45 protein-coding genes, 2 tRNA genes and 1 pseudogene are annotated in these 53,107 nt (G+C 75.2%); 23 read left to right on the top strand and 25 right to left on the bottom strand.

Features of this window, described 5'->3' with window-relative positions:
* The first annotated feature begins 122 nt into the window (after window positions 1–122).
* Window positions 123–1,967, top strand: coding sequence for a protein kinase domain-containing protein (locus ACWPXV_RS15005; protein ID WP_454085968.1), 1,845 nt, complete (start codon window positions 123–125; stop codon window positions 1,965–1,967).
* Here the strand turns inward: ACWPXV_RS15005 and ACWPXV_RS15000 are convergent.
* From ACWPXV_RS15000 to ACWPXV_RS14990, 3 genes are all read right to left on the bottom strand, one after another.
* On the bottom strand, window positions 1,901–4,231 hold the full coding sequence (locus tag ACWPXV_RS15000; RefSeq protein WP_454085967.1) for a transglutaminase-like domain-containing protein: 2,331 nt from the start codon (window positions 4,229–4,231) through the stop codon (window positions 1,901–1,903). The two genes, ACWPXV_RS15005 and ACWPXV_RS15000, sit on opposite strands and share 67 nt — an antisense overlap.
* The gene (locus ACWPXV_RS14995; protein ID WP_454085970.1) at window positions 4,228–5,394 is read right to left on the bottom strand and encodes a DUF58 domain-containing protein; all 1,167 of its coding nucleotides are present in this window, start codon (window positions 5,392–5,394) and stop codon (window positions 4,228–4,230) included. The genes ACWPXV_RS15000 and ACWPXV_RS14995 overlap by 4 nt, the downstream gene beginning before the upstream one ends.
* Before the next feature lie 173 nt (window positions 5,395–5,567).
* Complete coding sequence (locus ACWPXV_RS14990) at window positions 5,568–6,548, bottom strand: AAA family ATPase (RefSeq protein ID WP_454085969.1); 981 nt, start codon at window positions 6,546–6,548, stop codon at window positions 5,568–5,570.
* Between the two features lie 383 nt (window positions 6,549–6,931).
* Here ACWPXV_RS14990 and ACWPXV_RS14985 point away from each other — a divergent pair, with 383 nt between their 5' ends.
* The 3 genes from ACWPXV_RS14985 to ACWPXV_RS14975 all read left to right on the top strand — a co-directional run bounded on the left by ACWPXV_RS14985 (window position 6,932) and on the right by ACWPXV_RS14975 (window position 7,993).
* A complete protein-coding gene (locus ACWPXV_RS14985; protein WP_454085973.1) occupies window positions 6,932–7,117 on the top strand; it encodes a hypothetical protein in 186 nt (61 codons plus the stop codon).
* A 66-nt stretch (window positions 7,118–7,183) separates the two neighbouring features.
* Window positions 7,184–7,432, top strand: coding sequence for a hypothetical protein (locus tag ACWPXV_RS14980; protein WP_454085972.1), 249 nt, complete (start codon window positions 7,184–7,186; stop codon window positions 7,430–7,432).
* 213 nt (window positions 7,433–7,645) lie between these two features.
* Window positions 7,646–7,993, top strand: coding sequence for a hypothetical protein (locus ACWPXV_RS14975; protein WP_454085971.1), 348 nt, complete (start codon window positions 7,646–7,648; stop codon window positions 7,991–7,993).
* 179 nt (window positions 7,994–8,172) lie between these two features.
* On the opposite strand, the pseudogene ACWPXV_RS14970 reads toward ACWPXV_RS14975, so the two are convergent.
* A pseudogene (locus tag ACWPXV_RS14970) lies at window positions 8,173–9,387 on the bottom strand (fibronectin type III domain-containing protein); the annotation flags it as partial.
* Window positions 9,388–10,208: 821 nt separating this feature from the next.
* Window positions 10,209–14,573 carry an FtsK/SpoIIIE domain-containing protein gene (locus ACWPXV_RS14965; RefSeq protein WP_454085966.1) on the bottom strand — a complete coding sequence of 1,455 codons (4,365 nt, stop codon included), beginning with the start codon at window positions 14,571–14,573 and terminating at the stop codon, window positions 10,209–10,211.
* A 170-nt stretch (window positions 14,574–14,743) separates the two neighbouring features.
* On the opposite strand from ACWPXV_RS14965, the gene ACWPXV_RS14960 reads away from it, so the two are divergent.
* Together ACWPXV_RS14960 and ACWPXV_RS14955 are read left to right on the top strand one after the other, a co-directional pair.
* A complete protein-coding gene (locus ACWPXV_RS14960; RefSeq protein ID WP_454085965.1) occupies window positions 14,744–15,136 on the top strand; it encodes a DUF3151 domain-containing protein in 393 nt (130 codons plus the stop codon).
* A gap of 220 nt (window positions 15,137–15,356) precedes the next feature.
* Entirely contained in the window at window positions 15,357–17,699 is a 2,343-nt protein-coding gene (locus tag ACWPXV_RS14955; RefSeq protein WP_454085964.1) for a multicopper oxidase family protein, read from the top strand.
* A 72-nt stretch (window positions 17,700–17,771) separates the two neighbouring features.
* Here the strand turns inward: ACWPXV_RS14955 and ACWPXV_RS14950 are convergent, their stop codons facing one another.
* The 11 genes from ACWPXV_RS14950 to ACWPXV_RS14900 all read right to left on the bottom strand — a co-directional run bounded on the left by ACWPXV_RS14950 (window position 17,772) and on the right by ACWPXV_RS14900 (window position 24,545).
* Entirely contained in the window at window positions 17,772–18,044 is a 273-nt protein-coding gene (locus ACWPXV_RS14950) for a hypothetical protein (RefSeq protein WP_454085963.1), read from the bottom strand.
* 80 nt (window positions 18,045–18,124) lie between these two features.
* Entirely contained in the window at window positions 18,125–19,486 is a 1,362-nt protein-coding gene (locus ACWPXV_RS14945; RefSeq protein ID WP_454085962.1) for a hypothetical protein, read from the bottom strand.
* Window positions 19,487–19,587: 101 nt separating this feature from the next.
* Window positions 19,588–19,800, bottom strand: coding sequence for a WXG100 family type VII secretion target (locus ACWPXV_RS14940; protein WP_454085961.1), 213 nt, complete (start codon window positions 19,798–19,800; stop codon window positions 19,588–19,590).
* 183 nt (window positions 19,801–19,983) lie between these two features.
* Window positions 19,984–20,838 (bottom strand): hypothetical protein, encoded by an 855-nt coding sequence (locus ACWPXV_RS14935; protein ID WP_454085960.1) that lies wholly within the window; start codon window positions 20,836–20,838, stop codon window positions 19,984–19,986.
* Between the two features lie 38 nt (window positions 20,839–20,876).
* A complete protein-coding gene (locus ACWPXV_RS14930) occupies window positions 20,877–21,719 on the bottom strand; it encodes a hypothetical protein (protein ID WP_454085959.1) in 843 nt (280 codons plus the stop codon).
* Window positions 21,720–21,899: 180 nt separating this feature from the next.
* Window positions 21,900–21,972 (bottom strand) — tRNA-Glu (locus tag ACWPXV_RS14925).
* A 55-nt stretch (window positions 21,973–22,027) separates the two neighbouring features.
* A tRNA-Gln gene (locus ACWPXV_RS14920) sits at window positions 22,028–22,099 on the bottom strand.
* A gap of 95 nt (window positions 22,100–22,194) precedes the next feature.
* The gene (locus ACWPXV_RS14915) at window positions 22,195–22,614 is read right to left on the bottom strand and encodes a VOC family protein (RefSeq protein WP_454085958.1); all 420 of its coding nucleotides are present in this window, start codon (window positions 22,612–22,614) and stop codon (window positions 22,195–22,197) included.
* Entirely contained in the window at window positions 22,611–23,447 is an 837-nt protein-coding gene (locus ACWPXV_RS14910; RefSeq protein WP_454085957.1) for a helix-turn-helix domain-containing protein, read from the bottom strand. The genes ACWPXV_RS14915 and ACWPXV_RS14910 overlap by 4 nt, the downstream gene beginning before the upstream one ends.
* Before the next feature lie 39 nt (window positions 23,448–23,486).
* On the bottom strand, window positions 23,487–23,636 hold the full coding sequence (locus tag ACWPXV_RS14905) for a hypothetical protein (protein WP_454085956.1): 150 nt from the start codon (window positions 23,634–23,636) through the stop codon (window positions 23,487–23,489).
* Window positions 23,637–23,663: 27 nt separating this feature from the next.
* Window positions 23,664–24,545, bottom strand: coding sequence for a DUF2268 domain-containing protein (locus ACWPXV_RS14900; RefSeq protein ID WP_454085955.1), 882 nt, complete (start codon window positions 24,543–24,545; stop codon window positions 23,664–23,666).
* Between the two features lie 91 nt (window positions 24,546–24,636).
* Here ACWPXV_RS14900 and ACWPXV_RS14895 point away from each other — a divergent pair, with 91 nt between their 5' ends.
* On the top strand, window positions 24,637–24,843 hold the full coding sequence (locus ACWPXV_RS14895) for a helix-hairpin-helix domain-containing protein (RefSeq protein ID WP_454085954.1): 207 nt from the start codon (window positions 24,637–24,639) through the stop codon (window positions 24,841–24,843).
* Window positions 24,844–24,991: 148 nt separating this feature from the next.
* Window positions 24,992–26,506: an AAA family ATPase gene (locus ACWPXV_RS14890; protein WP_454085953.1), complete on the top strand. Its 1,515-nt coding sequence runs from the start codon at window positions 24,992–24,994 to the stop codon at window positions 26,504–26,506.
* Window positions 26,507–26,541: 35 nt separating this feature from the next.
* Here the strand turns inward: ACWPXV_RS14890 and ACWPXV_RS14885 are convergent, their stop codons facing one another.
* Entirely contained in the window at window positions 26,542–28,134 is a 1,593-nt protein-coding gene (locus tag ACWPXV_RS14885; protein ID WP_454085952.1) for a DUF222 domain-containing protein, read from the bottom strand.
* 425 nt (window positions 28,135–28,559) lie between these two features.
* Here ACWPXV_RS14885 and ACWPXV_RS14880 point away from each other — a divergent pair, with 425 nt between their 5' ends.
* From ACWPXV_RS14880 to ACWPXV_RS14830, 11 genes are all read left to right on the top strand, one after another.
* Entirely contained in the window at window positions 28,560–29,618 is a 1,059-nt protein-coding gene (locus ACWPXV_RS14880; protein ID WP_454085951.1) for a LacI family DNA-binding transcriptional regulator, read from the top strand.
* Entirely contained in the window at window positions 29,615–30,589 is a 975-nt protein-coding gene (locus ACWPXV_RS14875; RefSeq protein WP_454085950.1) for a carbohydrate ABC transporter permease, read from the top strand. Before ACWPXV_RS14880 ends, ACWPXV_RS14875 begins: the two co-directional genes overlap by 4 nt.
* A 4-nt stretch (window positions 30,590–30,593) precedes the next feature.
* A complete protein-coding gene (locus ACWPXV_RS14870) occupies window positions 30,594–31,421 on the top strand; it encodes a carbohydrate ABC transporter permease (RefSeq protein ID WP_454085949.1) in 828 nt (275 codons plus the stop codon).
* Window positions 31,422–31,462: 41 nt separating this feature from the next.
* Window positions 31,463–32,746: an ABC transporter substrate-binding protein gene (locus ACWPXV_RS14865; protein WP_454085948.1), complete on the top strand. Its 1,284-nt coding sequence runs from the start codon at window positions 31,463–31,465 to the stop codon at window positions 32,744–32,746.
* A 116-nt stretch (window positions 32,747–32,862) separates the two neighbouring features.
* Complete coding sequence (locus ACWPXV_RS14860) at window positions 32,863–34,026, top strand: ADP-ribosylglycohydrolase family protein (protein ID WP_454085947.1); 1,164 nt, start codon at window positions 32,863–32,865, stop codon at window positions 34,024–34,026.
* Complete coding sequence (locus tag ACWPXV_RS14855) at window positions 34,023–35,405, top strand: ADP-ribosylglycohydrolase family protein (protein WP_454085946.1); 1,383 nt, start codon at window positions 34,023–34,025, stop codon at window positions 35,403–35,405. Before ACWPXV_RS14860 ends, ACWPXV_RS14855 begins: the two co-directional genes overlap by 4 nt.
* On the top strand, window positions 35,402–36,310 hold the full coding sequence (locus ACWPXV_RS14850) for a ribokinase (RefSeq protein WP_454085945.1): 909 nt from the start codon (window positions 35,402–35,404) through the stop codon (window positions 36,308–36,310). The genes ACWPXV_RS14855 and ACWPXV_RS14850 overlap by 4 nt, the downstream gene beginning before the upstream one ends.
* Before the next feature lie 14 nt (window positions 36,311–36,324).
* Window positions 36,325–38,490: an SUMF1/EgtB/PvdO family nonheme iron enzyme gene (locus ACWPXV_RS14845; RefSeq protein WP_454085944.1), complete on the top strand. Its 2,166-nt coding sequence runs from the start codon at window positions 36,325–36,327 to the stop codon at window positions 38,488–38,490.
* Window positions 38,487–39,695 (top strand): CaiB/BaiF CoA transferase family protein, encoded by a 1,209-nt coding sequence (locus ACWPXV_RS14840; protein WP_454085943.1) that lies wholly within the window; start codon window positions 38,487–38,489, stop codon window positions 39,693–39,695. The genes ACWPXV_RS14845 and ACWPXV_RS14840 overlap by 4 nt, the downstream gene beginning before the upstream one ends.
* Complete coding sequence (locus tag ACWPXV_RS14835) at window positions 39,692–40,540, top strand: HpcH/HpaI aldolase/citrate lyase family protein (RefSeq protein WP_454085942.1); 849 nt, start codon at window positions 39,692–39,694, stop codon at window positions 40,538–40,540. The genes ACWPXV_RS14840 and ACWPXV_RS14835 overlap by 4 nt, the downstream gene beginning before the upstream one ends.
* A gap of 174 nt (window positions 40,541–40,714) precedes the next feature.
* Window positions 40,715–43,165 carry an alpha/beta hydrolase gene (locus tag ACWPXV_RS14830; protein ID WP_454085941.1) on the top strand — a complete coding sequence of 817 codons (2,451 nt, stop codon included), beginning with the start codon at window positions 40,715–40,717 and terminating at the stop codon, window positions 43,163–43,165.
* Between the two features lie 121 nt (window positions 43,166–43,286).
* Here ACWPXV_RS14830 and ACWPXV_RS14825 read toward each other — a convergent pair whose 3' ends face one another.
* The 4 genes from ACWPXV_RS14825 to ACWPXV_RS14810 form a co-directional block, all read right to left on the bottom strand.
* Window positions 43,287–43,886 (bottom strand): hypothetical protein, encoded by a 600-nt coding sequence (locus ACWPXV_RS14825; RefSeq protein ID WP_454085940.1) that lies wholly within the window; start codon window positions 43,884–43,886, stop codon window positions 43,287–43,289.
* Window positions 43,883–44,947 carry a PEP/pyruvate-binding domain-containing protein gene (locus ACWPXV_RS14820; RefSeq protein ID WP_454085939.1) on the bottom strand — a complete coding sequence of 355 codons (1,065 nt, stop codon included), beginning with the start codon at window positions 44,945–44,947 and terminating at the stop codon, window positions 43,883–43,885. Before ACWPXV_RS14820 ends, ACWPXV_RS14825 begins: the two co-directional genes overlap by 4 nt.
* On the bottom strand, window positions 44,944–45,315 hold the full coding sequence (locus ACWPXV_RS14815; protein WP_251840427.1) for a hypothetical protein: 372 nt from the start codon (window positions 45,313–45,315) through the stop codon (window positions 44,944–44,946). The genes ACWPXV_RS14820 and ACWPXV_RS14815 overlap by 4 nt, the downstream gene beginning before the upstream one ends.
* A 566-nt stretch (window positions 45,316–45,881) precedes the next feature.
* The gene (locus tag ACWPXV_RS14810) at window positions 45,882–47,327 is read right to left on the bottom strand and encodes an MFS transporter (protein ID WP_454085938.1); all 1,446 of its coding nucleotides are present in this window, start codon (window positions 47,325–47,327) and stop codon (window positions 45,882–45,884) included.
* Between ACWPXV_RS14810 and ACWPXV_RS14805 the strand changes: the two genes are divergently transcribed.
* Both ACWPXV_RS14805 and ACWPXV_RS14800 read left to right on the top strand, forming a co-directional pair.
* Complete coding sequence (locus tag ACWPXV_RS14805) at window positions 47,326–47,475, top strand: hypothetical protein (protein ID WP_454085937.1); 150 nt, start codon at window positions 47,326–47,328, stop codon at window positions 47,473–47,475. The genes ACWPXV_RS14810 and ACWPXV_RS14805 overlap by 2 nt on opposite strands.
* Window positions 47,476–47,501: 26 nt before the next feature.
* Window positions 47,502–48,053 (top strand): TetR/AcrR family transcriptional regulator, encoded by a 552-nt coding sequence (locus ACWPXV_RS14800; RefSeq protein WP_454085936.1) that lies wholly within the window; start codon window positions 47,502–47,504, stop codon window positions 48,051–48,053.
* A gap of 71 nt (window positions 48,054–48,124) precedes the next feature.
* Here ACWPXV_RS14800 and ACWPXV_RS14795 read toward each other — a convergent pair whose 3' ends face one another.
* The 4 genes from ACWPXV_RS14795 to ACWPXV_RS14780 all read right to left on the bottom strand — a co-directional run bounded on the left by ACWPXV_RS14795 (window position 48,125) and on the right by ACWPXV_RS14780 (window position 50,848).
* Window positions 48,125–48,343 carry a hypothetical protein gene (locus ACWPXV_RS14795; RefSeq protein ID WP_454085935.1) on the bottom strand — a complete coding sequence of 73 codons (219 nt, stop codon included), beginning with the start codon at window positions 48,341–48,343 and terminating at the stop codon, window positions 48,125–48,127.
* 31 nt (window positions 48,344–48,374) lie between these two features.
* The gene (locus ACWPXV_RS14790) at window positions 48,375–49,037 is read right to left on the bottom strand and encodes a hypothetical protein (RefSeq protein ID WP_454085934.1); all 663 of its coding nucleotides are present in this window, start codon (window positions 49,035–49,037) and stop codon (window positions 48,375–48,377) included.
* A gap of 34 nt (window positions 49,038–49,071) precedes the next feature.
* Window positions 49,072–49,449 carry a YybH family protein gene (locus ACWPXV_RS14785; protein ID WP_454085933.1) on the bottom strand — a complete coding sequence of 126 codons (378 nt, stop codon included), beginning with the start codon at window positions 49,447–49,449 and terminating at the stop codon, window positions 49,072–49,074.
* Between the two features lie 118 nt (window positions 49,450–49,567).
* A complete protein-coding gene (locus ACWPXV_RS14780) occupies window positions 49,568–50,848 on the bottom strand; it encodes a glutamyl-tRNA reductase (protein ID WP_454085932.1) in 1,281 nt (426 codons plus the stop codon).
* A gap of 49 nt (window positions 50,849–50,897) precedes the next feature.
* Here ACWPXV_RS14780 and hemE point away from each other — a divergent pair, with 49 nt between their 5' ends.
* Window positions 50,898–51,950, top strand: a complete 1,053-nt coding sequence (gene hemE / locus ACWPXV_RS14775; protein ID WP_454085931.1) for a uroporphyrinogen decarboxylase — start codon at window positions 50,898–50,900, stop codon at window positions 51,948–51,950.
* Window positions 51,950–53,107: protoporphyrinogen/coproporphyrinogen oxidase (locus tag ACWPXV_RS14770; protein WP_454085930.1), on the top strand; the 1,158-nt coding region annotated here is incomplete at its 3' end. The genes hemE and ACWPXV_RS14770, both read left to right, overlap by 1 nt.

The raw sequence follows: 53,107 nt of genomic DNA, 5'->3' as shown, positions 1-53,107 counted from the left end.
CCACGCTCCCTGTCTACCGGGAGCACGGTGGACCGAGCGGGCGCATGGTGCGTGGGCGCGGACATCGGGCTGGCTATCCTCCTCACCAGTAGGCACATCGGCGACGACGGCGGGGCGGACGCGTGGGGATACACGACGAGTGGGCACCTGAGGCGCCCACGTCCGGTGGCGCCGTCGTCGTCCCTGGCTACTCCGACCTGACCGAGGTGGCGCGCGGCGGCGACAGCGTCGTCTACCGCGCCCGGCAGGACAGCCTCGGCCGGGACGTCGCCGTCAAGGTCATCGACGTCACCGACCCGACGGCGCAGGCGCGGTTCGCGCGCGAGCTCGCCATCACCGTGCGCCTCGGGCGCCAGCACCCCCACATCGTCACGGTCATCGACACGACGACGACGGCGGACGGGCGCCCGTGCCTCGTCATGGAGTTCCACGACCTCGGCTCGCTGCACGACCGGCTGCGCGAGCACGGGCCGCTGCCCGTCTCCGAGGTGGTCGCGGCGGGGACGGCGGTGGCCGACGCGCTCGCCTTCGCGCACGCGCACGGAGTGCTCCACCGGGACGTCAAGCCGCAGAACGTCCTCCTCCTGCCGACGTCCTACGTGCTGAGCGACTTCGGGATCGCGCGGATGGCCGACGCCGGCCACACTGCCTCGCTCGAGCGCTTCAGCTACCGCCACGCCTCCCCGCAGGTGCTCGACGGCGCAGAGCCGACCGCGGCCGACGACGTCTGGTCCCTCGGGTCGACGCTCTTCACGCTGCTCACCGGGCGCGCGCCCTTCGCCAGCGACGACCCCGACGACGACTCCGCTCTCTCCTACCTGCGCCGGGTGCGGACGAACGTGCGCCGCCCCCTGCCGGAGGACCTCCCCGCCGGGCTGCGCACCGTGCTCGAGGCCTGCCTCACCCCCGACCGCGAGGCCCGGACGTGGACCGCCGCCGACGTCCTCACCGCGCTGCGGCGGGTGCCGACGGAGCAGCGCTCGTGGGCGCCGGGCACGAGCGGCGGCGGCGCCGAGCCCGCGGTGGCGACCGCTCCTGGGAGTGCGCCGGCCGCGCCTGCGGACGCCCTGCCGACCGGAGCCGCGCCCGGAAACGCCCTGCCGACCGGAGCCGCGCCTGCGGAGGCGCGCGATCCCGGGTCGTCGGCCGCTCCGGCTCCGGACGACGAGCCGTCCGCCGCACCAGCCGCGTCCCCCTCGGCCACCGCACCCGACTGGGCACCGGCCCCCGGACCGTCTGCCGCACCAGCCGTACCTCCGTCGTCCACCGCGCCCGACCGGGCCCCGGCCCCCGACTCGTCCGCGGCCGCGGCCGACGCTCCGGCGCCGTCGCCGTCGTCATCGCTGCCCTCGGCCATCGCCCCCTCGGCTCTCGCGGAGATCGCCGCCCAGTCGCCGCCCGCGGACGACGAGCACACCTCGGCACGACCGGCGCCGGAGCCGGAGCCCGCGGCCGACCCGCAGCCGGCCACGCCCGCGCGCGGCAACCCCTGGACGAAGATCGCCGCCTTCATCGGCGGCGCGCTCGTCGTCGGGACCGGTGCGGGCGTGCTGTCCGCGCTGCTCGGCGACGACGAGGAGCCCGCCGCCGCGCCGACCCCCACCGGCGCCGTCGAGGTCCCTTCGCTGGACGAGCCGCTGCCGCCGGCGTCCGGCCCGATCCAGGCGAGCACCGGCGACCCCGCCCTCGCGCCGCGCAACCCGGCGATTCTCGACAACGGCACCTCCGTGCTCCTCACCTGGGCCGAGCCCGAGCAGGAGGTCGACTACCTCCTCGTCCTGGACCCCGGCACCGGCGACGGGCCTGCGCGCGTGGTCCACCAGCTCACCGGCGACGCCCAGGAGCACACGGTCGAGGGCATCGACCCCGACGCCGCGGAGGTCTGCTTCGTCGTCGCCGGCTACGTCGTCGAGGACGGCGCTCCGGTGGCGGGAGCGAGCCCCGCGGCCTGCGCCACCCGCAGCTGAGGCTCAGCGGCGCCACACCCGCGGCGTGAACCACCACCACAGGCGGCTGGGCCAGTGCTGGGTCCGGCGCAGCAAGCGCTCGACGGCGCGCGCGGTGCGCCAGTCCGCGGCGGAGTGGTCGCGGGGCGACGGTCGTTGCCCGGCCGGTAACACGTCAGCTGTCGGCGCGGGGGAGGCGGGGCGGAGTGGTCGCGGGGCGACGGTCGTTGCCCGGCCGGTAACACGTCAGCTGTCGGCGCGGGGGAGGCGGTGGGGACGTCGGTGGGGCGAAGGCGGCGGACTCGGCGCGGGCAGCGAGGAGCAGGGCCTCCTCGCGGACGGCCGGGTCGAGGGCGCGACGACGGCGGGCGCGGTCTCCCCGGCCCGGGGGCGCGCCCGGCGAGGGCGAGGGCGTCGAGGACCTGCGCCCACGCCCCGCGCGCGCCGGCCCGCTGCCAGCGGCGGCGGCGCACCACCCGCAGCGTGAGGAGGACGAGCAGGACGAGGACCAGCACGCCCCCGCCTGTTGCCCCCACCACCAGGGCGACGGAGGCGCCGGACGTCGCCGAGCGCTGCTCGGCCTGCGGCGGGGCGCTGGCCTCCTGAGGCGGCGTCGACTCCGCGCCGCTGGCCTCCTCGCTCTCGGTGTCGTCCTGCTCCTCCTCCACGGCCCGGGGCGGGGTGGTCGTCGACTCGTCCGGCGTCGGCGCGAAGGGCACCCACCCGGCGCCGGCGAAATAGACCTCCGCCCAGACGGTCGCGTCCCGGCCGCGGACGGTGAGCGCGCCGTCGGCCACCCCGCCCTCCTCGGCCGCGCGGGCGAGGTCGAGCCCGACGACGAGCCGCGTCGGCAGCCCGACGCTGCGGGCGAGGACGGCGAACGCGCCGGAGAACTGCTCGGCGGTGCCCACCTGCCCGGCCTCCTCGGCGGGCAGGAAGAGGAACTCCATGAGTCGCCCGTAGGAGGAGCCGGACTGGGCGGCGAGGTCGTGGGTGCGCCCGGCGCGCACCGCCTCCTCGATCGCGAGCGCCTGCTCGAGGCGGCTGCTCGCGCCGGCGGTGATCTCGGCGGCCTCGGCCCGCAGCTCCTCGGGCAGGCGCGGGAGCTCGAGGTAGCGGTCCGCCTCGGCGGCCGGCGGGACGCCCGCCCGGGCGACCTCCTCCTCCGTGGGCGCGTCCCGCTCACCGGTGAGGTGGACGGTGAGGCCCGGCGCGGCGCCGGTGGGCAGCACGAGGGAGCCGGTGTCGACGTCCATGAGCACCTCGGCGCCGTCCACCGCCAACGTCGTCCCCGCGGACGGCAGCCACACCCCGTGGAGCTGCTCGAGGACCACGGTGAGGTCGCTGCCCGCGCGGCGAGCGCCGTCGGGAAGGAGCGGGGTGTCGACGACGCCGATCGCGCGCAGGCGGGCGTCCAGGGTCCAGGCGGCGCCGTCGAAGTCGGCGAGCGTGGCGAGCGCGAGCCGCTCGGGCAGCGGCTGCGCGCCCGGGCGGACGGTGAGGAGCGCGCGGTCGGGGTCGAGGTTCCAGGCGGCGACCTCCGGGACGGGGTTGGTCGCGTCGGCGGGCAGCTGCGGCGGCGGCACGTGGGCGCGCGGCTCGAAGGCGTCGGTGGCGGGCAGGGCGCCCGCGACGAGCGCGAAGGCGGCGGCAACGGTGGTCGCGGCGAGCGGGAGGGCCACCGAGCGGCGCGGCCCGTCGGCCGGCTCGTCCCGGCCGGGCAGCACCGTCCACCCGACGGCGAGGACGAGCACGAGGGCGACGGCGACCAGCCCGTGGCGGTCCGCGCGCCCGGCGCTGAGGAGCGCCCCGGCGACGTAGAGCACCGCGGCCCCGACGAGCGGGGCGGCGCGTGCCGTCCGCGCGGGGACGACGACGAGGGCGACGACGAGGGCGACGAGCCACAGGAGGAGCAGCGCGGGCGCGAGGAGGTCCGGCGTCGCGGGGGCGGGACGCGGCGCGGTGAGCAGCCGAGGCACGGCGTCGAGCAGCGGGCCGAGCGCCTCGAGGGCGGGGCTGGTGCGCCAGGTCGCCACCGGTCCAACCTGCTCGGCGGAGTCGAGGACGACCATCGCGCCCGCGCCGCCGAGGGCCACCCCCGCGACGGCGACCGCCCAGCGCCGCACGCCCAGCGCGAGCCCGAGGGCGACGAGCCCGAAGGGCAGCAGCGCGGCGAGCGCGAGCAGCCCGACCGTCCACGGGGAGCGGTAGGAGTGGGCGACGGGCACGGCGGCGAGCGCGAGGACGAGGGCGCTCCACACGACGAGCGCGACGCGCTGCCTCACCGGGCCACCGCCGTCCGCCAGCCGTGGACGAGGTCCTCGGCACGGGGGCCGCGGAGCACGGTGACGCCCTCGCGGGCGGTGACGAGCGCCGTCGGGGCGTCGTCGACGACGAGGACGACGCCGGCCGGCGCCGCCGCGGCGTCGAGGAGGAGGTCACCGAGGTCGGCGGCCGGTCCGGTGACGACGGCGAGGACGTCCGGGGCGCCGACGAGCGCGCGGTGCGCGGCGGGGACGGGTCCGGAGACGGCGCGGACGTCGGCGAGGAGGCCGAGGACGGCGGGGTCGAGGCCGGCGCCGACGGGGCTGACGGGGCTCTCGGTGTCGATGCTCCCGGAGACGGTGCGCACCCGGCCGGGGCTCGCGGCGAGCGCGGCGGTCGCGAGGAGCGAGGCGGCGACGTCGACGGCCTCCTCGAAGCCCTCCTCGAAGCCCTCCCCGGTGTAGCTCGCGGCGCGGTCGTCGAGGAGGACGGTGAGGTGGGGGGCGGAAGGGTCGGCGTCCTCGCGGACCATGAGGGTCCCGCGGCGGGCGCTGGTGCTCCAGTGGACGCGGCGCAGGTCGTCGCCGGGGGTGTACTCGCGCATGCCGACGAGGTCGGTGCCGCCGTGCTCGATGCGCTCGTCCGCGCCGACGTGGCCGCGGCGGGCACCGGGCGGCAGGCCGACGGCGTCCAGGACGCGCGGCTCGACGACGACGGAGGTGTAGGTGCCGTGGCTGCGGCGGCTGCGCAGGAGGTCGGCGAGGGAGGAACGGGACAGGACGAGCGGGCCGAACTCCACGGTGCCGCGGCGGCGGGTGGGGATGGGGACCTCGGCCTGGACGCGCTGCCCGGGCGCGAGGCGCGGGAGGGGGAACTCGGTGGGCTCGCCGTCGACGAGGTCGACGCCCCGGGCGCTGACCGGCAGCCACCGCGAGTCGTTGACGACCTCGACGCTGGCCGTGCACTCGTCCAGCCGGGCGACGCGCGGCGGGCGGGCGGTGCGGCGCACGCTCACCGGGGCGGGCAGGAGGAGCCCGACGACGGCGCAGGCCAGCAGGACGGTAAGGCCCAGTCCCAGCCCGGTCACGCCCGGGTAGTGCGCCCACCAGCCGAGGGCGAGGAGGACGGCCGCCGTGATACCGGTGGCCCAGCCCCGCGAGGTCGGCCGCAGGTTCGTGCCCACGCGTGGTGGCCCCCCACCCTCCGTCGCCGACAGCTGGATCCCGCCCGGGGAGGAATCCTGCCCTCGACGCGAGGGAGCGGGCGAGTCCCCACCCCCCGTCGCCGACAGCCGGATTCCTCCCGCCGGCGCCTGACGCGGACGCCCGGTCCTGCGCGCGGGGGCGTGTGCCCCGCTCATGCCGGGACGGGGCGGGGTGCCTCCACCCGGTCGACGAGCTCGGTGACGACCTGCGCCGTCGTCGTCCCCGCGAGGACGGCGTCGCGGGTGAGGACGACGCGGTGCGCGAGGACCGGCACGGCAAGCCGCTGGACGTCGCTGGGGACGACGAAGTGGCGGCCCTGGGAGGCGGCGAAGACCTGCGCGCAGGCGACCATCCCGCGCAGCGCGCGGGTGGAGGAGCCGAGGCGGAGACGGTCGTCGTCGCGGGTGGCGGCGCCGAGGTCGCGGACGTAGCGCAGGATCGGCTCGGCGACGTGGACGCCGCGGAGCGTGCGGCTCGCGGCGGCGACCTCGTCCGGGGAGGTGACCTCCCGGACGTCGTCGATGACGCCCGCTCCCCCGCCGGGGCGCAGGACGTCGAGCTCGTGCTCGGCGTCGGGGTAGCCGAGGGTGATGCGGACGAGGAAGCGGTCGAGCTGGGCCTCGGGCAGGCGGTAGGTGCCGTCGAGGTCGATGGGGTTCTGGGTGGCGATGACGACGAACGGGTCCGGGACGCGGTGACCGACGCCGTCGACCGTCACGGTGCGCTCGGCCATGACCTCGAGGAGCGCGGACTGCGTCTTGGCGGCGGCGCGGTTGATCTCGTCGGCGAGGAGGACGTTGGCGAACACCGGGCCGGGACGGAAACGGATCTCGCCGGTGCCCGGCTGGAGGACCGAGGTGCCGGTGACGTCCGCGGGCAGCAGGTCCGGGGTGAACTGGATGCGCCGGGAGCTGCCGCCCACCGCCGCCGCGATGGCGCGGGCAAGGGTCGTCTTGCCGGTGCCCGGCACGTCCTCGAGGAGGACGTGCCCGCCGGCGAAGAGCGAGACGAGCGCGAGCTCGATCGCGGGCCGCTTGCCGCGCAGGGCTCCGGCGACGGCGTCGACGGCGGACTCGTGCAGGACGCGGAACCGGGCGATGTCGTCCTCGGTGACGGCGGGGGCGGCGCTCATGCGGTGTCGTTCCTGTTCTCGGGGTGGGTGGGAAGAAGTCGGCTGTCGGCGGGCGAGATCCGGCTGTCGGCGGGCGAGATCCGGCTGTCGGCGGGAGAAATCCGGCTGTCGGCGGGAGAGATCCGGCTGTCGGCGGGCGAGATCCGGCTGTCGGCGGGAGAAATCCGGCTGTCGGCGGCGAGGAGGGTGGGGGTGGTGAGGGCGTGGCGGACGGACCTCGGGTGCCTGCGGCCCCGACGAGGAGGAGGCCGGCGACGAGGACGGGCGGGTGAGGGACCTCGGGCGGGGTCCACGGCGCCGGGACGATCTCGACCGGCGGGTCGCCGGGCAGCGAGACGGGGTCGGTGCAGATGCCGGTGGTGAGGTCGCAGTAGCCCCACTGGTTGCGCGCCGGGGCCTCGCCACTGGCAGCGGCCGACGTCGCCCCGGCCTCGACGGCGGTCATGGTCACCGTGATGCTCCGGAACTGCTCGACCGCCCCCACGTACACCCGGCCCGTGGCCGCGCAGTCCACCCGGAACGAGGTGTTCAGCGCGCCGGTCACCGTGATCTGGCAGGTGCCGTCGTAGTTCACCCAGCTCGGGTGCGACTGGATCCACGCGTACATCGGGATGGCCGAGTCGTGGAGCCCGGGCGTGCCGGCCTCGACGCTGCCGATGACGCCGTCCCCGTTCGCGGGCGGCGGGGGCGGCGGGGCGGGGACGCTGACCGTCGTGCTCACGGCCGCGCCGTTGCCGACGCCGCTCGTCGCCTGGACGCTCACGGTCAGCGCCCCACCGCCCGTGCACAGCGGCTGGCCCGCGCAGGCGATGGCGAGGGTCGTCGAGGTGCCGGAGACCGTCGTCGAGCCGGAGACCCCGCCGCCCGACCAGCTGGCGACGTAACCCGTCACGGGCGAGCCGTTCTCCGGGGCAGCGGACCAGCCCACGGCCACCTGTACCTGCGACGCGTCCCGGCCGGTGACGCTCGCGCCGAGCCCACTGACGGTGCCGGGCACGTTCGCCACGACCACCTCGTTCGACGCCGCGGAGACCGCCGTCGTCGACCCGAGCTGGGTCTCCACCTCGAAGCGGTAGGCCCCGCCGGGCGTGAGACCGGTGAGCACGACGTCGCGCGCCGAGCCGTCCGCCGTCGTCCCGCCGCCACCGAGCGGCCGCACGACGTACCGGTCGGCCCCCGAGGTCGCCCCGGTCCAGGTGACGCGGACCGAGCCGTCCGGCTGCGCGGAGGCGCTGACGCCCCCGGCCGGGGTGGCCGGGTCCGGGGCGGCCGGCGGGCAGTCCGCCGTCGTCACGGAGGCGGACGCGGCCCCCTCGGCACCGCCCGCGTGGTGGGCGGTCACCGTGACGGTGAGCGTCCGCCCGCAGGCGACGTCGGCGAGGACGGCGGAGGTCGCGCCGCCGCCGGCGGTGACGGCGGTGCCGTCCGAGGCGGCGACGGTGTAGCTCGCGGGCCGGTCCTGGGGTGCCGTCCACGCGACGCCGACGTCCCCGCCGGCCTGCGGCTGGGCGCTCACGGCCGACGGCGCGGGGTTGCGCGGGCAGTCGGCGGTGCGCACGGTGGTGCTCGCCGAGCCCTCGCTGGCGTCGGCATGGGTCGCGGTGACGGTCACCGTGAGGGTGCGCTCGCAGGTGAGGCCGGTGAGGGTCGCGGAGGTCTCGCTGCCGCGGGCGGAGACACGCGAGCCGTCGGAGGCGGTGACCGCGTACCGCGCCGGGCGCTGCTCGGGCGGCGTCCAGCTGACGGTGACCGAGCCGTTGCCCTCGAGGCGCGCGGAGACCGCCGACGGCGCGGGGTCCGGCGGACGGGGCTGCTCGCAGTCCGCCGTCGTCACGGTGTCGGTGCCGACGCCGGGCTGCCCGCCCGCGTAGTGCGCCTCGACGCGCACGGTGAGGTCGCGGCCGCACTCGAGGCCGGTGAGCGTGGCGGAGGCCTCCGTGGCCGGGACTGTGACACTCGCGCCGCCGTCGGACGCGGCGACGACGAAGGACTGCGGCTGGTCGACCGGCTGCGCCCACGTGACGAGGACGCTCGCGTCCGCCTGGACCCGTGCGCGGACGTCGCCGGGCACGCGGTCGGAGGGGTCGCCGGGATCGTCGGTGGACGGGCCGTCGGTCGGCGTGCCGCCGTCCGTGGGGCTGCCGTCGGTCGGAGTGCCGTCGGTGGGGCCGCCGTCGGTGGGCGAGCCGTCGCCGGGGCCGGTCGTCCCGTCGCTCGGGTCGTCGGTCGAGCCGTTGCTCGGGTCGTCGGTCGAGCCGTTGCTCGGGTCGTCGCCGGGCTCGCTCGCGTCGTCGGTCGGCCCGCCCGGCGGGCGGGGCGCGGTGGCGCCGCTGTCCGGCGTCCGGTCCGCCGGCGAGGTGGGACGCTGCGAGGGGCGGCCGTCCGCCCCCGTCGTCCGCTCCTCGGAGTCGCGCTGCGTGGGCCGCTCCTCGGCCGCGCTCCCGGGCCCGGGCGCGGGCGGCACCGGTCCCTGCTGCCCACCGCCGACGCCCACCCCTCCGGGCCGCTGCGGCGCGGGCCGCGTGGCGTCCTGGACGGGGACGTCGGCGGCGGAGATGTCGACGGTCGACGTCGTCCCGTCGGCCTGGACGATGACGATCCGCCCGTCCGACGGGGTGCGGACGATGAGGCGTCCGTCGTCGACGACGAGCTCGGGGTCCCCGCCGCCGGGGACGATGATGTCCTCCGCGGCACGCGCGCCCGTCCGGTCGAGGACGACGACGCGCCCGTCCCCCGGGCACGGCACGTAGACGAGCTCGGTGAAGACCTCCGGCGCGCCCGGCCGGCGGCAGCCGATCTCCGACACCTCGACGGCGAGCGCCTCCCGGCCGGCCAGCATGACGACGAGCCCGGACTCGGGCACGGACGCCGGGGCGAGGTCGGCTGGCGAGCTCGGCGCCGGCAGGACGCTGCCCTCGAGAGCGGCGACGCTCACCGCGAGGTCCGCGCCGCTGCCCACCTGGACCACGACGCCGCCGTCGGGGGCGAAGACGGTCGCTCCGGCGTCGTGCGGGAGGAGGCGGGTCTGCGGGCCGGCACCGGTGACGGGGCGGTCGGTGCCCACGCCCCACGTGCCGCCGCGGGCGTCGAAGGTGAGCGAGCGCAGCTGCCCGTCGGTGGTGGTGAGCCAGACCTCCCCGGTGTCGTCGATGACGGCGTCGGCGAGGTCGTCGGTGCGGTAGGGGCGGCCGAGGTCCGCGAGGGTGAGGGGGTCGACGGCGCGCACGGTGCCCGGGGACAGGTCGACGACGACGACCATCCCGCCGCCGAGCAGCACCTTGGTGTCCTGCCCGTCCAGGCCGCGGGTGCCGGAGGCGATGAGGGAGGTGAGGTCGATGGACGTGACGGTGCCGGTGGCGAGGTCGGTGACGACGAGGTGCCCGTCGCGCTGGGCGACGTCGAGCTCGCTGCCCGGCCCACCGACGACCAGGCGGCGCTCGGCCTGCCCGGTCGCGGGATTGATCTGGACGATGCGGCCGTCCTCGTCGGGCAGCCAGGTCTGGCCGTCGGACATGTCGATGACCGTGCTCGCGACGCCGTTGCCGACGAGCGCCCCGACGACGAGGACCGCACCGGCCGCTGCGACACCGGCCTCGACGACGCCGCGCTCACCGCGGGCACCGCGCGTCAGGCGGCGCCACGCGTCGGCGATCCTCCCCATCACGACTCCCCCTCGGCAGCGCTCGCGGACAGCACGTGGACGACGTGGCTGGTCCCACCGCTGACGAGCAGCCCCCGTCCGGGCCCCGTGAGGGCCTCGTGGCTGTTCATCGGGACCTGTGCGGAGATGAGCGTACCGTCGCCCATCTCGGGCCCGAGCAGGATCCCACGTCGTGACCTGCGCACCGTCGCGACCAGGCCGAGGATGTGCTGGCGGGAACGGGCCTCGTCGGGGTCCGCGACGACGACGACGGCGGTGCGCGTGGCGGGCGCCTGGAGGGTCACCTCGGTGAGGGCCTCGACGGCGGCGCGCTCGGTCCCGTTGGCCTCCCAGGCGCGCTCCCACTCGTGGACGTCGTCGACGAGGAGGAGCCGCCACCCGGCATCGCCCGGCGCCGTGAGCCCCGCCGTCCGGGCCCACTCGGCCACGGCCTCCGGGCTGTCGAGGACGACGTCGGCGACCTCGGCCGGGAGCAGCGGCTCGCCCGCCGTCGCGACCGGCTGGGACGCGCGCGGCCCGACGAGGACGAGCTCCGCGGGCGGCTGCCCCGAGCGGCGCACGAGCTGCGCGAGGCCGGCGAGGAGGCCGGTGCGCCCGGAGCGGGCCCGGCCGGTGACGAGCAGCGGCCCGGCGAGGAGCGGCAGCCCGACGGCGGAGACGAGGTTCTCCTCCACGCCGAGGACGACGTCGTCGGCGGTCGGCGCCGGCAGCAGGTGCTGCGGGAGCAGGGTGGGCATGGCCGGAACGGGCACGCGGGGCGCCTCGGCGAAGCGGTCGGCGACGACGGCGGCCAGCGCGTCGAGGCGCGCGGCCTGGGCGGGGGTGCCGGGAGCGCCGACGGTGGCGACCTGGACCTCGTCCTTGCCGGCGAGGCCGCGGCCGGGGGCGGAATCGGCGTCGAGGACGTCGCCGGGGACGCCGAGCATCGCGTAGTCGTCCGCCACGGTCATCCGCAGGACGAGCCGCTGGCCGAAGGCGGCCTGGAGCTGGCTGGGCAGGCCGGTGCGCTGGGGTGCGGTGGCGGTGACGTGGACGCCGCAGCGGCGGCCCTCCTGGAGGATCGTGACGAGCTGCTCGCCGTGCTGGCGGCGCAGGGCGCCCCCGCCCTCGAGGGCCTCCATGACGGCCGGGAGGTTGTCGACGAGGAGGTGGATGCGGCGCATCGGCTCACCGACGGCGGCGAGGGCGTCGACGTCGGCGACGCCGTGGGCGGCGAGCACCGAGCCGCGGTGCTCGACGGTCTGGTGGAGCATCCGGACGAGCCGCAGCATCCGCTCGAGCTGCTGGACGGTGACGACGGAGCCGACGGAGGGCAGCCGCTCGAGGGAGGACAGTCCGCCGCCGCCGGCGTCGACGGCGTAGACGCAGGGCGGGGCGGGCTCGTCGGCACCGGTGACGGTGGCGGCGAGGGTGCGCAGCAGCTCGGTCTTGCCGGAGCCGGAGGCGCCGAAGACGAGGAGGTGGCCGGCGCGGGCGAAGTCGACGACCCACGGCACCTGCTCCTGCTCGGCGGGCCGGTCGACCATGCCGAGGAGGGCCTGCCCGGCGCCGACCGTGGCGCGGGTGCCGCTCTCCTCGCCGAGGAGGAAGACGCCGGGGGCCGTGCAGGCGAGCTCGACGACGGGCGGCATCGCCGGCACCCACGGCCGCTTGGGAGCGGGGCGCCCGGAGCGGCGGAAGGCCGTCGTCGTCGTCTGGACGATGCGCTCGAGGTCGGTGAGCTCGTGGACGGCGGCGGCCTGCGCCGTCGTCGTCCGCTCCAGGCGCCGCGCGGTGAAGGGGGCGACCGTCACCCGCTCGCGCTGCTCGGCCGCCTCCTCGCGCGCGCCCACCCAGGCGACCTGGACGAGCTCGCGGGTACCGTGCCCGGTGCGGCGCAGCCACGCGCGGCCGGGGGTGCGGCGGGAGATGTGGGCGGCGTCGGGCGCGTCGATGACGTCGACGGAGTCGTCCGGCGAGGCGACCCGGAGCGCGATCCGCAGGTCCGTGTTCGCCTTGATCTGCGGGGTGACGACGCCGGCGGGACGCTGCGTGGCGAGGAGCATGTGCATGCCGAGGGAGCGGCCGCGCTGGGCGATGGAGACCATGCCGTCGACGAACTCGGGCACCTCGGCGAGCAGCGCGGCGAACTCGTCGACGCAGATGAGCATCGACGGCGGCGCGACCTCCGGGTGGGTGGCCTCCAGGGCCACGAGGTCCTTGGCCCCGTACTCGCCCAGGAGCCGCTCCCGCGCGCTGAGCTCGGCGTGCATCGACACGAGCGCCCGCTGGACGAGAGCCGGGGTGAGGTCGGTGATGTAGCCGACCGTGTGCGGCAGCTCGGCGCACTCCCGGAAGGCGGCGCCGCCCTTGTAGTCGACGAGGAGGAAGTTGATCCGCGACGGCGGGTTGTTGAGCGCCAGGGAGCTGATGAGCGACTGGAGCAGCTCGCTCTTGCCTGCGCCGGTCGTGCCGGCGACGAGGCCGTGCGGCCCGTCCTCGCGCAGGTCGATCGTCACGACGCCGTCGGCGCCGGCGCCGAGCTGGGCCCGCAGCCCGCGCCCGGCGGACCAGCGGGTGAGGACGGCGTCGACGTCGTCGAGGGAGGCGAGGTCCGCCGCGAGCTCGGGCAGGCGCACCTGCTGCGGGACGAGCGCCTCGGCCGCGACGGTGGCCGCCTCGTCCTGGTAGCCGGACAGGGCGCGGGCGGTGCGCCAAGCCCCGGCGAGGTCGAGCTCGTCGACGCTCGTCAGCTCGGCGACGCCGCCGCGGTCGCGGACCTTGACGGCGGAGTCGGCGAGGTCGACGACGAGCCCGGTCGCGGCGGGGACCTCCTCGATGCGCTCCCCCAGCCACAGGAGGCGCAGGCGGCGCTCGGGGTCGGCGGCGACGGCGGCGAGGCGCTCCACGGCGCGGCGCGGCAGGCCGGCGTGCTCGTCGACGACGAGCAGCGTGTGGGAGGAGGGGGCGTCGACGGTGAGGAGGTCCTCGAGGAGCACCTGCCCCTCCCCCGGCCCGACGGCGACGCACGGGCCGCCGCCGCTGCGCTTCGCCGCGTGGGGCAGCCAGCGCAGCCACGACTCCATGCCCGCGCGGCCGCTGCCGAGCGCGGCCGCGACGGTGAGGTCCGTGGGCGAGTGCGTGACGCCGAGCCGGACGAGCACCGCCCGGGCCCAGGCGTCGGTGCGCTCGGCCGGGCCGGTGACGGCGATGAGGGCGTGGTCGGCGAAGCGCACCGGGACGGGCATGTCGGGCAGGGTGGCGCGCGTGGCGACGGCGGCGGTGAGCTCGGCGCGCAGGGTGCGGTCACCGCTCGTCACGGCCTTGGCCTGGACGAGCGAGGGGCGCGGGCCGCGGCCGGCGCGGACCTGGAGGAAGTCGGCGTCGTCGGCCTGCCGCACCCACACGCGGTGGTGCCGGGACGTGGCGCGGTCGCGGACGACGTCGAGGTCCGGGTCGTCGTCCTCGGCGTGCTCGCGCTGGGCGGCCGCGGCGGTGTCCATCGCGGCGAGGACGCTCGTGACGTCCTGCCGCCACAGCCGGGCCTCGGCGGTGTGCTCCTTGCGGGCCTGGCGCTTCTGGACGACGTGGTTGGCGACCATCATGAGCGGGAAGCCGACCATGAAGACGAGCGAGATCGCGCTGCGGGTGGTGGCGAACATCGCCCCGCCCATGAGTGCGGGCATGAGCATCATCGGCCACGGGAAGGGGCTGTGGCGGGGCGAGGCCGGCGGGCTGGGGACGTCGAGCTCGGCGGGCACCACCTGCTCCCCGAAGCGCGGCGGGCGCAGGACGCCGCGCTCGCGCCCGGCCGCGGCGCCCTCCCGGAGGGCGAGGACGGTGCCGCCGACCTCGACGTGCTGCCCCCACTCCAGGGGCGTGGGCGCGGTGACCGGGCGACCGCCCACGCGGGTGCCGTGCGCGGAGCCGGCGTCGGTGACGAGCGGGGTGCCGGAGAGCATGACGCGGGCGTGCTCGCGGCTGACGAGCGGGTCGCTGAGGCGGATGCCGGCGCCGGCGCCGCGGCCGATCGTCACGACGTCGCCGGTGACAGGGACCTGGAGGCCGGCGTCCGGGCCGGTGAGGACGTGGGCGACGGCGCGGGGTCGGGCGCTCGTCGCGGGCCGGGTGAGCCAGTCCTCGGTGACCGAGGAGACGGTGAGGACGTCGCCGTCACGCAGACCCGCGTCGGCGAGGCGGCGCGAGGCGGGCCAGGGGCGGCCGTCGGTCGTCGGCGCGAGGAGGAGGCGGGAGTGGTCGCCGCCGAGGTGGGCGCCCAGGCGGGTCGCGAGGTCCGCGACGGAGCCGTCCGCCTCCGCCTCGACGACGACGTCGACCGGGGAGAGCCTGCTCTCCGTGCTCGGCAGCACGCTCAGACGCCACATGCTCGCGAACCTCCGTCCGGGCCACGACCGTCGTGACCACCTAGGACGAACCTAGGGACGGGGCCCGCCGCGAGCCAGGGCGCGGGGGGTGGAAACTTCCGCCATCTCGCCCGTGGATGAGGTGCTCGTCCGCCCGCCCGGCGGCGGGGAGTTGCTGAGACACTGGCGGCATGCAGAAGAACCTCCTGGGTCCCGACCCCACGTACCTGCCCGACGACCACCCCGACATGGCCGCCCGCGCCGCCGTCGAGCGGGGCGACGACCCCCGTGACGTCGCCGCCCGTCTGCCCGCGTCGAGCTATGCCTGGGCGGTGCTCGCCCGCGAGTCGCTCGACGAGAAGGACCCGGTCGCGGCCTACGCCTACGCCCGCACCGGCTACCACCGCGGCCTGGACGCGCTGCGCCGCGCCGGGTGGAAGGGGCAGGGGCCGATCCCGGCCGACCACGTCCCCAACCAGGGCTTCCTCGGCGCCCTCGAGGCGCTGGCCGAGGCTGCCGCCGCCATCGGAGAGGACGACGAGGCCGAGCGCTGCCGCAGCTTCCTCGCGGAGGCCGCAGCCTGACACCACGCCTGACGAACCGGGCCGCCGACACCGGCGGTCCGGTTCGTCCGTTCTGACGTGAGGAATACCCCTTTCGCCGCTTTTGGTCACCCATTCCCAAAACGGCTCGCGTGCGTCATGATCATCTGCGAGCGTGCGCGCGGAACGGCCCGCGTCGCATGCCAAGCGCGGTCTCCCCCGCCGCGCGGCCCTGTCCTCCACGCAGGTGAAAGGCACACGCATGCGTTCCTCCTCCGTCCGCGCGCTCGTCGTGGGCGCGGTCCTCGCGCTCACCGCCCCGCTCGGGTCGGGCGCCGCCGCGCTCGCGCCCGCCGGCGCAGCGCTTCTCCCCGCCGCCACCTCCCTCCCTGCCGGGCCGGCCGTGAGCAGCACGAGCGCGCCGACCACCGCGGGCAACACCTTCCACCTCGCCGACAACGGCCTGCGCCGCACCGCCCAGGTCCTCACCTTCGGCCGGCCGGGCGACGAGGTGCTCGTCGGGGACTGGGACGGCGACGGTACCGACACCCTCGCGGTGCGGCGGGGCGCCGTCGTCCACGTCTCCAACTCCCTGCGTGGCGGGCACGCCGACACCGCCGTCACCTACGGCCGCCCGGGCGACGAGCTCCTCGTCGGGGACTGGGACGGGGACGGCACCGACACCCTCGCCGTGCGCCGCGGCAACCAGTACCTCATCGCGAACTCGATGCGTTCGGGCGCCGCCGACGTCGTGCTGCGCTTCGGCCGCGCGGACGACGCGATCGTCGTCGGCGACTGGGACGGCGACGGCAAGGACACCCTGGCCGTGCGCCGCGGGGCCCACTACCTCATCAACACGACGATGACGTCGGGGCCCGCGAGCGCCGTCGTCTGCTACGGGCGCGACCGCGACGACGTGTACGTCGGGGACTGGGACGGCTCGGGCGAGGACGCGCTCGCCGTGCGCCGCGGGGCGCGCTACCACCTGGCCCACGCGCTCCGCAACGGTCCGGCCGACCGGAACGTCGCCTACGGGCGGCCCGGCGACGTCACCCTCGTGGGTGACTGGGACGGCGACGGCACCGACTCCCTCGCCGTCCGCCGCAGCTCCGGCACCCCGACCGCGCCGGTGCCGGGCGGGCCGGACGGACCGGTCGTCGTCCCCGGCGACCCGGACGGGCCCACCGACCCGGTCGACCCCGAGCAGCCCGAGCCCACCTTCGACGAGCCGCTGGCGATCCCGCCGCTGGCCGACTCCGTCGTCGACGAGGACGGCACCCGCGTCTTCCAGCTCACCGCCCAGGCCGGGACCACGTCCTTCCGCGAGGGCGTCGAGACGGACACCTGGGGCTTCAACGGGGACTTCCTCGGCCCCACCCTGCGTGCGCGCCGCGGCGAGCAGGTGGCCGTCGAGGTGACCAACACGCTCGGGGAGGCCACGAGCGTCCACTGGCACGGGATGCACCTGCCGCCGGAGATGGACGGCGGCCCGCACCAGGAGGTCGAGCCCGGCGGCACGTGGCGGCCCACCTGGCTCGTCGACCAGGCCGCCGCGACGCTCTGGTACCACCCCCACCCGCACGGGCTCACGGAGAAGCACGTCTACCTCGGGATGTCCGGCATGTTCATCCTCGACGACGATGCCGCTGACGCCGCGGGCCTGCCCGGCGAGTACGGCGTCGACGACATCCCCGTCATCGTCCAGGACAAGTCCTTCACCGCGGACGGCCAGCTCACCATGGAGTCCAAGGTCCCCAGCGGCGTCATCGGCGAGGCGCTCATGGTCAACGGCACGATCGGCGCGGTCCAGGAGGTGACGACCGAGCGGGTGCGGCTGCGGCTGCTCAACGGCTCCACCCTGCGCAGCTACAACTTCGGCTTCGACGACGACCGCTCCTTCCAGCTCGTCGCCTCCGACGGCGGCCTGCTCCCGGCCCCGCACGAGACCAACCGTGTCCAGCTCTCGCCCGGTGAGCGGGCGGAGATCGTCGTCGAGCTGGAGCCGGGCTCGGACACGATGCTGCGCTCCTACCCGCAGCGGCTCGGCGACATCGCCGACCCGCAGGGCTACGGCGCCCTCGACACCCTCGACATCCTGCGCCTGGAGGCCGCCGACGAGCTCGCACCCTCCGCCGTCGTCGCCGACGACTTCTCCGACGAGGAGCGCCTCGACGAGGCCGACGCCACCACGGAACGCACCTTCGTCATGAAAGGGCTGGCCCTCAACGGTCAGCGGATGGACATGAACCGCATCGACGAGGTCGTCACCGTCGGGACGACCGAGGTGTGGGTGGTGCGCAACGAGGACCCGATGCCGCACAACTTCCACATCCACGACGTCCAGTTCGAGGTGCTCTCCGTCGACGGCGCACCGCCGCCGCCGGAGCTCTCCGGGCGCAAGGACACGATCTACACCGAGCCGGGCCGCGAGTACCGCCTCATCATGCGCTTCGAGCACTACGCCAACCCCGAGGTGCCGTACATGTACCACTGCCACCTCCTGCGCCACGAGGACTTCGGACTCATGGGCCAGTTCGTCGTCGTCGATCCGGGGACCGAGCCGCCGACGGAGATCTCCGGGCCGGGTCACGACCACCACGGCTGACCTGCCGCTCGTTGCGCACCGGAACGGTCCGGTCCCCGTCGTGGGGACCGGACCCTTCGGCGTGCGGGGTGGTCAGCTGGACGCGCGCTCCTGGTCGTCGGCCTGCTGGGAGAGGATCTGCGCGTTCTCCTGCAGGGCGCGGACGACGTTCTGGAGGGCGGGGACGTACTGGCCGGTCCAGTCGCTGCGGAAGCGCTGGGCGTCCGGGCCGTACCAGGGGGTGGCCTCGAGGTGCTGGGTGAGGCGGGCGGTCAGCTGGTTGATGGTGTCCGAGTCGCCGTTCATCACGCGAACGAGGTCGCGAGCGGCGTTGATGTCCATCCCGTAGAGCGTTCCGGTGCTCATCTGAGTAGTCCTTTCGTGGAGTGCTGCTGTGGTGGGTTGTCAGGTCGTGCGGGTGGTGCTGTGTCGTGCTGGTCGTGCGGTCAGGTGCCGGCCTGGTCGAGCAGCTCCTCTCCCCCGTCGGAGTCCTCCGAGCCGCGGGCGCGCAGGGCGCCGAGTCCCGCCGCACCGAGGCCGGCGAGCCCGAGCGGTGCGGCCAGTGCGGCCGGGTTGAGCGAGCTGTCCTCAGTGAGGGCGCCCGCGGCGCCGAGTGCCGCGAGTCCTCCCCCGCCGGCCCCCGCGGCTGCCACCGGGGTGGCGCGGACCGTGGGGTCGCCGGAGGTGGAGCCGGCGTCGAGCCGGCTGGTGGAGCCGAGGAGGCCGGAGCCGGACGGCGAACCGGCGCCGCCGGTGCCGGTGCCCGAACCGGCGCCTCCGCCTGAGCCCCCGCCGGTGCCGCCGGCGCCGATGCCCGAACCGGTGGCTCCGCCCGAGCCCGCGCCGGTGGTGCCGCCCGAGGAGCCGCCGCCCAGCAGACCGGAGCCGCCGATGCCGCCGCCGACGCTGCCGGTGGAGCCACCGCCGCCAGGGCCGGAGCCCTCCCCCGGGGCGGCCGTGCCACCACCGGTGCCCGAGCCGCCACCCAGCCCAGCGGTACCGCCGCCGAACGTCGTGCCGCCACCGCCCGAGCCGCCGGTGCCCGCGCCGCCGCCAACGGCTCCTGAGGAGCCGCCCAGTCCGGGCAGGCCGCCTCCGAGCGCCGCGCCGGCACCGATCACCCCGCCGACGGCACCGGCAGCCGACCCCACGGGAAGCGCGGCCGGGACCGAGACAGTGGGCGAGCTGCTCACCGGTGCTGTGCTGACGGGACCGAAGGACGACGTCGTCCTCGTCTGCGGCGCGATGCCGGCCGCGGACGTCCCGGACGAGCCGGTCCCCCCGCCCCAGCTCACGGTCACGCCCGACGGGGTGGTGACCTGGCCGCCGGCGCCGGTGGCCGCCGTCTTGCCCAGCGAGCTCGTCGTGCCGCCGATGCTGATCGGGATGACGACGACGGCGCCGTCCCCGACCGAGACAGTCGGCATGTGCGCGTTCGTCACCGCGGTGTCCGGCCCGGTGAGGGACGGGGCGTTGACCGCGGAGCTCGTCGGCAGCTGCGGCGGCACGTAGGCCGAGGCGGGGATGGCGACCCGCGGGGAGTCCTCGCTCACCGCCTTCTGCAGCGCCGAGGCCATGCGGAGCACCTTGGCGAAGTTCTCCAGAGCCTCGCCGGTGGCCTCGACCCACGGGATGACCGTGGCCTCGAGGTAGGCGGCGTAGCCGGCGGCCCAGCCGGTCCACGACATCGCCTTGAGCGCGCGGACCAGGATCTTGAGCGCCATCGCGACCTTCTTCGCGTAGTCGGCGCCGTCCTGGGCTTTCTGTGCCATTTTGTCGAGGCCGCTGACATCTGCTCCCTGGAACATTTTTGACCTCCTTCCTGAATTCTCGTCCGGTTGTTGTCGATGACGTTAGCGGGGCTATTTCGGCCGGCGCCAGCGCCGAGGGGGTGGAATGTTCCGCCGCGTCAGCGGCTGACCTCGTCCTGCATGTCGGCGCGGCGGTGCAGCTCGCGGGCGTTCTCGCTCAGCGACTGCGTCGCGGCCTCGAGCTCGGGGCGCAGCGCCCCGTCCCAGTCCTGCTTGAAGCGCTTGGCCGCGGGCCCGATCCAGGCGACGGAGTCGAGCATCGCGGAGACGTTGCCGACCATCGCGCCGAGGTCCTGGGCGTTCGCGTCCATCTGGCGGGAGCTCTCCCGCGCATAGGTCGAGTCAATTCCGGAAAAGCGAGAGGCGTCGTGGCCCATGACATTCTCCTCGTGGTTTCGGTATCGGTTCTTCCCGATACCGAGACACTAGGAGTGCAGTGCCGATGAATTCCACCCGAGGTGGGGTGGAAACTTCCGCCTGTTCTGCCGGCGGGTCTACTGCTCGAGGAGCCGCGCGGGGTTGAGACCGTCACCGCTGGCCTGGGCGGCCAGCACGAGGTCGAGGTCCTCGGTGGTCACGAGCCGCACCTCGGCGGCCCGGCGCCCGACGGCGAAGCGCACGTTCTGCACGCGGCCGGCGGTCGCGGTGAAAGGGTCGTCCGCGGGGCCGAAGGCGAGGCGGGCGACGGCGCGGATCGCGTCGTCCACACGTTGGGCCCGCTCGAGGTTCCACGCGTGCCCGCGCAGCGCGAGGACACGCTCGTAGATCTCCCGGTTCGAGGCCGGGCGCGGGTAGTCGTCGGCACCGGTGAGCCACGGCTCGGCGAGCGCGAGGGCCACGTACCACTCCCGGGAGAAGCGCTCGAGCTGCGGCGCCCGGGTGGTCGCGTCACCGTCGGGGTCGCCGGCCGGCGCCAGGCTCTCGCCGTCGCCGGGCGCGGTAGGCCGCACCTCCTCGACGTCGAGGACGATGACGAGGTCGGTGAAGCCGCCGTCCACCTCGCGCCCCCGGAGCAGGAGGATCTGGTTCTCCCCCTCGTCGAGGAGCGCCCCCATGCCCTGGGACAGGGCCACGCGCCGCGCGCCGCCGGGTGCGTCGAAGAGGCTGGACAGCTGCGCCGTCGTCGAGCCGTGCCAGCGCAGGCGGACGACCTCGTCGCCCACCGTCACCTCCCCGACGACGCGGGAGACGTGGGAGGCCGCACGCGGCAGGGCGAGGGTCGTCGTGCGCAGCTGGCCCTCGACGTCGTCGGTGAGCCCGCCCTCGGGGGCGCGGCCCACGAGCAGGCGGTCCCCGCTCCCCAGCACGACGGGCGGCACACCGGCGCCCCTGATCCGCACGCGCAGCATCCTTGCGTCCTCCTCGGTCGGTGGTCCCAGGGTAGGGGTCAGGGGATGGGCGGGGCGGCGTCGTCGTCCAGCATGTCGAGGCCGCTCTTGAGGAGGACGACGGGGGTGAGGATCGTGCCCACGACCGGGCCGGCCACACCGGTCGCATCGAAGATCTCCGCGAAGTTCTCCTCCACGCGGGCGCCGTAGGTGGTTCCCTCCATCGCCTTGTTGACGCCGGCGCCGATCAGCGAGCCGAAGCCCCAGGCACCGGTCACCGCCGCGCCGGTGCCCGTGGCGACGATGCCACGGGACACGAGGGCGGTCACGGTGAGCGGGACCCCGTTCTGGACGACCGCCACAGCGTCTCCCTCCGCGGCGCCCCGGACGAGCCCGTGGGCGCCGACGGCGGTGCCGAGCACCCCGAGCAGCGCGCCACCGTGCCGCTCCAGCGGGGAGGCGAAGTCCTCGGCGAGGTTCCACGCACGGTTGAAGGTCTCGAGGCTGCGCCACGCGTCCGGGTGGGCCGCCATCGCGCGCGCCACCTGCGCCGTGTTCGCGGCCAGCACGAGCAGGTCTCGTTGAGTGTTCAGCCGAGCCTGCAGGTCGTCGGTGGCCGACGACGTCGCTCCCGTCGCGCTGCTGGCCCGCTCCTGGTCGGCGGCCTGCTCGAGGACCTCCGCGGCGGCCCGGTTGAGCGCCGCGCTCACCTGGCTCAGCTGCGGGGAGTACTCGGACTCCCAGGCCGCCCGGAAGCCGGCGGCGTCCGGGCCGTTCCAGCGGACGTCGTAGACGCGGTGGGTGAGACGGATGTTGGCACTCAGCAGCTCGTGCGCGGCGTCGGCCAGCTGCCGGGCGCTGGCGCGCAGGGCCTCAACGTCTGCGCCGTGTGTGACGGACATGACACCTCCCGTTGGGGTAGGTGCTCATCGTGGGGCGGCGGGCACGCCGGCGGACAGCCCCGAGGGGGTGGAAGGTTCCGGAAAACGAGCAGGGTGTCCCTCGCCACACTTCGCCGTGCGCGCACATTCCGCGGACATGCGAAAGGCCCCCATCCACTCGGGATGGGGGCCTTTCCTGTGTAGCCCCGACCGGATTCGAACCGGCGCCGCCGCCTTGAGAGGGCGGTGTCCTAGGCCGCTAGACGACGGGGCCTCTAGCATTTTCAACCTGGCTGAGTTTACCGGATCTCTCCGCCTCACTCAAACCGCTGGGGTACCAGGACTCGAACCTAGACTAACTGGACCAGAACCAGTCGTGCTGCCAATTACACCATACCCCATGGGGGTATTCCGTCCGCTCCTGCGAACGTCCTACCGGGCGGTAACACTACCCTGCTCCGCGGGCGAGGATCAAAGCCGGGAGCGGTGGGCGTGGTCACACCCCTCGGTAGGTCCCGACGGTCCAGAGGTTCCCGTCCCGGTCCCGCACGCCGAAGGTGTGGGAGCCGTACTCGGTGTCGTGGAGGGCCTCGGTCACCTCGAGGTCCGCATCCTCCTGGGCCCGGGCCCAGACGGCGTCGACCGTCGCGGCCTCGGCGGCGACGACGTACACGCCCGTCGGTCCGAGGGCTCCCCAGTCCCCCGCCTTGCCCCGGCTCCCGAACATGACGCCACCCCCGTCGGGCCAGCGCGCCTCGGCGTGGGCCACGGTGCCGTCGTCGTCGCGGTAGAGGGCGGTGACGACGAAGCCGAGGACCTCGGTGAGGACGCGGACCCCGGCGTCGACGTCGGTGAAGCCGACGCTCGGCCACACGGTGGGGACGGGGGCGGGCAGGGTGTTCTCGTCGGTGCTCATGACACCGATCGTGCGCCCGGGGACCGGGCCGCGTCTTGGACGAATGGGAGCTCCTCGCGCACCCAGGTGGTCATGCTCGCTCCCGTGAGGGCGCGCCACTCGCGGGCGAGGTGCGCCTGGTCCGCGTAGCCGGTCTCGACGGCGACGTCCGCCAGCGGCCGGCGGGCGCGGAGCAGCCGCTGGGCGTGCTCGAAGCGGGCCACCCGAGCCGCCTCCTTCGGGGTGAGTCCCGTCGCGCGGCGGAGCTGCTCCCCGAGGTGGCGGCGGCCCCACCCCACCGCGGCGGCGACGTCGACGACGGGCAGGCGGCCCTCGCTCGCGAGGATGAGTCGCCACGCCTCGCCGACCTCGGCCGGTGCCGCCCACCCCGCGCCCCACCGTGAGCTGGCCAGCCGGTGGAGCAGTGCCTCGTCGAGGAGGCGGAAGCGGGCGGGCCAGTGTGGCGTGCTGGCCATCCGCTCGACGAGCCGCGCGGCGTCGGGTCCGAGGATCTCCTCCAGGCCGACGGCGCGGTCCCGCAGCTCCCCCGCGGGGACCCCGAGGAGCACGCGGGCGCCGAGCGGGTTGAGCGCGTACTGCACGCCCTCCTGGGGGCGGCTCGCGTCGATGAGCGCGGGCACCGTGTGGAGCCCCCCGACCACGCCGTGGGCGCGGACCGCCTCCCCCAGGCCGCGCACGGTGAGCGGGCCGAGGAGCTCGACGACGAGCGTGAGGTGGCGCGAGGGCAGCCCCCGGTGGACCCCCACCGGGTAGGCCGGGGCCCGGTAGCCCACCGCCGTCGCGACCAGGGGCCGCAGCGGTGCGGGGACGGTGTGCGGCACGAGCGCGGACACGCCTCCATGGTCCTCCCGCACCGGGCCGGGGCCAAGGGCTCAGGCCGTCTCGAGCAGCCCGCGGTCGAGGGCACAGAGCACCGCCCGCGTCCGGTCCCGCACGCCGAGCCTGTCGGCGAGCGCGCAGAGGTGGTTCTCCGCGGCGCCCGCAGCGGGGTGGAGCGCCCCGGCGACCGGCTGGCACGCCACGTCGCGTGACGCGGAGGAGGCGAGGGCTCAGACGCCCGCCGCCAGGGCGGTGGCGATGATGTCCTGCCGGTCGGCGAGGAGCGCCTGGGCGGCCGTCTGCCCGGTCGCCGCGAGATAGGCGTCGACGAGCCGGTTGCCCGCCGCGTACCCGGCGCCGGTGGGCAGCCCCACCGGCTCCCCGCCGAAGCGGGCGGCGTGCGCGTCGCCGAGCACCCAGGCGGTGAAGTTCTCCATGCCGGTGACGTCGAGGCCGGTGAGGACCTTGGCGACGGCGGCGTCGTCGTCCAGCACGGCGCGGCCGACGAGCGCGTAGCCGAGGTCGCCGTAGAGCTGGCGGGCGAAGGCGTCGGCCAGCCCCTCGGAGACGACGTGCTCGCCGACCGTCACCGTGGCCGGGTCCCACACCCGGTTGGCGTAGCGGAGGTTGTGGTGGAGCTCGTGGACGGCGATCGCCTCGACCTGGGCGAGGACCTCGTCAATGGGCCAGACGTTGATCCAGAGGTAGCCGGTGACGCTGCCGTTGGCGCTCATGCCGCGGCCGGCGCCCATGAAGAGCTCGTCGTCCGGGTTGCCGAGAACGAGGAGGACGACGATCTCGTCCGGCACGGTGATGCCGGGGGTGGCGTCGAGCTGGATGGTGAGCGCGTGGTCGAGGGCGCTGCCGATGCGCGCCCACACGTCGGCACCGGCCAGGCGGTCGAGGGCCGGGAGGTAGCGCTGGTCGTCCCGGTCGAGGCGGAAGCCGTTGCCGAGGTGGTGCATGTCGACGACGTCGACCTCCCTCGGGAAGTACCGGTACATGCCGGCGGCCTGGTCGAGGAGCGGGCGGACGAGGTCGGCACGGTCGGCGACCGGTGCGGTGAGGACGCGCCTCATGGTGGCGTGGCTGTCGAGGACGGTGAAGGTCATGGTCGGTGACGCTAGGGCCTCACGTCGCGGGAGGGTCAACGCTTTTCGCCGCGCTCTTCCGCCGCGGCCGCGCGACGAGGACCATGGGGCGATGAGCAGCGACGATGCCCCCGTCCCGGACCTGCCTCGGATCGGCCGGCCGGCCACCAACGCCCTGCACGAGCAGGGCGTGACCTCGCTCGACCAGGTGGCCGCCATGTCGGAGCGCGAGCTCCTCGCGCTCCACGGCGTCGGCCCGCGCGCGGTCCGCCTGCTGCGCGAGGCGCTGGCCGAGCAGGGGCGCGCCCGGGCGCCGTAGCGGTCCGCGGCGCCCCGGACCCGCCGCGCCCCGGCCCCCCGCGCCTCGGACCCGTCGCCGGGAGAGCTCAGCTCGCGAACCGTGGGTGCACGGGCCGGGCGTGCGCGAGGATGGCCGGGTCACTGACGACCCGACCGTGAGGAGCACGATGCCGCCCGCATCATTCGGCTGGACGGCCTACGGCACGCCCCTGCACGACGACGGGGCGGTGCCCGGCGGACGGGACGGGCGGCTCGAGCTCGCCGACGTCGGCCGGCTCGCGCGCCGCGCGGCCCGCGGGCTGGTCGGCGTCGCGCGCGCGGAGGAGCGCGAGACGCTGTCGAGCCTGCTGCACGCGCACCTCGCCGCCCCGGTGGAGGAGCTCGACGTCGTCGAGGAGGGCCGGCCCGCCTACGAGCACGTCAACGTGCAGGCAGGTCTGGACGCCTGGCTCGCCGCGGACCACCGCAGCCACCGCCTCGTCGGCATCGTCGGCTACCAGCACCGGCCGTTCGGTCTCGCGGAGCTGCTCGAGGGGATCGGCGGCATGCACGACCCCTACGGCCCGCGGCCGGGGAACGTCTCGCGCGTCAACCTGCCGAGCGGGCCGGGCGGGCAGGTCGCGTCGTGCGTGCGGTGCGGGCTCTACCTCGTGGACGACGGCGGGAGCCCGCTGGCCGTGCTGCTGCGCGGGGCGGACCCGGAGTCCGGCGTCACCACGGTGACGGTCGAGATCACCGGCCCGGACGCCGCGACGGTGGCGGCAGCGGCCCGCGACATCCAGGAGCTCGCGACGACGCACAACGTCTTCCGCGGTCAGGTGCTGTCCTTCGACCACGAGATCTTCGGGCACGGCGGGACCCTCCTCCAGTTCCACGAGCGTCCTGCCGTGGGCAACGAGGACGTCATCCTGCCGGCCGCGGCCGCCGAGGCCATCCGGCGGCAGGTCGTCGAGGTGGCTCGCCACAAGGAGCGGCTGCTGTCCGCCGGCCAGCACCTCAAGCGTGGGCTGCTCCTGTACGGGCCGCCGGGAGTGGGCAAGACGCACACCGTGCGGCACCTCATCAGCAGCCTCACCGGCACGACGGTCATCCAGCTGACCGGCGGGGCCCTGTCCCTCATCAGCGAGGCGTGCTCGGTGGCGCGGGCGCTGCAGCCGGCGATGGTCGTCGTGGAGGACGTCGATCTCATCGCCGAGGACCGTGACCTGCACTCCGGTGCCCACCCCCTGCTCTTCCAGCTCCTCGGGGAGATGGACGGCCTGGCCGAGGACGCCGACGTCGTCTTCGTGCTCACCACCAACCGGGCGGACCTGCTGGAGCCCGCGCTCGCCGCTCGCCCGGGCCGCGTGGACCAGGCGGTGGAGCTCCCGCTTCCCGACGGCGAGGCCCGGCGACGGCTGTTCGAGCTCTACTCCGGGACGCTGCTGCTGGACCGGTCCAACCTCGACTCCGTGGTCGAGCGCACCGAGGGGGTCACGGCGTCCTTCGTCAAGGAGCTGCTCAGACGGGCGGCACTGTTCGCGGCGGAACGCGGCTCCGGGGACGGTGACGGTGACGGTGACGGGGGCCTGGCCGTCTCGGCCGAGGACCTCGACGCCGCGCTCTCCGAGCTGCTCGACACCCGCAACGCGATGACGCGGGTGGTGCTTGGCGGCGCCGGGAACGTCACGCGGGAGGACTGACCGGCCGAGGGCACACCTGTCCCCTCGGCCTCCGGCTACGGGTCGGCGGTGATGAGCCAGCCGTGGCGGTCGCGGAACCACCACGTGCCCTCGGACCGGGTGATGGTGATCTCGTGGGCGTGGACCCAGTCGTGGTGGTGCCAGCACAGGAGCACCCCGTGCTCGACGTCGGTGCCTCCGAGGTGCTGGGCCCACCACAGCGAGTGGTGGATCTCGCCGAAGCCGGGTGGCTCGTCGCAGCCGGGGTACTGGCAGTGCTTGTCCCTCGCGATGACGGCGCGGACCTGGTTGGCGGGGAAGATCCGCTTCTCGCGGCCGGCGTCGAGGATGGTCGAGACGGCCCCGAAGACCACCCGGGAGATCTGGGACTCGCAGGCGAGCCGGGCCAGCACCGCGGGTGGGATCGGGGTGCCGTCCTCGAGGGTGGGCGGCTCGAGGCCACGGACCTGCTCGTAGTCGATGGCGGTGGAGATGACGTGGTCGTCACCGGACTCCCACCGCTCGAGCCAGCGGCGGGTCTCCTCCGAGGCGGTGAAGAGCGGGACCTGGCCCTCCGGGGCCGGCGCCTCGAGGTCGCGCGGGCCACCGGTGGCGGTGAGTGCGGCCTGGCTCGGGGGGCCGAAGGTGGCTCCCGGGGCGTAGGGACGCCCGTCGGGGCCGACCCGCGGGATGGCCGACCCCATGGCCGCGGCGAGGGCCCGCAGGGTCTCGAGCGTGGTGGTGACGGTGAGGTGGGGCCGGATCCGTGCCGCGGCCCCCTGGATCCCGGCGTCCAGAGACTGGCTGGCCAGGGAGACGAGCGCTGCGGCGCGGCGCTGCGCCGGGGTGCGCTCGTCGCCCTTGCCCTTGCGGCCCGCGTGCGCCTGCAGCGCGGTGCCGACGATCTGGCCGGCGACCTCGTCCAGCCAGCCGCGGAGGTGGAAGCCGTCGGTGGTGCGGGAGAGCGTGAGCTCCTCCTTGCTCCCGGCCTCTCGCCACTCGCGGTCCGCGCCCTCCGGGTCTGCCGCGATCGTCCAGGCCCGGACGAGCTGGGTGAAGCTGCCTGCGTCCATCGCCGACGCCTGCTCGACGAGGAAGGCCTCCCCCAGGTCCGCGTCGGTGAGCTGGGTCCGCAGCTCCTGGGTGCGGACGGCCTCACGGACGAGCACGGCGACGTGGTCGGGACCGATGCGCCCCGCGGCCAGTGCTGCCCGGGTGAGCGGCAGGTGGTCGCGCAGCGCCCGTGACTCCCGGACCTGACGGGAGGCGCCTGCCGCGGTGGAACCGGTGCGCTGCCGCAACCAGGCGCTGAAGGTGCGTGAGCCCTGCAGCGCCCACAGGCCGTTGGCGTCGACGACGGTGAGCACCTGGGCGCGCAGGGCCGCGAGGTGCCGGGTGGCGCGCTCGATCTCGTCGAGCGCGTCGTGGGCGGCCTGGCCGGGGAGGTCGTGCCAGGGGACGGTGGTGAGGGCGGTGAGGGTGTCGGTGACGCCCGTCAGTGCGCCGACCGGGTCCGGCAGCGTGGCGGTGGCGCTGGCGCCGCCATCGCCAGCGGCCGTGGCGGTGGCGGTGGCGCCGCCATCGGCAGCGTTGGCTGTGGCTGTGGCTGTGGCTGTGGCTGTGGCTGTGGCTGTGGCTGTGGGCGCCATGACATGACGCTCGTCCCCATCCGGTCCAGGCTCCCAGCCCGACGGCGCATCAGGCGGCGTCTCTGCGGCCATCGCGCTCACCTCCCCGCTGGGAACCTCTTCCCCCCACGGTAGATCCGACCACTGACATCGCCCAGAGCCGGGCCCGGGAACAGGAGCGGCCACAAGCGCCCGCCGCGACGGCACCGTCCGCGAGCGTCCCGCGTGCCGTCATCGAACCCACCTCCAGCGGTGTCGTCCTCTTCCCCCCACGGTGGATCCGACCACTGACATCGGTCCGGCCCCGTACGTGTTGACAGCCGCACCCGCCCGGTGCCAAGATCTCGGCCACCCCCGGAAACGATTCCAACCCGCTCACACACAGCGCTGGAAACGTTTCCGCCACAGGGCACAGAACCACCACTCAACGACGAAGGAGGGCGACAGTGACGTCACCACGCGCGACGCTCATCCAGGTCGCCCGCCACGCCGGGGTCTCCCTCGCCTCCACCTCCCGCGCCCTCCACGGCAGCGGCGCCAGCCCCGCGATGGTCGAGCGCGTGCGCGCCGCCGCCGACGAGCTCGGCTACCGCCCCCACGAGACGGGCCGGTCCCTGCGGATGAAGCGCACCTTCCAGGTCGCCTTCGCCGTCGCCGACATCGGCAACCCCGTCTACATCGAGATGCTCACCGCGATCCACGCGGTCCTCGCTCCCCACGGCTACCGCGTCGTCGTCATGTCCACCGGGGACACGGTCGCCTCGACCGTCGACCTCGTCCACAGCCTCGAGGGCGGGTTCGTCGACGGCATGATCATCAGCCCGCTGCGCGTGGACGCCGCCTTCGTCACCGCCGTCGAGGAGGCCGCCGTTCCCGTCGTCGTCATCGGCCGCTCCCTGGCCGACCACGGCATCGACTCCGTCTCCACCGACTCCGCCGGTGGCATCGCGCAGGCGGTCGACCACCTCGTCGCCGTCGGCCGCCGCCGGATCGGCTTCCTCAACGGCCCCCTCGACACCACCCCGGGCGAGGCCCGGCAGCGCGGCTTCGACGCCGCGACCCGCGCCGCCGCCTTCACCGCCGCGAACGGTGGCACCGAGGTGGCCGACGACTTCACCGTCACCGCCGGCCTCGCCGCCGCCCACCGCCTCCTCGACCGCGCCGACGACGCCGGGACCCCCCTCGACGCCGTCGTCGCCGCCAACGACCTCCTCGCCATCGGTGCCATCCGCGCCGCCGGCGCGCGTGGACTCACCGTGCCCGGCGACCTCGCCGTCACCGGCATGGACGACACCGACATCGGCCGCGTCTTCCAGCCCAGCCTCACGAGCGTCTCGCTCGGCTCGGGCCGGCGCGGCCATCTCGCCGCCGAGCTCGTGCTCGGCCTCGTCGACGACGGCGAGGAGCGGGGCCGGTACGTCACCGTCGGCCCCGAGCTCATCGTCCGAGAGTCGTCCGTGTCCACCCCCACCCCATCCCCCGCACCACGCAAGGAGGACGCATGACGGCACCGATGCTCGCCGCAGGAGCGCGGCCGGACGCACCCGCGCCCCGGCCCGGCCGCGGCTCACCCCGTCGCCGCAGCGGGCTCGAGCGGGCCCGGCGCCGTGAGGCTGCCGCGCTCGTCATCCCCTCGCTCATCCCGATCCTCGTGCTCAGCGTCGCGCCGCTCATCATCGGCGTCGCGCTCGCCTTCACCGACGCGCGCCTCGTGCGCAACCCGGAGTACACCTTCGTCGGCACCGAGAACTTCGCCCGGCTGCTCGACAACTCCTTCTTCTGGGACTCCTTCCGCATCGGCATGGTCTGGGCGGTGTCGGTCACGCTGCTCCAGCTGCTCGCCGCGATGGGCCTGGCGCTGCTCCTCAACTCCGGCCTGCGCCTCCAGGGCCTCACCCGCGTCCTCGCGCTCATCCCGTGGGCGATGCCGCCCGTCGTCGTGGCGATCATGTGGCAGATGATCTACTCGCCCAACGCGGGGCCGCTCAACGCCGTCCTCGGCGGCATCGGCCTGCCGGGCGACATCAACTGGCTGGCGAACTTCTCCACCGCACTGCCCGCCGTCATCGTCGTCGGCGTGTGGGTCGGCATGCCGCAGACCACTGTCACCCTCCTCGCCGGCCTCCAGCAGATCCCCGAGGAGCTCCACGAGGCCGCCTCGATGGACGGGGCCTCCGCGTGGCGCCGCTTCACCGCCGTCACGTGGCCCTCGCTGCGCCCGATCGTCACCTCGATCACGTCGCTGAACTTCATCTGGAACTTCAACTCGTTCTCGCTGGTCTACGTCCTCACCGAGGGCGGCCCGGGCGGCCGGACGATGCTGCCGATGCTCTTCACCTATCTCGAGGCGTTCAAGAACCGGAACATCGGCTACGCCGCCGCGATGGGCGTCGTCCTCGTCGTCGTCGTCGTCATCCTCCTCGCCGTCTACCTGTGGTCCCAGTTCCGCGAGGACAGCACCGAGAGGAAGGGCTGAGCCGATGCGCACCCTGATCCGCCCCGCCCAGTACGCGGCGCTCGTCGCCTACATCGTCTTTTTGGGCTTCCCGCTCCTGTGGCTCATCTCGGCCTCGTTCAAGTCCTCGGGCGAGCTCAACTCGCTCTCGATCAGCCTGCTTCCCAACGAGTGGCACTGGGAGAACTACTCCGACGCCCTCGCCCGGCAGGGACTGGTGCGCTCCGCCGCCAACAGCGCCGCCGTCGCCCTCGTCTCCACGCTGCTCGTCGTCGTCATCGCGATGCCGACGGCGTACGTCCTGGCCCGCCTCAAGGGCAAGGTCCGCATGGCCGGGATCGGCTGGATCCTCGTGAGCCAGGTCTTCCCCGTCATCCTCATCATCCTGCCGCTCTTCCTCATCCTGCGGACGATCGGCCTCACCGACAGCCTCGTCGGCCTCACCCTGGTCCACACGACCTACACGCTGCCCTTCGCGCTGTGGATGCTCCAGGGCTACGTCACCGGAATCCCGGTGGACCTCGAGGAGGCCGGCTCGATGGACGGCGCCGCCCGCCTGCGGGTGCTGCGCTCGATCGTCTTCCCGCTGCTCGTCCCCGGAGTCGTCGCGACCGCGATGTTCTCCTTCGTCTCCTCGTGGAACGAGTTCTTCTTCGCCCTCGTCCTCCTGCAGTCCCCGGAGAACTACACCCTGCCCATCACGCTGAAGATGTTCATCGGCGGCGAGGGCAAGGTGGCGCTCGGCCCGCTGGCGGCCGGCTCCGTCCTCGCCGCGATCCCCAGCATCGTCTTCTTCTCGATCATGCAGCGAAAGCTCGTCGGCGGCCTCATGTCCGGCGCCGTCAAGGGCTGACCCCCAGACCCCCACCACCATCCCCCTCGAAAGGTCGACCAATGAAGATCCGTGGAGCCTCCACAGCCGCATGCCTCACGATCGCCGCGCTCACCCTCGCCGCCTGTGGCGGCGCGGACGACGACGGCGGCAGTGCCGACGGGCCCGTGACCCTCGAGTTCCAGTCCCTCTCCGACCAGCCCGCCGCCATCGCGGCGACGGAGTCGATCGTCGCGGAGTGGAACGAGGCCAACGCCGACGTCCAGGTCGAGATCGTCCCCGCGGGGTGGGACGGCATCTACGACAAGCTCATCACCCAGTTCAACGGCGGCGCCGCCCCCGACGTCATCCACTACGAGGCCGCGAGCATCGTCCCATTCGCCCGCGACGGCTACCTCGCCGACCTCTCGGAGTACATGTCCGACGAGCGCCGCGCCGACATCCCCGAGGGCATCCTCGACTCGGTGACCGTCGACGACCAGGTCATCGCCTACCCCACCGAGCTGCAGTCCTACATGGTCTTCGCCAACACGGCCCTCCTCGAGGAGGCGGGCGTCGAGGTCCCCAGCGGGGACACGATGACGTGGGAGCAGCTGCGCGAGATCGCGCAGGCGACGACGGCGGGCGACACTTACGGCCTCGGCTGGGGCCTGGCGAGCCCGACGGCGGCGTTCATGTCCTTCGCCCCCGGCTTCGGCGGCACCTTCTTCGAGGGCACCGGCACCGACGCGAGCCTCACGATCGGTGAGGGCGAGCTGGCCGTGCCCGAGCTCGTCCACACGATGGCCTTCGAGGACGAGACGATCCTCCCGGTCACCCTCACCCAGTCCGGCTCGGAGGTGCTCGCCTCCTTCTACGCCGGCCAGATCGCCATGACGGTCCAGGGCTCCTTCCAGGCCGCCAACATCGCCACCGACGCCCCCGAGGCCTTCGAGTGGACCGTGCTCCCCCCGCTCGAGGGCCCGCAGGGCGCCGGCCAGGCCGCCAACCCGCAGACCCTCTCGGTGAACATCGACTCCGAGCACGTCGAGGAGTCGGCCGAGTTCATCGAGTTCTTCACCGAGACCGAGAACCTCGCCGCCCTCAACGAGGCCGACGCCCTCATCCCGGCGACGACCTCCGCCCAGGAGTACATGGCCGAGAACCTCGGTGACGAGAACGGCTGGGCGACCATCCTCTCCTCCGGCCAGCACCTCGTCTCCGCGCCGTACCTGTTCGTCGACGCGTACGCGCAGTGGAAGGACACCGTGGCCACGCCAGCCTTCCAGCGCTACCTCGCGCAGGAGATCGACACCGCCGGCCTCGGCACGCAGCTCGAGGAGGGCTGGACCGAGATCACCGGCTGACCCCGTCGCTGGGCGGTCCGGACCCCGGGCCGCCCAGCGCCACCCCGGCCGCCCCGCGGCCACCGGCCGCCCCGCGGCCACCGCACGTACCGCAACACGAAGGCAGGAGTAGATCTGTGAGCTGGCTGGACGATCGATGCGTGGCGGTGATCACCGGCGCCGCCGTCGGGGACGCCCTGGGGGGAGCCACCGAGGGGTGGACACCGGAGCAGATCGAGGAGCGCCACGGCGGCCGGGTGCGCGGCATCGTCGGCCCCTGGTACGAGAACTGGCGCACCGCGCGCCCCATCGCGCCGTACCACAAGGGTGACGGGCACATCACCGACGACACCCTCATGACGCAGGCGCTCGTCGAGGTCTACGCCAAGCGGCGCGACCACCTCGACGCCTACGCGGTGGCCGAGGACCTCGTCCCGCTCATGATCGGCGAGCCTCGCTGGATCCCCGAGCTGGAGAGCGAGGCGCTCATCCTCCAGCGCGTCTTCCTCGCGGAGAAGTGGATCGTCGCGCGCCTCCACTACGGGCACGTCGACCCGCGCGAGGCCGGCGTCGGCAACGTCGTCAACTGCGGCGCGGCCATGTACATGGCGCCCGTGGGCCTGGCCAACGCCGGCGACCCGCGCGCCGCCTACGCCGAGGCGATCGACGTCGCCGGGGCCCACCAGTCCAGCTACGGGCGCGAGGCGGCCGGCGTCTTCGCCGCCATGGTCGCCGCCGCCGTCGCCCCCGGCGCGAGCGTCGACGACGTCACCCGCGCCGCCCTCGACGTCGCCCACGACGGGACTGCCGCCGCCCTGCGCGCCGTCGTGGACGCCGTCGCCGGCCGTCAGGTCCCCACCGACGACGACGGCGAGCGCGAGCTGGCCCGTGTCATCCGCGAGGCCGTGGCCCCGTACGACTCCGTCGGGCCCGAGTACCGGCAGATGTCGATGGACGCCCGCCGCCCCTCGCGCACGAAGTCCATCGAGGAGCTGCCCGCCGCGCTCGGCTTCGTCCTCGGCCACCGCGGCGACTTCCGCGGCGCCGTCCTCGGGGCCGTCAACTACGGCCGCGACGCCGACTCGATCGCCGTCATGGCCGGTGCCGTCTGCGCGGGCCTGGGTGGCACCGAGGTGGTCCCCACCGAGTGGCTCGACGAGATCGAGACCGCCAGCCGCACCGACGTGCGCGCCACCGGCCGCCTCATGGCCGGCGTGGCCGCCGACATCCTCCGCGCCGACCGGGAGCGCGCCCGCGCCCGCGCCGCGGCCCTCGAGCAGCTGGAGGGGGCGCCGGCATGAGGCTGACCTGGGCCCAGCCCGAGGACCTCCTCGCGCACGAGCTCGTCCAGTCCGCCGCCGAGGGGCGGGACGTCACCGCCGTCCGCGAGCGCTGGGTGGCCGCCGGCGGCGACCCCGTCCCGGCCGTGAGCGGCGCCGGCCCGGTGCCCGCTCCCCCGGCCCTGCGTGCCCTGGCCCGCGAGCTGCTCGACGAGCTCGCCGCCACCCCGGCCCCGCCGTCGCCGGCCGAGCCGGACGGGTGGGAGGCGATCGCCGCCCTGCTGCCGCCGGCCCCGCAGCTCGTCGGCCGCCCCGACGACGCCGCCTACCGCGAGCGCCTCGTCGGCGCGTGGACCGGCCGCGCCGCCGGGTGCCTGCTCGGCAAGCCGGTGGAGAAGATCCCGCGGCAGGGCATCGAGGAGATCCTCCGGGCCACTGGGCGCTGGCCGCTGGACCGCTGGTTCACCGCCGTCGGCCTGCCCGACGACGTCGCGGCCCGCTGGCCGTGGAACCGCCGCTCGGCGCCGACCTCGCTGGAGGAGAACATCTCCGGCATGCCCGAGGACGACGACCTCAACTACCCGATCCTCGCCCTCGCCCTCCTCGAGAAGCACGGCCACGGCTTCACCACCGAGGACGTCGCCCAGCTGTGGCTCGACAACCTCCCCGCCGGGCGGGTCTTCACCGCCGAGCGCGCCGCGTACCGCAACATCCTCGACGCGCGCCCGGTGCCGGAGACGGCCACCCACCACAACCCCTTCCGGGAGTGGATCGGGGCGCTCATCCGCACCGACCTCCTCGGCTGGGTGCTGCCCGGCGACGTCCGCGCCGCTGCCCGCCTCGCGTGGGCCGACGCGCGCCTGAGCCACACCCGCAACGGCGTCTACGGCGCGATGTGGGCCGCGGCCCTCGGCGCGGCGACGATGGTGTGCGACAGCGTCGAGGAGGTCCTCGACGCCGCCGACGCCGCCGTCCCGCCCGCCAGCCGGCTCGCCGCCGCGATCCGCCTCGGCCGCGAGGCCGGGGGCGCGTGCGACGGCAGCGAGCCCGCCGTCCGGGAGGGCCTGGACCGGCTGCACGCCGCGTACGGGGACCTCCACTGGGTCCACACGCTGGGCAACGCCGCGACGATCGCCTTCGCGCTCACCGCCGGGCGCGGGGACTTCGGGGCCAGCGTGTCGATCGCCGTCATGGCCGGCTGGGACACCGACTCCGCGGCGGCCACCGTCGGCGCGGTGGTCGGTGGACTGCTCGGCGCCGACCGCATCGGCGAGCAGTGGACCGCGCCCCTCGAGGGACGGATCGCCACCTCGCTGCCCGGTGGGGAGCAGCGCATCACCGACCTCGCCGAGCGCACGCTCGCGCTGGCCGTCCCGCTCGCCGCGGCGGTGACCCCGTGAGCGTTGGGCGCGTCGTCGTCGTCGGCTCGGCGAACGTCGACCTCGTCGTCCCGGTGCCGCGCCACCCGGCCGGCGGGGAGACCGTGCTCGGCGGGACGCTCGAGCGCCACCCCGGCGGCAAGGGCGCGAACCAGGCCGTCGCGGCGGCCCGCGCGGGTGGCGCGGACACGACCTTCGTCGGCGCCCTGGGCGAGGACGAGTCGGGCGAGCTCCTCCACGCGTCCCTCGCGGGCGCCGGCGTGCGCACCGACCTCGTCGCGCGTGTCGCCGAGCCCACCGGCACCGCACTCATCTCCGTGGACCCGGGCGGCGAGAACACGATCATCGTCGCGCCGGGCGCCAACTCCCTCGTCACGGTCGGGACCGAGCAGGCCGCGCGGGTCGCGGAGGCGGACGTCGTCCTCGCGCAGCTCGAGATCCCGCTCGAGGCGATCGTCGCGGCCGCCGCGGCCCGCAAGGAGGGCGCGCTCCTCGTCCTCAACGCCGCCCCCTCCCGGGAGCTGCCGGAGGAGGTGTGGTCCGCCGTCGACGTCCTCGTCGTCAACGAGCACGAGGCGGCCGACCTTGCCGGCCGCGGTGACGGCACCGAGCCGGCGGACCTGGCGACGGCGCTGCTCGCCCAGGTGCCCGCCGTCGTCGTCACCCTCGGGGGCGCCGGGAGCCTCGTCGCCGAGCGCGACGGCGAGCCCGTCCACGTCCCCGCGTTCCCGGTGGAGCCGGTCGACACGACCGGCGCCGGGGACACCTTCTGCGGCGTCCTCGCCGCAGCCCTCGCCGGTGGTGCCACCCTCGCCGACGCTGCCCGCCTCGCGGCCGCGGCCGGCGCCCTGGCCACCACCGCCCCCGGCGCGCAGGAAGCCGTCCCCACCGCGACCGCCGTCGCGGACCTCGCGCGCCACCGCTGAGCAAGAAAGGCGTCATGTACACGTTCGACCCCCTCGTCCCGCGGCCCATCGACCTCCCCACCGAGGTTCCCCTCGACGGCCTCACCACCGAGCAGTCCACGGCGCTGGACGAGGCGAAGATCTTCGTCGGGCCGGCCGACCCGGCCGACCGCGAGGCGTGGCGCGAGGCGCTGCACCGGTGGCGCGACGACGCCCGCGCGCGTCACGGCTACCGCGGCGCCGCCTACGAGCGTCCCGGGGCGGCGTGGGCGGCGCGCTGCCACACCGTCGCGCAGGTGTGGCTGTGGGACGAGCTGCTCTACTCCTTCGAGGAGCACCGCTTCACGCCGGAGCGCTTCCTCGCCGACGCCCGCGAGCGCTTCGGCGGGCTCGACGCCGTCGTCCTGTGGCACGCCTACCCGGTCATCGGGATCGACGACCGCAACCAGTGGGACTACTACCGCGACGTGCCGGGCATCGTCGAGCTCGTCCGCGAGCTGCACGACGCCGGCCTCCACGTCTTCGTCGACTACAACCCGTGGGACACCGGCACCCGACGCGGCGCCGACGACGTCACCGAGCTCGCCGACGTCGTCTCCTGGCTCGGCGCCGACGGCGTCTTCCTCGACACGCTGAAGAAGGCCGAGCCCGAGCTCGTCGCACGACTCGAGGAGGCGCGGCCCGGGATCGTCCTCGAGGGTGAGTCGAAGCTCGCCGTCGAGCGCATCGAGGACCACTCCTCCTCGTGGGCGCAGTTCTTCGCCGACTCCCCCGTGCCCGGTGTGCTCCGCGCGCACTGGTACGAGCGCCGCCACATGCAGCACCACGTCCGCCGCTGGCACCGCGACCACTCCGAGGAGCTGCAGTCCGCGTGGCTCAACGGCGTGGGCGTCATGGTGTGGGAGGTCGTCTTCGGCGTGTGGGTCGGCTGGACGCCGCGCGACGCCGCGACCGTGGCCCGGATGGTCGCCGTCCAGCGCGCCGCCGGCGACCTGCTGCTCGAGGGCGGGTGGACGCCGCTCACCGAGCTGACGCCTGAGGCCGACGCCGCGGGCGTCTACGCCTCCCGCTGGGAGCTCGACGGCCTCACCCTGTGGACCTTCGTCAACCGCGGCTCCGAGGACTGGACCGGCCCCGTCCTGCCCGACGGCGCCGTCACCGGCGGCCGTCTCGTCCCCCTCACAGGCGACGACGGCGCGGGGCCGGTCACCGTGCCGGGCCGCGGGATCGCCGCGCTGCTCCACGTCGCCGACGGCGCCGCTCAGCCCGACTGGCTCCCCGGCCTCCTGGAGGAGCTGTCCCGCCGCCCCCACGTGCGCGACGCCCGCTTCCAGCACCGCCTCGCCCGCCGCCTCACCGCGACCGCCCTCCCCGCCGACAGCCGGATCTCTCCCGCCGACAGCCGGACTTCTCCCGCCGACAGCCGGAACTCTCCCGCCGACAGCCGGAACTCTCCCGCCGACAGCCGGAACTCTCCCGCCGACAGCCGGACTTCTCCCGCCGACAGCCGGACTTCTCCGGCCGCGAACGCACCGACCGACGCCGCCCGGCCCCCCGCCGTCGTCGTCCCCGCGGGCGAGCACGTCCTCACCGTCCGCCACCGCGCGCGGGAGACGGGCATGTACCAGGGCGCGCCCTACGTCGACGAGTGGAAGCCGCTCCCCCCACGGCTGCACGACGCACGCACGCTCCAGCGGGAGCTCACCCTCGACGCGCCGGTCGCCGTCGCCGTCCACGAGGTGACGAACGAGGAGTTCGCCGCGTTCCTCGACGCGACCGGCTACCGGCCCGCCGTCGAGCACCGCTTCCTCGCCCACTGGCTCGAGGGCCGCCCGGCCCCGGGCACCGAGGACGAGCCGGTGACCTTCGTCGACCTCGACGACGCCCGTGCCTACTGCGCCTGGCGCGGCGGCCGCCTGCCCACCGAGGACGAGTGGCAGCTGGCCGGCGAGACCGGCGAGCTGCACCGCGGCACCCCCGCGGTGTGGAGCTGGACCGAGAGCGAGCACAGCGACGGCCGCACCCGCTTCGTCATCCTCAAGGGCGGCAGCGACTACCAGGCCGAGGGCTCGGACTGGTACGTCGAGGGTGGCGTGCACGCCCCCGACCACTCCCTCAAGTACCTCCTGCCGGGCCTCGGCCTGGCCCGCTCGGCAACGATCGGCTTCCGCTGCGCCTGGGACGGGGAGGTGGCCCGGTGACCGTCTCCCGTGACGCCTCGGCCGGGGCCCTCGCCGGCCTGCGCGTCGTCGACGCCTCCACCCTCTTCGCCGGCCCGATGGCGGCGATGCACCTGGGCGACATGGGCGCCGACGTCGTCAAGGTCGAGCACCCCGCCAAGCCCGACCCCTCCCGCAACCACGGCGCCGCCAAGGACGGCGTCAACCTGTGGTGGAAGACGCTGGGCCGCAACAAGCGCACCGTCACCGCCAACCTCGGCAGCCCCGGCGGGCGGGAGGTCTTCCTCGCCCTCGCCGAGCAGGCCGACGTCGTCATCGAGAACTTCCGCCCCGGCACCCTGGAGCGGTGGGGTCTGGGCTACGAGGAGCTGGCCGCGCGCAACCCGCGGCTCGTCCTCGCCCGGGTGAGCGGCTTCGGGCAGGTCGGTCCCTACCGGACCCGGCCGGGCTTCGGGACGCTCGCCGAGGCGATGAGCGGCTTCGCCGCGATGACCGGGGAGCCGGACGGCCCGCCCACGCTGCCGCCCTTCGGCCTGGCCGACGGGGTCGCATCCCTCGCCACGGCCTTCGCCGTCATGGTCGCGCTGCAGTCGCGGGAGCGGACGGGGCAGGGACAGGTGGTCGACATGGCGATCATCGAGCCGATCCTCGCGATGCTCGGCCCGCAGATCACCCGGTGGGACCAGCTGCGTACCGTGCAGCCGCGCACCGGCAACCGCTCGGCGAACAACGCGCCGCGCAACACCTACCGCACGCGCGACGGGCAGTGGGTGGCGGTGTCGACGTCGGCGCAGTCGATCGCCGAGCGCGTCATGCGGCTCGTCGGGCGGCCCGAGCTCATCGAGGAGCCGTGGTTCGCCCGCGGCGCGGACCGGGCGGCGCACGCCGACGTCCTCGACGACGCCGTGGGCAGCTGGATCGCCGAGCGCACCCGGGACGAGGTCGTGGCCGCCTTCGAGGAGGCACAGGCCGCCGTCGCCCCGATCTACGACGCGCAAGACATCGTCGCCGACCCCCAGTTCCAGGCCCTGGGCACCCTCCACGAGATCGAGGACCCCGAGCTGGGCCCGATGCTCATGCAGGGACCGCTGTTCCGGCTCTCCGGCGCCGACGGCGTCATCCAGTTCACCGGCCGGGAGCACGGGGCGGACACCGCGGCCGTGCTCGAGGAGCTCGGCTTCTCCGCCGAGCGGGTGGCGCAGCTGCGCGCGGAGGGAGCGGTATGAGCCTCCCGCCGCCCCTCACGCTGCTCTACGTGCCGGGCGACCGGCCCGACCGGGTGGCCAAGGCGCTGGCCTCCGCGGCCGACGCCGTCATCGTCGACCTCGAGGACGCCGTCGCGCCCGGCGTGAAGGACGCGGCGCGGGCGAACGTGGCCGCGCTGCTCGCGTCGGTGCCGCCGGAGCGGGCCGTGCAGGTGCGGGTCAACGCCGCCGGGACCCCGTGGCACGACGACGACGTCGCCACCGTGGCCGCGCTGCCCGCTCACGTCGGGCTGCGGCTGCCCAAGGCGGAGGACCCCGCCGCGGTGGCCGCGCTGGTGTCCCGGGTCGGCGGCCGGGAGGTGCACCTGCTCGTGGAGTCGGCGATCGGGGTGGAGCGCGCCTTCGCCCTCGCCTCCGTGGCGGGGGTGGCCTCGCTCGGACTCGGGGAGGCGGACCTGCGCTCGGAGCTTCGCGTGGACGACGACGCCGGGCTCACCTGGGTCCGCAGCCGAGTCGTGGTGGCCGCGCGGGCGGCCGGGCTGCCCTCCCCCGTCATGTCCGTCTACCCGCACGTGCGCGACCTCGACGGGCTCGCCGAGTCCTGCCGGGCCGGGCGGCGGCTCGGCTTCAGTGGCCGCACCGCGATCCACCCCGCGCAGCTCGACACGATCCGCGAGGTGTTCCTGCCGAGCGAGGAGGAGGTCGAGCGCGCACGGGAGGTCGTCGCGCGGGTCGAGGGCGCCGTAGCCGCCGGCACCGGAGCCCTCGTCCTCGCCGACGGCAGCTTCCTCGACGTCGCCATGGTCGACCGTGCCAAGGCCACCCTCGCCCTCGCCCCCGAGGACCCAGCTCCCACCGACAGCTGACTTGTCACGCCGTTCCCCCTCCCGCCGACAGCCGGATTCCGCCCGACACCGCCGTTGCCCCGAACCACACCGCCGTCCCCCGCACCACCCCCGCCCCGGCACTGCCGCCGCGGCCCACCGACCACTCGCCCCCAGCCCGGGGACGCGTGTCTCCCTCCCCCGAAGGAGCCCCTCATGACCTCACCCCGCCTCACGCGGCGCCTGGCGGTGACGGCAGCAGTCGCCGTCGTCGCCGGTGCGTCGCTCACCCTCCCCGCGCTCGCCGCCGAGCAGGGGACACTCGTGTCCGCCGAGGCCACCGGCACCGCCGCCGGCACGGTCGACTACACCGTCTACCTCCCGCCCGGCTACGACGACAGCACCGAGCGCTACCCCACCGTCTACCTGCTCCACGGCCGCGGGGACACGCAGGCCGCCTGGCAGCGGGTCGCCACCGACCTCGACGAGCTCATCACCTCCGGAGAGCTGCAGCCCGTCGTCGCCGTCATGCCCGACGCTCCCTGGAACGACCGCGGCAGCTGGTACACCGACTCCCTCTACACCGGCGACGCCGCGTCCGGACCGGGCCTGCCCGTCGAGACGGCGTTGGCCGAGGACCTCGTCGAGCACGTCGACGCCACCTACCGCACGGTCGCGCACCGCGAGGCCCGCGCCGTCGGCGGCTACTCCATGGGTGGTGCCGGCGCGCTGCGCCTGGCCCTCGCCCACCAGGAGGACTTCTCCGCCGGCATCGTCCTCAGCCCCGCCGCGTACGTGCCCCAGCCCCCGGCCGACTCCTCGGTCCGGGACTACGGCGCCTACGGCGTCGGCGACGCGCTGTTCGACGCCGACCGCTACACCGAGCTCTCCTACCCGACGGCGCTGGAGTCCCTCGACCCCGCGCTGCCGGTCCACCTGTTCGTCGCCGTCGGCGACGACGAGTGGCCTAACCCGGACCCGGCCGACGCGCAGCACGACATCGACTTCGAGTCCGCCCAGCTCTACAACACCGCACGGCGCGTGCCGGGCGTGACGGCCGAGCTGCGCGTCCTCGACGGCGGGCACGATTGGGACGTGTGGCAGCCGGCCTTCCGCGAGGCGATCGTCGACGTCGGCCAGCGGCTGCGCACCGAGCCGGGCGCGACGTGGGACGCCGACCTGCTGGGCTCCGCGGGTGACGACCGCGCGGGAGGCGTCGTCGAGACGGCCGACGGCGGGAGCGTCGTCGCGCTCAACCTCGCCGGTGCGTGGGACGGCTACGAGCCGGCCGGCGGCATGGACACCGTTCTCGTGCGTCGCGCGGCGGACGGCACGGAGACCTGGCGCCACGCGATCGCGACGGGCGCGAACGACCGCGTCTACGGGGTCGTCAACGGGGCCGACGACGGCGTGGTCGTGGGCGGCTACACGCGCGGCACCCTCGCCACGGGCGAGGCGGACACGCAGGACGACGCCGTCGTCGCGGCGGTCGACGCCGACGGCGAGCGCACGTGGACCCTCGAGCTCGGTGACCCGGCCGCGGCCGACCGCTTCTACGCGGTGGCCCCCGACGGCGACGGCGGCGCGCACGTCGCCGGCTACACGAGCGGCACCTTCGCCGGCACCCCGAGCGCCGGCGACAAGGACGCCGTCCTCGCGCGCGTCTCGGCCACCGGCGAGCTCCTGTGGAGCACCCAGCTGGGCGGCTCCGGTGAGGACAAGGCCATGGCCGTCGCGCTGACGAGCGACGGGGACGTCGTCGTCGGTGGCGTGAGCGGCGCGGGGCTGCCGGGGGCCGCACACCTCGGCTCGGGCGACGGCTGGATCGCGCGGTACGACGCCGACGGTGAGCAGCAGTGGGTGCGATCCGTCGCCACCGCGGAGAACGACATGGTGAGCGGCCTCGTGCCGCTGGCCGACGGCGCGGTGCTGGCCGTCGGGCAGACGAAGGGCGCGCTCGGCGAGACGGCGCTCGGGGACAACGACATCGTCGTCCGGGCGCTGACGGCCGACGGCGAGGAGTCGTGGACGCTGCAGACCGGCACGTCCACCGACGACCGCGGCGTCACCGGTGTGGCGACCGCCGACGGCGGGGCGCTCGTCCTCGCGACGACGTACGGCGCGATGGGCCAGCCGCTGGGCGGGGTCGACGTCGTCGCGCTGCCAGTGTCGGCCGACGGCGTGGCCGGCGAGCCGCTCCAGCTCGGCTCGCGCGAGCGCGACGGCGCGGACGAGTGGGACGAGGCGAACCTCTACGCGGCTGCCGGCACCGACGGCACGTGGCTGAGCGGTCTCACCTTCGGGGCGCCGGACGGCGCGGTCAACGCCGGGGCGGGCGACGTCTTCGTCATGCAGCTGGCCGACGTGCCCGGGGAGGAGCCGACGACGCCGGAGCCGACCGAGCCCGAACCGACCGTGACGCCCGGCGAGCCGACCAGTCCGGAACCGACCGTCGCACCGACGGACGACCCCGCGCCCACGGAGGGCCCCGGCAGCGAGTCAGCCGAGCCGAGCGCCACCCCCGTCCCACCGGTGACGGACACCGGTTCCGGCGCGGGCGGGCTGCCCTCGACCGGTGCCGCCGTGCTCGGTGCGGCCGTGCTCGCGCTGCTGCTCGCCGCGGCCGGCGCGGTGCTCGTGGCACGCCGCCGCGCAGCCGCCGCCTGACCCAGCGCTACCGCCCACTGCCCACTCCTCACCCGCACTGTGCGCCTCCTGCGCCACCGTGCGCCCGGTCCACCGAGCGCACGGTGGACGCAGGGGGCGCACAGTCGTTCCGGCGGCTGCTTCAGCGCGGTCGGCCGAGGGTGGCGAGCAGGTCCTCGTGGAGCTCGAACCACACCCGGTGGGCCGAGTCGCGGTCGGTGCCACTGATCCAGGACGGCCCCTGGCGTGCCTTGTCCACGGCGTCCGTGAAGCGCGAGTGGTAGCCGGTGAACCGGGCAAGTGCCGCCGTCAGCCGCGACTCGATCCCCGCCAGGCCGACGGCGGCGCGCGCGAGGTCGGCGAGCACGGACTCCAGCGAGGCCGGTGGCCGGGCGATGCCCAGCTCGGTGAGCTGCCACCGGGTGCACGCGCCGGCCACCAGGTCGTTCAGCGGTCCGAACCCGTCCAGCTCCTGCTGCACCCGGGCACGGGCGCCCGAGCAGTCCAGCTCGTCCGCCAGCAGGCGCTCACCATGGGCCTTGCCGGCCTCGGTGAGCGACCAGCCGCCCTCGTCGGCGAAGCGGCTCCACGCGATCCACCCGGCAGCCTGCGCATCGAGGAGCAGCTCCTCGGCCACGGCCTCCTCGAGCCCGGCGCGGGAACCGACGTTCGCGGTGGTCGCGTATCCCAGCACGCGCACCGCGTGCAGCGCGAGCAGGTCGGGCGGGCTGGTGGCGCTCATGACTCCTCCAGGAGGGTGATCGTCCCGGCGGTGCCGTCCACCGTGACGAGCGCGCCGTCGGGCAGCCTCGTCGCCGCGGGAACGTCGGTGACGGCGGGGATCCCGAGCTCACGGGCGACGATCGCCGCGTGCGCGAGGATCCCGCCGACCTCCGTGACCACCGCGGCAGCGCGCGACAGTACCGGGACCCAGGCGGGGGCGGTGCTGCGGCAGACCAGCACGTCGCCGGCGCGGAAGCGGGCGAAGTCGTCCAGGCCTGCAAGCACCCGGAGCGGGCCCGTGGCCGTGCCGGGGCCGGCCGCCGTCCCTGAGACGAGGGGGCGGGCGGTGCGGGCGGCGGTCTCGTCGAGCGCAGGCGCGCCGGTGGTGACGGGACGGGCCTGCAGCACCCACACGACGCCGTCGGCGTCCAGCGCCCACTCGACGTCCTGCGCTCCCCCGAGCATCTTCTCGACCTGCTCGGCGCGCTCGACGACCGCCGCCGCGTGCCTCTCGGTGAGCACGTCGGGGGTCCCCGAGGCGACCAGGCCACCCGTGGATCCGCGCTGCCACCGCTGCGGGGCCGCCCTGCCGGACACGAGCGACTCGCCGAGCCCGCGGACGGCCTCGACCACGGTGCCTCGCGCACCGGTGACCGGGTGGCGGGTGAAAGCCACTCCCGCCGCCACCGGCCTCAGCATGGGCTGGACCAGCACGGCGACGTCCTCGCCGAGGCTCCGCCCGGTGGCCTCCGTGTAGGCGGCTGCGCCCGCGGCACTGGCGGCCACGTCCCGCACGGCCTCGGCGACGCGCGTCGTGGGCACGTCGAGACGCGTGAGGAGCTGGCCCGCGAACGACGCCTGCGCCGCGTCCTCCCCCAGGGCGGAGGACCGCACGGCGAACCGGTCCCCGCCCAGCTCCCTCAGCGCGGAGCGCGGCTCCGGCTCCCACCCGGCGGCCGCCGCCTCGCGCGCCACGAGGCCGCCCGGCACGGCGACCCCGGCGCGCGCCAGCCGGCTCAGCGTCGCGGCCTTCGTCCCGCTGGACGCCTCGGCGTCCTCGAGCGGAACCACCCGCCTCATGCCCGCTCCGTGCGGGAGAGCACCCGGGCCAGGCGCTGCTGGGCGGCCTGCCCCGACCCCAGACCGAGCGCGCCGGCGATCTGCTGGAAGGTCATCCCGGCGCCGCGGGCTGCGAAGAGGAGCCCCGCCTCGACCTGGTCGAGCTCGGCCCGAGCCGATGCCAGCAGCCCCAGCCCCGCCGCCACCACCTCCTCCTCGACCTGGGGGTCCGCGGCCCTCCACGCGGCCAGCCGCACGAGGTCACCGTCAGCGGGCGGCTGACCGGCGTGCTGCCACGGTCTGGCGGCCAGCGCCGCACCGCCGGCCCGTGCGAGCACGCGGCGGTGGGAGTCGAGGACGGCGGCTCGGGCCTGGTCGTCAGCGGTCATGCTCGCCAGTCGACATCACCAACATGCCGTTGTCAACATACTGTTGACGTCTCCCGTGCACCCCTTGCGCGACGTGCGCCCGGTTAACCGAGCGCACCGTGAACGCGAGGGCCGTCGCCATCATCATGTGCACCCCGCGGGGCACCTAGGGGCCACGACGCCCGCCCGCTCCTCCCCGGCCGCACGCAGCCCTCCCCGCTGTCTGCCGGGCGCGACGCGACGGGCGGGAGGGGACTTGTCCGGAGACGTTAGATTGCTCCACCAGGCGGAGCAATCTAACGTCCCGCGCAGACGTCATCCCCTGGCCTGTCCGGTCCGCCCGATGCATGGCACCGGGTGCGCCAGACTGGTGCCATCCGCAGCGTGGAGCAGGTCACCGACATCGCCACTGACCACGGCGAGGGACCGGTGCGGTCCGCCGAGTGGGACGGGCTGCGCTTCGTCGACATGGTCGCCGGCGGCGTCCTCACCCTGCGGGCTGACGGCATGGAGGACCGGTTCGACGTCGGCCCGTCGCCGCGATGGACTGCCCACGCGCCGGCACAGTCGCCGGAGGAGCCGCCGGGCTACTCCGCGCTACGCAGGGCCCGCAGCGCGATGACCGCGGCCACGACCATGAGCACGACGCCGATCGACGAGGTGATGACCACCCCGGAGTCGAAGGCGTGCCGCGCCGACTCGAGGAGCGTCTGCGCCACGGAGTCCGGCAGCCCGCTCGCCACCTCGGTCGCACCGCCGAGGGTCTCCCCCGCCGCCCGCGCGTCGTCGCCCGTCACTCCGTCCGGGACGACGACGTTGGTCCGGTACACCGCGGTGAGGATGCTGCCGAGCACCGCCGTCCCGAGGACCGCCCCGAGCTCGTAGGCCGTCTCCGACACCGCCGATGCCGCCCCGGCCTTGGCCGCGGGAACGCTGGAGAGGATGAGGTCGTTGGAGATCGTCTCCGCCGCCCCCACCCCCGCGCCGAGGATCATGAACGCGCCGAGGAGCCCGGCGTCGGAGCCCGCCGACCCGCTCACGAGCACCAGGCCGTACCCGACGGCGTTGAGGAGCAGTCCGCCCGCGACAACGCGGGCCGGGCGCACGTGCTGGACGACGCGCACGACAGCCAGGCCGGCAACCACCGTGACCACGAGCCCCGGCACGAGGACGAGCCCCGCCTCCATCGGCGTGCGCCCGCTGACGAGCTGAAGGTGCTGCGACACGAAGAAGAGGAAGCCGACCATCGAGAAGACGCTGAGGAGGTTCGCCGCGACCGAGCCGCTGAAGACCGGGTTGGCGAAGAGGCGCACGTCAAGCAGCGGCACCGGGCGGCGCAGCTGGCGGCGGACGAAGGCGTACCCGAGGGCGAGCGCGACGACGATCGCGAGCACCGCCGTCGTCGTCGGCCCGTTCTCCGCGATGCGCTTGATGCCGTAGACGAGCGGGACCATGGCGCCGAGCGAGAGGGCGATGCTCACGGGGTCCACGGGCCCGGGCTCGGGGTCGCGCGACTCGGGCACGAGGACCGGTCCCAGGACGAGGAGCGGCACGAGCACGGGAACGGCGAGGAGGAAGACCGAGCCCCACCAGTAGTGCTCGAGCAGGAAGCCGCCGACGATCGGTCCGAGGGCAGCGCCGCCGGAGAAGCCGGCCGCCCAGATCGCGATCGCCGTCCGGCGCTGGACCGGGTCGGTGAAGATGTTGCGGATGAGCGAGAGCGTCGCCGGCATGAGCATCGCGCCGAAGAAACCGAGCGCTGCGCGGGCGGCGATGAGGAGCGACGCGGTCGGGGCGAAGGCGGCGACGGCGGAGACGACGGCGAAGCCCGTGGCGCCGATGAGGAGGAGCCGGCGGCGGCCCACCCGGTCCCCGAGGCTGCCCATCGGGACGAGCAGCCCGGCGAGCACGAGCGGGTAGACGTCGACGATCCACAGCAGCTCGGTGCCGCCGGGGCGCAGCGACTCGGAGATCGAGGGCACCGCGAAGGCCAGGACGGTGTTGTCGACCGCGACGAGCAGCACGGGAAGCATGAGCACGACGAGCGCGGCCCAGGGGCGGGCGGCGGGCGAGCGCGGGGTGACGGGTCGCGATGAGGTGGTCGAGGCCAAGGTGGTGCTCCGGGGCGGCGTGGGTGGGCGCTACCTGCGCCGCCGTCCACTGTACCGTCTGGACGGTTGACCGTCACTGTGGGTAGCGTCTCCCCCATGTCGGCACGAGAGAACGTCCTGGACGCCTTCGAGGAGCTCCTCGTCAGCGAGGGCGCCCGGGCGACGACGCTCGACGCCGTCGCCGCGCGGGCAGAGGTGTCCAAGGGCGGGCTGCTCTACCACTTCCGGAGCAAGGAGGCGCTCGTCGAGGGCCTCCTCGAGCGCCTGACCACCCTCGCCGCCGCCGACACCGAGGCGATGGCGGCCGACCCGCGCGGCCCGTCCGCGTACTACGTCGACACGTCAGTGGCCGACGGCTCCCCGCTCGACCGCGCGATGGTCGCCGCCGCGGGGCTCGCGCAGGAGGCCAACGCCCGGGCGCGCGACGCGTTGCACGAGGTCCACCGCGGCTGGTTCCGCCTCATCCTCGAGGAGGTGGGCGACCGGGCGATCGCCCGCGCGATCGTCCTGATCGGGGACGGGCTCTACTACAACGCCGTCCTCGCCGGGGCCATCGCCTCCGACGACGTCGCGGGCACCGAGCCGCAGGACCGCGCCGAGCTCCTCGAGGTCGTCGCGCTCCTCAAGCAGCAGGCGGTGCGGGGCTGACCACGCCGGCACGCACCGTGTGGCTTTCGGGTTCTCAGAGAGACCGAAAGCCACACGATCCGCAGCGGGCGTCAGCCGCTGTGGCGCGGGTGCTGCCGAGCCTGCCGCTCGTTCCCGCGCCGGTAGTTGCCGGTCAGCCGGGCCATGAGCTCCTGCGGGTCCTCCCCCTCGACGTCCGCGAGGAACTCCGCGGCGCGCCTGCCGCGCAGGGTCGTGGCGACCCGCCCGTGGTGGCTGATGACGACGTCGTCGCCCCGGGTGACGTAGGTGAACCCGGTCGGGCGCGGCATGGGCGCCACCCTACGCGCGGCCCGTCCGGCCTCAACGGGGGTGGAGGACCTCAACCTCACCGGTGACCGGGTCGGTGAGCGTCACGCGGTCGCCACTGCCGAGGTCGACCGCCACCGGCTCGCCCCACACGAGCACGTGGACCGTCGAGCCCGGCTCTGCCTCGGCGATGCGGCGGCGCAGCAGCGCGACGTCGAGGTCGGTTCCTTCACGCACCTCCCACGAGTGCGAGCCGACCGCGAGGACCCAGCGCCGCGCCGTCGTCGTCTCCCGCGGCGTGGAACCGGGCAGGTTCATGCCGAAGATCGTGGTGGGCGGCGGGGCGAGCTCGTCGGCGGGCGGCTCGCCCACCGGCGCCCCCTCCCCGACCCAGATCCGCCGCTGCCCGCCGAGCTCGACGACCGAGCCCGGCGCCACGAGCGTGTCCTTCCCGGCGGCCGCGAGCTGAGCGCGGAGCGGGGCGGCGCGGTCGGGCGGCACGAAGCCGACGATGACGTTGCGCCACACGACGACGACGCGTCCCTCCGCCCCCGCGGAGAGCTCGACGCGCGCAGGTACGGCGGCGGTCCGGGAGCGCTCGGCGCCGGCGAGGGCAGTGACGATCGCGCGCTCCATCGCGGCGGCCTCGGCCACCCAGAAGCCGGCACCGACGTCGGCGGGAACCTCGGCGGAGCGCCAGCGGTCGAAGAGTCTCACGGGGCCATCATTCCTGACGGCGAGGCGGGAGCAGTCAACCCGCTCGCGGGGTCAAGGTCGTCACGACGCACCGCCAGCCGCCGTCGGCGTCCCGGGTGAAGACGTCGGTCGTGTACTCGTCCTCGTGGAAGGGCCGGCCTTCCCAGTGGCCCGAGTTGGTGCCGTGCGCGATGACGACGACGACGTCGCCCCGGTCGCGTACGTCGAGCACCTCGAAACCCATCTCCTCGTGCGTCAGCCGCCCCGAGCGGACGAGGTCGAGGAACCGTTCGCGCGGGACCGTGCCGCCCGTGCCGACGAGCAGCCAGTCCGGTGTGGCGAAGGAGCCGATGCGGTCGGCGTCGTTGGCGACGATCGCCTGCGCCCAGGCGTCGAGGAGGGCGCGCATCTCGTCCCGCAGGTCCCTGCCCATCCTGTGATGGTCCTCCGACCGTCGTCCGCCGTCGAGGGGCAGATGCAGAGGGAGAGCCGGCTCCCGACGAAGAATCCGGCTGTCGACGGAAGGGGGGCGGCGAAGGAGCGGTGCGGGGTCAGTTGACGGTGACGGCGGGGACGGTGAGGCCGAGGACCTGCTCGAGGGCGCGGACGTGCTCCTCGGCGCGGCCGTCGCGGGCGGCGGTGCGGGCGTGCACGGTGGGCGTGTGGAGCAGGCGTGCGGCGAGGCGGCGCAGCGCGCGGGCGGCGTCGTCGGAGGACACCTGACCGCCGGCGGGCAGGCGCGAGAGCTCGTCGGCCACCGCGTCCTCCACCCGGCGGCGCAGCGCGACGACGGCCTCGTCCACGGCGCGGCTGGCGAGGTCGTCCCCCAGCCGCTCGACGCCGCGCGCGACGAGCTCGCGCGCACGGTCCACCTCGAGGGCCGTCGTCGTCGGCAGCTGGTTGCGCACCGTCTCGAGGTCGACGAGCCGCACGCCCGGCACCTCACCAACGGCCGGGTCCACGTCGCGGCCCAGCGCGAGGTCGACGACGACGAGCGCGTCACCGCCCGCCCGCGAGCCCAGCGCCTCGGTGACGGTGGCGACGTCGAGCACCACCGTGCCGGTCCCCCGGCAGGTGACGACGACGTCCGCGCGAGCGAGGGCCGCGGCGAGGTCGGTGACGGCGACGGCGTCGTGGCTCTCGGCGAAGTTCGCGGCACGCCCGGAGGCGGACCACACCGCGACGTCCTCCACGCCGCGGGAGCGCAGCGCCGCGAGCGCCACCCCGGCGTACGCGCCGGTGCCGACGAGCAGCGCCCGGTCACCGGCCAGCGAGCGCCCGGCGAGGTCGAGCGCCACGGACGCGACCGACGCGCCGGCACGGGCGAGGTCGGTCGTCACGGCCACCTCGCGGGAGGTGCGGGACGCGTGCTGGAAGGTCCGCTCGAGCAGCGGCGTCGTGAGCCCCACCTGACGCGCCGCGTCCAGGGACCGCCGCACCTGCCCGACGATCTCGCGCTCCCCCACGACCATCGAGTCCAGCCCGCTCGCCACCTCGAACAGGTGCCGGGTGGCGGCGTCGCCGGAGAGCGCGATGGTGTGCTCGGACACCTCGGTGGGGCACACGCCGCTCGCGCGCGCGACGGCGTGGCGCGCGTGCTCGGCGGCGGCCACCGGGTCGTCGGCGTCGAGGTAGACCTCGAGGCGGTTGCACGTGGACAGGACGACGGCACCACCGATCCCGCAGTCCGCGGCGGGGTCGAGGGACCCGGCGCCGGGCGCGGCGTGGTCGGCGAGCACGGCGAGGAGCCGGTCCGCGCCCGCTGCGCTGAGCCGGTCGACGTCCGCCAGCCCCGCGTGGCGGTGGTTGGCCGAGATCACTGCAAGGGTCACGAGTCTCCCCCAGGGAACCGCTGGTCGGAGGGGCAGGCACAATGGCTGCATGACTGCTCCAGGCCGCAACGTTAATACATCAGACGAAGTGCGTGGTCCCCTGCTGACCGCGTACTCCGGCCGGCGGCCCGAGCGCCTGCCCGTCTGGTTCATGCGCCAGGCCGGGCGTTCCCTGCCCGAGTACCACGAGGTACGGCGCGGCGTCGGCATGCTCGAGGCCTGCCTCAAGCCCGAGCTCGCGACGGAGATCACCCTCCAGCCGGTCCGCCGGCACGGGGTGGACGCGGCGATCTTCTTCTCCGACATCGTCGTGCCGCTGCGCCTGGCCGGGGTGGACGTCGAGATCGTCTCCGGGGTCGGCCCCGTCATCGGCGAGCCGGTGCGCAGCGTCGCCGACGCCGAGCGCCTCGCCGCCCATGCCCCCGGCGACCACAGCGCCGTCCAGGAGGCCGTCCGCCTCACCGTCGCCGAGCTGGGCGAGACCCCACTCATCGGCTTCGGCGGCGCCCCCTTCACCCTCGCGGCCTACCTCGTCGAGGGCCGCCCCTCGCGCGACCACCTCGCTGCCCGCGGGCTCATGCACTCCGACCCCGCCACCTGGGACCGGGTGATGACGTGGGCCGCGGACCTCACCGGGGCGTTCCTGCGCGCGCAGGTCGAGGCCGGTGCCCGCGCCGTCCAGCTCTTCGACTCCTGGGCCGGCGGCCTGTCGCTGGCCGACTACACCGCGTACGCCGCCCCCTACAGCGCCCGCGCGCTGTCCCACGTCAAGGACCTCGGCGTCCCCATCGTCCACTTCGGCACCGGCACGAGCGAGCTCCTCGGCGCGATGCGCGACGTGGGCGCGGACGTCGTCGGCGTCGACTACCGCCTGCCCCTGGACGAGGCGAGCCGCCGCCTCGGCGGGACCACGCCGCTCCAGGGCAACATCGACCCGGCCCTCCTCACCGCCCCGTGGGAGGTCCTCGAGCGGCACGTGCGCGACGTCGTCGACCGCGGCCGCCAGGCCCCCGCCCACGTGCTCAACCTCGGCCACGGCGTCCCGCCCACCACCGACCCCGGCGTGCTCACCCGGATCGTCGAGCTCGCGCACAGCCTGTGATGCGTGACGCCGTCGTCGTCGGCGCGGGGATGGGGGGCCTCACCGCCGCCCACGCCCTCGCTGCCGCCGGCCTGCGCCCCCTCGTCCTCGAGGTGGGCGACCGGGTGGGCGGGCTGGTCCAGCACGCGCGCGTGGGCGGGATCGACGTCGACGCCGGAGCGGAGTCCTTCGCGCTGCGGCGGCCCGAGGTGGCCGACCTCGTCGCGCGGCTCGGTCTGGAGCGGGCGACGCCGGCGGCGGACTCGACGATCTGGCTCCCCGACGGCGGTGGCCGGGCGCTCACCACCCCCGCCCGCTCCCTCCTCGGGATCCCGGCCGACCCGCTCGCCGACGACGTCGTCGCCGTCGTCGGTCCGGACGCCGCCACCCGCGCCGCCGCCGACCTCACCCTCGACCCCGCCGCGGGCTCCGACGCCACGACCCTCGCCGAGCTCGTCACCGTGCGCATGGGCGCGGGTCTGCTCGAGCGCCTCGTGCGCCCGGTGGCGCGCGGCATCCACGGCGCGGACCCGGAGAACCTCGCCGTCGACGCCGTCGCGCCCGGGCTGCGTGCCGCGCTCGTCACCCACGGCTCGCTGGCCGCCGCCGTGGCCGCCACGGTGCCGGACGGGCCGGCCGTCGGCTGCGTCGTCGGCGGGATGTGGCGGCTGCCGCAGGCGCTGGCCGCGAGCGCGGAGGTCCGCACGGGCACGCGCGTGACGGCGGTGGCCCGCGAGTCGGACGGTACGTGGCTCGTCCACGCCGACGACGGCGCAGCCCCCGTCCGGACGCGCCGGCTCGTCCTCGCCGTGCCGGGTCCCGAGACGGTGGAGCTGCTCTCCGGCGTGCTGCCCGGCGAGCTGCCGGAGCTGCGCCCAGGGCACCCGATCGTCCAGGTGACGCTCGTCCTCGACGCGCCGGAGCTGGACGCCGCGCCGCTCGGCTCGGGGGTGCTCGTCGGTCCGGACGCGGGCGTGCGGACCAAGGCCCTCACCCACGCCACCGCGAAGTGGGCCTGGCTGCGGGGATCTGTACCTGCCGGCGTCCACGTGCTGCGCCTGTCCTACGGGCGCGCCGGCGACGACCCCGCCGCGATCGAGGCCGTCGACGCCGAGCTCGCCCTTGCCGACGCGCAGGCGCTGCTCGGCGTGCCGCTCGACCGGTCCCAGGTGCTCGAC

The sequence above is a fragment of the Georgenia sp. Marseille-Q6866 genome (genome assembly GCF_965111665.1).
This window is presented reverse-complemented; position numbering and strand designations above follow the sequence as displayed.

Bases quoted from the DNA above. Each gene is read 5' to 3' on its own strand.
- ACWPXV_RS14990 (WP_454085969.1), bottom strand. From the start codon at position 6,548: ATGAGCGCCGCCCCCGCCGTCACCGAGGACGACATCGCCCGGTTCCGC.
- ACWPXV_RS14965 (WP_454085966.1), bottom strand. From the start codon at position 14,573: ATGTGGCGTCTGAGCGTGCTGCCGAGCACGGAGAGCAGGCTCTCCCCG.
- ACWPXV_RS14960 (WP_454085965.1), top strand. From the start codon at position 14,744: ATGCAGAAGAACCTCCTGGGTCCCGACCCCACGTACCTGCCCGACGAC.
- ACWPXV_RS14955 (WP_454085964.1), top strand. From the start codon at position 15,357: ATGCGTTCCTCCTCCGTCCGCGCGCTCGTCGTGGGCGCGGTCCTCGCG.
- ACWPXV_RS14950 (WP_454085963.1), bottom strand. From the start codon at position 18,044: ATGAGCACCGGAACGCTCTACGGGATGGACATCAACGCCGCTCGCGAC.
- ACWPXV_RS14945 (WP_454085962.1), bottom strand. From the start codon at position 19,486: ATGTTCCAGGGAGCAGATGTCAGCGGCCTCGACAAAATGGCACAGAAA.
- ACWPXV_RS14940 (WP_454085961.1), bottom strand. From the start codon at position 19,800: ATGGACGCGAACGCCCAGGACCTCGGCGCGATGGTCGGCAACGTCTCC.
- ACWPXV_RS14935 (WP_454085960.1), bottom strand. From the start codon at position 20,838: ATGCTGCGCGTGCGGATCAGGGGCGCCGGTGTGCCGCCCGTCGTGCTG.
- ACWPXV_RS14930 (WP_454085959.1), bottom strand. From the start codon at position 21,719: ATGTCCGTCACACACGGCGCAGACGTTGAGGCCCTGCGCGCCAGCGCC.
- ACWPXV_RS14915 (WP_454085958.1), bottom strand. From the start codon at position 22,614: ATGAGCACCGACGAGAACACCCTGCCCGCCCCCGTCCCCACCGTGTGG.
- ACWPXV_RS14900 (WP_454085955.1), bottom strand. From the start codon at position 24,545: ATGACCTTCACCGTCCTCGACAGCCACGCCACCATGAGGCGCGTCCTC.
- ACWPXV_RS14895 (WP_454085954.1), top strand. From the start codon at position 24,637: ATGAGCAGCGACGATGCCCCCGTCCCGGACCTGCCTCGGATCGGCCGG.
- ACWPXV_RS14890 (WP_454085953.1), top strand. From the start codon at position 24,992: ATGCCGCCCGCATCATTCGGCTGGACGGCCTACGGCACGCCCCTGCAC.
- ACWPXV_RS14885 (WP_454085952.1), bottom strand. From the start codon at position 28,134: ATGGCGCCCACAGCCACAGCCACAGCCACAGCCACAGCCACAGCCACA.
- ACWPXV_RS14875 (WP_454085950.1), top strand. From the start codon at position 29,615: ATGACGGCACCGATGCTCGCCGCAGGAGCGCGGCCGGACGCACCCGCG.
- ACWPXV_RS14870 (WP_454085949.1), top strand. From the start codon at position 30,594: ATGCGCACCCTGATCCGCCCCGCCCAGTACGCGGCGCTCGTCGCCTAC.
- ACWPXV_RS14865 (WP_454085948.1), top strand. From the start codon at position 31,463: ATGAAGATCCGTGGAGCCTCCACAGCCGCATGCCTCACGATCGCCGCG.
- ACWPXV_RS14855 (WP_454085946.1), top strand. From the start codon at position 34,023: ATGAGGCTGACCTGGGCCCAGCCCGAGGACCTCCTCGCGCACGAGCTC.
- ACWPXV_RS14845 (WP_454085944.1), top strand. From the start codon at position 36,325: ATGTACACGTTCGACCCCCTCGTCCCGCGGCCCATCGACCTCCCCACC.
- ACWPXV_RS14835 (WP_454085942.1), top strand. From the start codon at position 39,692: ATGAGCCTCCCGCCGCCCCTCACGCTGCTCTACGTGCCGGGCGACCGG.
- ACWPXV_RS14830 (WP_454085941.1), top strand. From the start codon at position 40,715: ATGACCTCACCCCGCCTCACGCGGCGCCTGGCGGTGACGGCAGCAGTC.
- ACWPXV_RS14825 (WP_454085940.1), bottom strand. From the start codon at position 43,886: ATGAGCGCCACCAGCCCGCCCGACCTGCTCGCGCTGCACGCGGTGCGC.
- ACWPXV_RS14820 (WP_454085939.1), bottom strand. From the start codon at position 44,947: ATGAGGCGGGTGGTTCCGCTCGAGGACGCCGAGGCGTCCAGCGGGACG.
- ACWPXV_RS14815 (WP_251840427.1), bottom strand. From the start codon at position 45,315: ATGACCGCTGACGACCAGGCCCGAGCCGCCGTCCTCGACTCCCACCGC.
- ACWPXV_RS14805 (WP_454085937.1), top strand. From the start codon at position 47,326: ATGAGCACGACGAGCGCGGCCCAGGGGCGGGCGGCGGGCGAGCGCGGG.
- ACWPXV_RS14810 (WP_454085938.1), bottom strand. From the start codon at position 47,327: ATGCTTCCCGTGCTGCTCGTCGCGGTCGACAACACCGTCCTGGCCTTC.
- ACWPXV_RS14800 (WP_454085936.1), top strand. From the start codon at position 47,502: ATGTCGGCACGAGAGAACGTCCTGGACGCCTTCGAGGAGCTCCTCGTC.
- ACWPXV_RS14795 (WP_454085935.1), bottom strand. From the start codon at position 48,343: ATGCCGCGCCCGACCGGGTTCACCTACGTCACCCGGGGCGACGACGTC.
- ACWPXV_RS14785 (WP_454085933.1), bottom strand. From the start codon at position 49,449: ATGGGCAGGGACCTGCGGGACGAGATGCGCGCCCTCCTCGACGCCTGG.
- hemE (WP_454085931.1), top strand. From the start codon at position 50,898: ATGACTGCTCCAGGCCGCAACGTTAATACATCAGACGAAGTGCGTGGT.